Source organism: Paenibacillus campi (assembly GCF_034659835.1).
Taxonomy (GTDB): Bacteria; Bacillota; Bacilli; order Paenibacillales; family Paenibacillaceae; genus Saccharibacillus; species Saccharibacillus campi.
Map to the genome: position 1 here is coordinate 1 of NZ_JAXSQZ010000007.1, position 57671 is coordinate 57671.

General features: G+C 46.5%; 43 protein-coding genes, 9 tRNA genes, 1 rRNA gene and 1 other RNA gene. 47 read left to right on the forward strand and 7 right to left on the reverse strand.

What is annotated here, in order from left to right; all coding sequences use genetic code 11:
• The 25 genes from U1I11_RS16160 to hisJ form a co-directional block, all read left to right on the forward strand.
• Positions 1–228, forward strand: a 23S ribosomal RNA gene (locus tag U1I11_RS16160); the annotation flags it as partial.
• A 64-nt stretch (positions 229–292) separates the two neighbouring features.
• A tRNA-Ser gene (locus U1I11_RS16165) sits at positions 293–384 on the forward strand.
• A 55-nt stretch (positions 385–439) separates the two neighbouring features.
• Positions 440–516: transfer RNA gene (locus U1I11_RS16170), tRNA-Met, on the forward strand.
• Positions 517–523: 7 nt separating this feature from the next.
• Positions 524–599 (forward strand) — tRNA-Val (locus U1I11_RS16175).
• Positions 600–605: 6 nt separating this feature from the next.
• Positions 606–681, forward strand: a tRNA-Thr gene (locus U1I11_RS16180).
• A 10-nt stretch (positions 682–691) separates the two neighbouring features.
• Positions 692–767 (forward strand) — tRNA-Asp (locus tag U1I11_RS16185).
• Between the two features lie 55 nt (positions 768–822).
• Positions 823–895 (forward strand) — tRNA-Phe (locus tag U1I11_RS16190).
• Between the two features lie 11 nt (positions 896–906).
• A tRNA-Tyr gene (locus U1I11_RS16195) sits at positions 907–991 on the forward strand.
• A gap of 13 nt (positions 992–1004) precedes the next feature.
• Positions 1005–1077 (forward strand) — tRNA-Lys (locus U1I11_RS16200).
• Positions 1078–1358: 281 nt separating this feature from the next.
• Entirely contained in the window at positions 1359–2963 is a 1605-nt protein-coding gene (locus U1I11_RS21695) for a PucR family transcriptional regulator (RefSeq protein WP_416235629.1), read from the forward strand.
• 363 nt (positions 2964–3326) lie between these two features.
• A complete protein-coding gene (locus U1I11_RS16210; RefSeq protein WP_322907181.1) occupies positions 3327–4463 on the forward strand; it encodes an ABC transporter ATP-binding protein in 1137 nt (378 codons plus the stop codon).
• Positions 4464–5881: 1418 nt separating this feature from the next.
• The gene (hprK, locus tag U1I11_RS16215) at positions 5882–6820 is read left to right on the forward strand and encodes an HPr(Ser) kinase/phosphatase (protein ID WP_322907182.1); all 939 of its coding nucleotides are present in this window, start codon (positions 5882–5884) and stop codon (positions 6818–6820) included.
• Between the two features lie 14 nt (positions 6821–6834).
• Positions 6835–7869, forward strand: coding sequence for a prolipoprotein diacylglyceryl transferase (gene lgt / locus U1I11_RS16220; protein WP_322907183.1), 1035 nt, complete (start codon positions 6835–6837; stop codon positions 7867–7869).
• Between the two features lie 6 nt (positions 7870–7875).
• Positions 7876–8517 (forward strand): pyrophosphatase PpaX, encoded by a 642-nt coding sequence (gene ppaX / locus U1I11_RS16225; protein WP_322907184.1) that lies wholly within the window; start codon positions 7876–7878, stop codon positions 8515–8517.
• Positions 8514–9032 carry an acyltransferase gene (locus tag U1I11_RS16230; protein WP_322907185.1) on the forward strand — a complete coding sequence of 173 codons (519 nt, stop codon included), beginning with the start codon at positions 8514–8516 and terminating at the stop codon, positions 9030–9032. Before ppaX ends, U1I11_RS16230 begins: the two co-directional genes overlap by 4 nt.
• A 222-nt stretch (positions 9033–9254) precedes the next feature.
• Complete coding sequence (locus tag U1I11_RS16235; RefSeq protein WP_322907186.1) at positions 9255–10463, forward strand: acyltransferase; 1209 nt, start codon at positions 9255–9257, stop codon at positions 10461–10463.
• A gap of 651 nt (positions 10464–11114) precedes the next feature.
• A complete protein-coding gene (locus tag U1I11_RS16240) occupies positions 11115–12302 on the forward strand; it encodes an ATP phosphoribosyltransferase regulatory subunit (RefSeq protein WP_322907187.1) in 1188 nt (395 codons plus the stop codon).
• 69 nt (positions 12303–12371) lie between these two features.
• Positions 12372–13007: an ATP phosphoribosyltransferase gene (gene hisG / locus U1I11_RS16245; protein ID WP_322907188.1), complete on the forward strand. Its 636-nt coding sequence runs from the start codon at positions 12372–12374 to the stop codon at positions 13005–13007.
• A 113-nt stretch (positions 13008–13120) separates the two neighbouring features.
• On the forward strand, positions 13121–14407 hold the full coding sequence (gene hisD, locus U1I11_RS16250) for a histidinol dehydrogenase (RefSeq protein ID WP_322907189.1): 1287 nt from the start codon (positions 13121–13123) through the stop codon (positions 14405–14407).
• An 87-nt stretch (positions 14408–14494) separates the two neighbouring features.
• A complete protein-coding gene (hisB, locus tag U1I11_RS16255) occupies positions 14495–15100 on the forward strand; it encodes an imidazoleglycerol-phosphate dehydratase HisB (protein ID WP_322907190.1) in 606 nt (201 codons plus the stop codon).
• 3 nt (positions 15101–15103) lie between these two features.
• Positions 15104–15733, forward strand: coding sequence for an imidazole glycerol phosphate synthase subunit HisH (gene hisH / locus U1I11_RS16260; protein WP_322907191.1), 630 nt, complete (start codon positions 15104–15106; stop codon positions 15731–15733).
• 204 nt (positions 15734–15937) lie between these two features.
• Positions 15938–16669, forward strand: coding sequence for a 1-(5-phosphoribosyl)-5-[(5-phosphoribosylamino)methylideneamino]imidazole-4-carboxamide isomerase (hisA, locus tag U1I11_RS16265; RefSeq protein WP_322907192.1), 732 nt, complete (start codon positions 15938–15940; stop codon positions 16667–16669).
• Positions 16670–16696: 27 nt separating this feature from the next.
• Positions 16697–17455: an imidazole glycerol phosphate synthase subunit HisF gene (hisF, locus tag U1I11_RS16270; protein ID WP_322907193.1), complete on the forward strand. Its 759-nt coding sequence runs from the start codon at positions 16697–16699 to the stop codon at positions 17453–17455.
• Positions 17455–18195, forward strand: a complete 741-nt coding sequence (gene hisIE / locus U1I11_RS16275) for a bifunctional phosphoribosyl-AMP cyclohydrolase/phosphoribosyl-ATP diphosphatase HisIE (RefSeq protein ID WP_322907194.1) — start codon at positions 17455–17457, stop codon at positions 18193–18195. Before hisF ends, hisIE begins: the two co-directional genes overlap by 1 nt.
• A 56-nt stretch (positions 18196–18251) precedes the next feature.
• Entirely contained in the window at positions 18252–19076 is an 825-nt protein-coding gene (hisJ, locus tag U1I11_RS16280; RefSeq protein WP_322907195.1) for a histidinol-phosphatase HisJ, read from the forward strand.
• A gap of 187 nt (positions 19077–19263) precedes the next feature.
• On the opposite strand, the gene U1I11_RS16285 is transcribed toward hisJ, so the two are convergent.
• The 3 genes from U1I11_RS16285 to U1I11_RS16295 form a co-directional block, all read right to left on the reverse strand.
• Positions 19264–20526: an ABC transporter permease gene (locus tag U1I11_RS16285; RefSeq protein ID WP_322907196.1), complete on the reverse strand. Its 1263-nt coding sequence runs from the start codon at positions 20524–20526 to the stop codon at positions 19264–19266.
• Entirely contained in the window at positions 20510–21820 is a 1311-nt protein-coding gene (locus U1I11_RS16290) for an HlyD family secretion protein (RefSeq protein WP_322907197.1), read from the reverse strand. The genes U1I11_RS16285 and U1I11_RS16290 overlap by 17 nt, the downstream gene beginning before the upstream one ends.
• A gap of 123 nt (positions 21821–21943) precedes the next feature.
• A complete protein-coding gene (locus U1I11_RS16295; protein WP_322907198.1) occupies positions 21944–22468 on the reverse strand; it encodes a MarR family winged helix-turn-helix transcriptional regulator in 525 nt (174 codons plus the stop codon).
• Between the two features lie 304 nt (positions 22469–22772).
• On the opposite strand from U1I11_RS16295, the gene U1I11_RS16300 reads away from it, so the two are divergent.
• The 8 genes from U1I11_RS16300 (at position 22773) to U1I11_RS16335 (ending at position 31304) form a co-directional block, all read left to right on the forward strand.
• Positions 22773–23720 carry a ribose-phosphate diphosphokinase gene (locus U1I11_RS16300; RefSeq protein ID WP_322907200.1) on the forward strand — a complete coding sequence of 316 codons (948 nt, stop codon included), beginning with the start codon at positions 22773–22775 and terminating at the stop codon, positions 23718–23720.
• A 179-nt stretch (positions 23721–23899) separates the two neighbouring features.
• A complete protein-coding gene (locus U1I11_RS16305; protein WP_322907201.1) occupies positions 23900–25621 on the forward strand; it encodes a tetratricopeptide repeat protein in 1722 nt (573 codons plus the stop codon).
• 62 nt (positions 25622–25683) lie between these two features.
• On the forward strand, positions 25684–26637 hold the full coding sequence (trxB, locus tag U1I11_RS16310; RefSeq protein WP_322907202.1) for a thioredoxin-disulfide reductase: 954 nt from the start codon (positions 25684–25686) through the stop codon (positions 26635–26637).
• Between the two features lie 406 nt (positions 26638–27043).
• Positions 27044–27991 (forward strand): ROK family glucokinase, encoded by a 948-nt coding sequence (locus tag U1I11_RS16315; protein ID WP_322907203.1) that lies wholly within the window; start codon positions 27044–27046, stop codon positions 27989–27991.
• Positions 27992–28040: 49 nt separating this feature from the next.
• Positions 28041–28934 (forward strand): RNase adapter RapZ, encoded by an 894-nt coding sequence (rapZ, locus tag U1I11_RS16320; protein WP_322907204.1) that lies wholly within the window; start codon positions 28041–28043, stop codon positions 28932–28934.
• Between the two features lie 12 nt (positions 28935–28946).
• The gene (locus U1I11_RS16325; RefSeq protein ID WP_322907205.1) at positions 28947–29939 is read left to right on the forward strand and encodes a gluconeogenesis factor YvcK family protein; all 993 of its coding nucleotides are present in this window, start codon (positions 28947–28949) and stop codon (positions 29937–29939) included.
• A gap of 5 nt (positions 29940–29944) precedes the next feature.
• Positions 29945–30883, forward strand: a complete 939-nt coding sequence (gene whiA, locus U1I11_RS16330; RefSeq protein WP_322907206.1) for a DNA-binding protein WhiA — start codon at positions 29945–29947, stop codon at positions 30881–30883.
• A gap of 151 nt (positions 30884–31034) precedes the next feature.
• Entirely contained in the window at positions 31035–31304 is a 270-nt protein-coding gene (locus U1I11_RS16335; protein WP_188778021.1) for an HPr family phosphocarrier protein, read from the forward strand.
• Positions 31305–31515: 211 nt separating this feature from the next.
• On the opposite strand, the gene U1I11_RS16340 is transcribed toward U1I11_RS16335, so the two are convergent.
• Positions 31516–31989, reverse strand: coding sequence for a stalk domain-containing protein (locus U1I11_RS16340; protein ID WP_322907207.1), 474 nt, complete (start codon positions 31987–31989; stop codon positions 31516–31518).
• A gap of 284 nt (positions 31990–32273) precedes the next feature.
• On the opposite strand from U1I11_RS16340, the gene U1I11_RS16345 reads away from it, so the two are divergent.
• A complete protein-coding gene (locus U1I11_RS16345; RefSeq protein WP_322907208.1) occupies positions 32274–33026 on the forward strand; it encodes an SIMPL domain-containing protein in 753 nt (250 codons plus the stop codon).
• Positions 33027–33411: 385 nt separating this feature from the next.
• On the forward strand, positions 33412–34593 hold the full coding sequence (locus U1I11_RS16350) for a PdaC/SigV domain-containing protein (protein WP_322907209.1): 1182 nt from the start codon (positions 33412–33414) through the stop codon (positions 34591–34593).
• 285 nt (positions 34594–34878) lie between these two features.
• Here the strand turns inward: U1I11_RS16350 and clpP are convergent, their stop codons facing one another.
• Positions 34879–35475: an ATP-dependent Clp endopeptidase proteolytic subunit ClpP gene (gene clpP, locus U1I11_RS16355; RefSeq protein ID WP_322907210.1), complete on the reverse strand. Its 597-nt coding sequence runs from the start codon at positions 35473–35475 to the stop codon at positions 34879–34881.
• 427 nt (positions 35476–35902) lie between these two features.
• Positions 35903–35977: transfer RNA gene (locus U1I11_RS16360), tRNA-Arg, on the reverse strand.
• Positions 35978–36223: 246 nt separating this feature from the next.
• Here U1I11_RS16360 and U1I11_RS16365 point away from each other — a divergent pair.
• The 10 genes from U1I11_RS16365 (at position 36224) to ssrA (ending at position 49986) form a co-directional block, all read left to right on the forward strand.
• Entirely contained in the window at positions 36224–37252 is a 1029-nt protein-coding gene (locus tag U1I11_RS16365; protein WP_322907211.1) for a sugar-binding transcriptional regulator, read from the forward strand.
• Between the two features lie 262 nt (positions 37253–37514).
• Positions 37515–38519, forward strand: coding sequence for a type I glyceraldehyde-3-phosphate dehydrogenase (gene gap / locus U1I11_RS16370; protein WP_322907212.1), 1005 nt, complete (start codon positions 37515–37517; stop codon positions 38517–38519).
• Positions 38520–38806: 287 nt separating this feature from the next.
• Positions 38807–39988, forward strand: a complete 1182-nt coding sequence (locus U1I11_RS16375) for a phosphoglycerate kinase (protein ID WP_322907363.1) — start codon at positions 38807–38809, stop codon at positions 39986–39988.
• Positions 39989–40068: 80 nt separating this feature from the next.
• Complete coding sequence (tpiA, locus tag U1I11_RS16380; RefSeq protein ID WP_322907213.1) at positions 40069–40821, forward strand: triose-phosphate isomerase; 753 nt, start codon at positions 40069–40071, stop codon at positions 40819–40821.
• Positions 40822–42363 (forward strand): 2,3-bisphosphoglycerate-independent phosphoglycerate mutase, encoded by a 1542-nt coding sequence (gpmI, locus tag U1I11_RS16385; protein WP_322907214.1) that lies wholly within the window; start codon positions 40822–40824, stop codon positions 42361–42363.
• Positions 42364–42466: 103 nt separating this feature from the next.
• Entirely contained in the window at positions 42467–43771 is a 1305-nt protein-coding gene (gene eno, locus U1I11_RS16390; protein ID WP_322907215.1) for a phosphopyruvate hydratase, read from the forward strand.
• Positions 43772–44973: 1202 nt separating this feature from the next.
• Positions 44974–45204, forward strand: coding sequence for a preprotein translocase subunit SecG (gene secG, locus U1I11_RS16395; RefSeq protein WP_322907216.1), 231 nt, complete (start codon positions 44974–44976; stop codon positions 45202–45204).
• A 639-nt stretch (positions 45205–45843) separates the two neighbouring features.
• On the forward strand, positions 45844–48609 hold the full coding sequence (gene rnr / locus U1I11_RS16400) for a ribonuclease R (protein WP_322907217.1): 2766 nt from the start codon (positions 45844–45846) through the stop codon (positions 48607–48609).
• A gap of 129 nt (positions 48610–48738) precedes the next feature.
• The gene (smpB, locus tag U1I11_RS16405; protein WP_322907218.1) at positions 48739–49215 is read left to right on the forward strand and encodes an SsrA-binding protein SmpB; all 477 of its coding nucleotides are present in this window, start codon (positions 48739–48741) and stop codon (positions 49213–49215) included.
• A gap of 405 nt (positions 49216–49620) precedes the next feature.
• Positions 49621–49986, forward strand: a transfer-messenger RNA (tmRNA) gene (gene ssrA, locus U1I11_RS16410).
• A gap of 36 nt (positions 49987–50022) precedes the next feature.
• Here ssrA and U1I11_RS16415 read toward each other — a convergent pair.
• On the reverse strand, positions 50023–53031 hold the full coding sequence (locus U1I11_RS16415) for a TrlF family AAA-like ATPase (protein ID WP_322907219.1): 3009 nt from the start codon (positions 53029–53031) through the stop codon (positions 50023–50025).
• A 1487-nt stretch (positions 53032–54518) separates the two neighbouring features.
• Here U1I11_RS16415 and U1I11_RS16420 point away from each other — a divergent pair.
• Together U1I11_RS16420 and U1I11_RS16425 are read left to right on the forward strand one after the other, a co-directional pair.
• Positions 54519–55679, forward strand: coding sequence for a cobalamin-independent methionine synthase II family protein (locus U1I11_RS16420; protein ID WP_322907220.1), 1161 nt, complete (start codon positions 54519–54521; stop codon positions 55677–55679).
• 153 nt (positions 55680–55832) lie between these two features.
• Entirely contained in the window at positions 55833–56993 is a 1161-nt protein-coding gene (locus U1I11_RS16425; RefSeq protein WP_322907221.1) for a cobalamin-independent methionine synthase II family protein, read from the forward strand.
• Positions 56994–57671 lie beyond the last annotated feature (678 nt).

Here is a 57671-nt window from a genome sequence, read left to right on the forward strand (position 1 = left end):
GACCGGGATGGACGCACCGCTGGTGTACCAGTTGTTCCGCCAGGAGCATCGCTGGGTAGCTACGTGCGGACGGGATAAGCGCTGAAAGCATCTAAGCGTGAAGCCCCCCTCAAGATGAGATTTCCCAACATGTAAGACCCCTTGAAGACGACGAGGTAGATAGGTTGGAGGTGGAAGTGCAGCAATGCATGGAGCTGACCAATACTAATCGGTCGAGGGCTTATCCTATCTTCTATACGCGGTGATTCGTTTCGGATTCAGTTTTCAGGGAGCAACTTTGAACATTTTGCTTGGAGAGATACCCAAGTGGCTATAAGGGGACCCTCTGCTAAGGGGTTAGACTGCGTAAGCGGTGCGAGGGTTCGAATCCCTCTCTCTCCGCCACTAGAATTTTCGATTTACGGTTTGAACCAGCAGTTATATAAAATTATTTTATTATGGCGGTGTAGCTCAGCTGGCTAGAGCGTACGGTTCATACCCGTGAGGTCGGGGGTTCGATCCCCTCCGCCGCTACCATATACCTGGAGACTTAGCTCAGCTGGGAGAGCATCTGCCTTACAAGCAGAGGGTCGGGGGTTCGATCCCCTCAGTCTCCACCATAACGTGCCGGTGTAGCTCAGTTGGTAGAGCAACTGACTTGTAATCAGTAGGTCGGGGGTTCAAATCCTCTCGCCGGCACCATTTTTTTCCTGGAACCGTGGTGTAGGGGTTAACATGCCTGCCTGTCACGCAGGAGATCGCGGGTTCAAATCCCGTCGGTTCCGCCATTTTTGATTAGTGCAATGAAGTGACTATACGTTATATTAATCAAATATGTTGTATGGCTCGGTAGCTCAGTCGGTAGAGCAGAGGACTGAAAATCCTCGTGTCGGCGGTTCGATTCCGTCCCGAGCCATCTTTTATTGTGGAGGCTTAGCGAAGTGGCCAAACGCAGCAGACTGTAAATCTGTTCTCTCCGAGTTCGGTGGTTCGAATCCATCAGCCTCCACCAGTTTTTTATTTGTGAGCCATTAGCTCAGTTGGTAGAGCACCTGACTTTTAATCAGGGTGTCGAAGGTTCGAGTCCTTCATGGCTCATCACATTAAAGCATCTTACTTTAGAGTAAGGTGCTTTTTTTGTTGCATTTCGTTACATATTAGAGTTATATATTTTGAATGGTAGTATGTTGGAGTGTTAGTATTAAAGAAAATCTGTAGCACGAATGTGGAAATTAGGTCTATACAATGTCGCGAAGGTAATTCGAGTTTGTCCGAATCATTTGTAGGATATAACTAGTTAAAATATTTTATTGAAGTATGATCCGTATCAAACGATCGGTATTGGAATATCGAATTTGGTAAGTGAAAGGATATGTAGGATGGATATGAATGAACTGCGCCAACGCATTGAGCAAATTATGGGGATTATGATTTGTGAACACCATATGAGTGAAGAAGAATGGGATCATACCTACGCTGTGAGTAGTTTTGGATATTTATCCAACCTAAAAAAGCAGGGTGTGGAGGGGCAGATTGAGAAGCAATCTGCACGATTACGTATGCATGAAGATGCGTATGCCCATAAGCAAGCCAATGAACAAACGAGTGAACAAGTAAATAAACAAGTATCAAGAAGGCACACTTCAAGTAAATTCGAGTCAAGTAAACAGGAATTAGCGAGTGAACCAAAAATAACAATAGACGTCAAAGCAGTAGATTCAGTGGGCGCTACGATGTTGGAACAACCCGATGGAGAAACTGAATCTTCTACCGTCACCAGCGATCAAGTAATAATTAAAGATCGTATACTCATTCCAGTATGGCAAGGGAATGGTACGGTAGTCGTATGGGAGCCTTCTACGCAACTACCTGTGTCTTCCGCCCATGATGATTGTGCGACGATTCAGCAGGACAATACCGCTGAAATTGAAATGAACGAAACGATAGCGGAAATGGAGCTTTATCGTTTATATCAGTTGCTGGAGTTGTTACTGCCATCCGTAACGGGAATGCAGCCTATAGCCATTACCGCTCCTGTGACAGGACCTGAACAAGAGGCTAGAGAGCTGGGGCAATGGCTTGTACGACAGCTTAGCCTGCGCAGTTTAGCTGTAGATATACCGGAAGATATGGCGATTCGACGTCGGTTAAATCGAGCAATGGTTCCGTTTGTTATGCTAGCAGATAGTTTGCCGTCTAGCGGGCTTCAGCCAAAGCAGCTCGGTAAGCTTTTATCCAGTTATTTTGACCGGAATGTATTGCTTATTCCGTTACAGGAAAATGAATGGCTGATTTTGGCTAATCATGGACTGATTGAGGACGAAGATAAAGCAGAACAACAGGAACCGGCATCGTTTAGCAAATCACGGTCTGCTGCTATAGAAGAAAAAAGTAATAAATCATCACGCTCCAGCGGTAACAGTCATCATAAAGATATACGTGAGTCTGCTCGGGATGGCTGGGACGGAATCGGCGAGGCAGAAGATACGGAGGAAGACCTGCTGACTGCCTTTGCACTCGGTCTGCATGAACTGGTTGCGAGTGAGTGGGTAGGCAGCTTCCATATTAGTGTAGGCTTGCCGTTACATCCGCTATATGGGCTGGCCAAGACCGTCCGTCATTTGCGTGAAACGATTCAGCTAGGGCGTTTGTTCCAGGTGACCGAGCATATCCATTTACCGTGGGAGCTGCGACTGGAAAGCCTGTTGTATCGTATACCCGAAGAAGAACGTTTGCGATTCGTGGAGTCGGCGGATCGGTATGCACAGCTATTTCGTGATGATGAGACGGTAGCTACACTGGAAACTTTTTTCAAAATGGACTGTAATGTTAGTGAAACCGCCAAGCAATTGTACATTCATCGCAATACGCTGCTGTATCGGTTGGATCGTATTAAACAAGATACACAACTCGATGTGCGGCGGTTCGAAGATGCGGTGCTGATGCGTCTGACACTGCTATTGTATAAAGTAACAAAAAGCTAAAACTTTTTTTGTATAGTTTGTCGATAGAGTTCGCAAGCAGATTAGGGTAAGATAGAAGCAGATCAAGAAACCGGTTACAAAACAGCGCATATGATGCTGTTAGGCGGTATGTATCCAATGCTTATGTTTGGCTATATGAAGGCTGAATGTACAAGTTTTGGAGGTATCGATGAGAGCCGTTGGTCGTATCTGCTGCATCTGCTTGCAAGTCTCTATCATTCCTCGTTGAATGAACAGATACATAATCGGTGGCGAAATGGGCAACCGGCGCAATCAGATCGCAACGATGATTGTCCCAGGGAATAGCTTTTTTATCGTGATGAATCGAATAAACTACATTTATATTCAGGGAGGTTTTTGATTATGGCAGGTGTACGTTTAGAGCATATTTTTAAAAAATATCCAGGTTCCGATAAAGCGACAGTAGTGGATGTCAACCTTGACATTAAAGATAAAGAGTTTCTCGTACTGGTAGGTCCATCCGGTTGTGGTAAATCTACAACATTGCGTATGATCGCTGGTCTGGAAGAAATTTCCGAAGGCAAACTGTACATTGGCGATCGCGTCGTAAACGATGTAGCTCCAAAAGACCGCGATATCGCGATGGTATTCCAATCGTACGCCCTGTATCCGCATATGGATGTATATTCCAACATGGCATTTGGTCTGAAACTGCGTAAAGTGAAAAAAGACGAAATCGAAAAACGTGTACGTGAAGCAGCGAAAATTCTCGATATCGAGCATTTGCTGGATCGTAAACCAAAAGCACTCTCCGGTGGTCAGCGTCAGCGTGTTGCCCTCGGTCGTGCGATTGTCCGTGATCCACAAGTGTTCTTGATGGATGAGCCGCTGTCTAACTTGGATGCAAAGCTGCGCGGTCAGATGCGTGCGGAAATTACCAAACTGGCTAAACGTCTGCAAACGACTGTTATTTACGTAACGCATGATCAGATCGAAGCGATGACAATGGGCGACCGTATCGTCGTTATGAAAGACGGTATTATCCAGCAAGCCGCTTCTCCTGAAGAACTGTACAACCATCCACGTAATATGTTCGTAGCCGGTTTTATCGGTTCTCCGACGATGAACTTTATCCGTGGCACACTGTCCGAGAAAAACGGTGGTACCGTGTTCACTGCTGCAGGTCTGGATTTGAGCATCCCTGGCGGTAAAGCACAGGTGCTGAAAGATCAAGGCTATAACGGCAAAGAGGTTATTCTCGGCGTTCGTCCGGAAGATATCCACGAGGAGCCAGTATTCCTGGAAGCTTCTCCGAACAGCGTATTTACAGCTAAAGTGGACGTTTCCGAGAACCTCGGTCACGAAACATTGCTGTACCTGAGTGGCATTAGCTCCGATACGGTTATCGCACGTGTAGACGGTCGCTCCACAACACGCGACAATGCTACCGTAACGATGGCAATCGACATGAACAAAGTGCATATCTTTGATCCAGCATCCGAAGATAACTTGTTCTATAGCGAGCCTGCAACTGTATAATTAACGCATAGGTAAAGCCTGCTGTATCTGGCCGTGTGTCAGAGCAGCAGGTTTTTTTGGCATAAATGAGTTGTTTATTTTGGAGGTGTAGTATGCTGAACGATTTAAATATATAGATTTATTTACACAAATCACCTTTATAAATAAGGTCATGTAGCGGATTGTAAGTAAATATTAAAAGCTGGATCGTACGTTATCTCGATTAAAAGCCGGTTTGAACGTCTTTATGCCAATTCATAGTCAAGCGATCATACATTAGACATATCGTAAATTCAATCGAGACAGCGTAATCGTACGCTGTCTCGATTGAAAATCAGGTTTGAATGTGCTGCAACGTATTCATAATCAAGTGATCATGATGGGGATGAAAGTAAGGCAAGTTAGTAATATGCGTAATGACGATAAAAGAATGTTCAGATTTGGAGCGAAAGCAGCTGTATTTTATCTGAGTCGGTATAGTCCGTTTCTTTAATGGATGAAGTTCCAGGCTAGTAGGCTGACCGTTTTAAATATATAGTTTAAAATTATTCGGATTACAGCTATAGATAAGGGATACAATGGATTCAAAGCCAATATTGAAAGCAGTCAATCTACTAGTAGGCTGACCAGCTTAAATGCAGGGTCGAATTCACTCCATCTTCGAAAGATACACTGGAATCGTAGCAGGAGAACAGCGCTGCTCTGCAATATCAAACTGCTTATTTAACGCAGTCAAGCTACTAGTAGCTTGTCTTAAATACATTTACAGTTTGTTGATCTAACCATCGCTTGGTGCTGAATCGATTTAGGGGCGTTTAAACACAATTTTCATTTGAGACAGCCTACTAGGGCGTGTCTTAAAACTACTTTACAGGCAACTCTATACGGTTTATTTTCATTAGATTATGCATACATGCAACGCAGTTCACTTAAAACATAACCATTTTGACGACTGAAATTTCAACTGATGAAATAAGGAAACGACAAGGTTGACGGTTTGAAGACAACGCCTAATTGAAGGAATAATTATTGCTAGATGCTCAACATTTGTGTATATGCTTTAGTACTTTGAATATGATCCACTTGAATTTTAAAGCTGGTTCAAGCAGTTATTTATAAGCATTTTAGTACACAATCAAAGTTGAAATTTAATTTGGTCTGCGTATACGTGCTAGTTTTATGATTCCCGTGTAAGCCTAAAGCTAGCGTGTATAGTCACAAAGTCGTATGAAGTTCCAAATAGTAGGTAGCATATTACTCTAATTAATTAGCATATCAATCTAGCTAGGCATAGTGCGGGTTCTTTCACGTGTGATCAGGGCGTTAGAATTGATTTTATAGGCGTATTCTATTACCATTGGTACATTGGGAATAATATGTACAGCAATTTATGCTTATTTCGACAAGACAAGTGACCTACTCAGGAAAGGAAGAACAGAATGGCCAAACATGTTAAAGTTTCGGAATTAGTACAAATGTTCCAACTTGAAGTTGTATCCGGGGGACTTGGCTTAAAACGAAATATTACCGTAGATGATCTGAACCGTCCGGGTCTTGAGATGGCAGGTTATTTTGAGTATTATCCGACCGAGCGTGTACAAATTCTTGGTCGTACCGAGCTGGCGTTTTTTCAAATGTTAACGCATGAAGAAAAAGCGGAGCGGATGGGCAAAATATGTAACGAAGAAACGCCATGTATCGTTGTGACACGCGGACTGGAAGTGCCGGAAGAACTGATCGAAGCTAGTGAACAGCATGGATTGCCGGTGTTGCGCAGCAATCTGTCTACGACGATTCTGTCGAGCCGGATTACGAACTTTTTGGAGAAAAAGCTTGCGCCAACAGCAACGATCCACGGCGTGTTAGTGGACATTTATGGTGTAGGGATGCTCATTACCGGTAGCAGCGGGATCGGTAAAAGTGAAACCGCATTGGAGCTTGTCAAACGCGGACATCGTTTGATCGCGGATGATGCGGTGGAAATTCGCCAAACGTCGGACAACCAGTTACACGGTACGGCACCTGAATTGATCCGCCACCTGCTTGAAATTCGCGGCGTCGGCATCATTAATGTGATGACGCTGTTTGGTGCCGGGGCGATTCGCAACAACAAACGGATTACGCTCGTTGTGCGGCTGGAAGCATGGCAGCAGGATAAGCAGTATGACCGTATCGGTCTGGATGAGGAAACAACTAAAATTATCGACACCGATGTACCTCTCGTTACGATTCCAGTGCGTCCGGGTCGAAACCTTGCCGTTATTATTGAAGTGGCGGCGATGAATTTCCGTCTGAAACGGATGGGGTACAATGCAGCTCTCCAATTCACGCATAAGCTGACCGAGACGATTGCCGAAGATCTCGATGAAATGGATTAAGGAGAGGGTAAGCAATGGGGACATCATTAATTAATCCGATCGCATTTGCGATCGGGCCGTTGGAAGTGCACTGGTATGGTCTGATTCTCGGTTTGGGTGCATTGATGGGGTTGCTGTTAATTATTCGTGAGGGACGACGTTATGGCATTCCACAGGAGTTTTTTATGGATTTGCTGCTGTTTGGTGTACCGTCAGCGATTATCGCAGCACGTATTTATTATGTAGCCTTCCGTTGGCCGGATTATAAAAACAATTGGATTGATGTGTTTAAAATTTGGAACGGCGGGATTGCCATTTATGGCGCGCTCATCGGCGCGATTATTTGTGCGGTCATTTATACGCGGTATAAAGGTTATAATTTCTGGCGCATTGCGGATATTTGCGGACCGGGTTTGCTGATCGGTCAAGCGATTGGACGCTGGGGGAATTTTGTGAACCAGGAAGCGTACGGTGGACCGACCGATGAAGCGTTCCTGCGCAACAATTTACATTTGCCGGATTTTATCGTCAATCAAATGAATGTGAACGGTGTATATCATCATCCAACGTTTCTGTATGAATCGCTTTGGAATGTGGTCGGTATACTTGTGTTGATGTTTTTCCGGCGCCGTCATTTTGTGCGTGCCGGGGAAATTTTTATGGGCTATTTTATTTGGTACGGGATCGGGCGATTTTTTATCGAGGCATTGCGTACGGATAGTTTAACATTTGATGGACCGGCATGGCTCGTATCGATTGTGAACGGTTTATGGTCGCCTATGACTTGGTTTGGCTTCCAGCAAGGTGCGATTGAGCCAGGTTACGGCAATATTCGTGTGTCCCAGCTATTGTCGCTTGTGCTCGTCATTGCGGCGATCGTCTTCATTATCGTGCGTCGCAAAACGAACAAAAACTTGGCGCATTACAGCGATCCGATCGTTTCTACCCGTGTAGCAGGCGGTGAACATGTAACTGAGCAGGAGCATACCGCTCAGCAGACGGCAAGTGGTAGTCATACTCGAACGGAAGCGGGCAGTGCCGAAAAGCCTCCGCTTGAACGTAAGGAGTAGTGAGGGATGATAGATACGATTTTGTTCGATCTTGACGGTACGATTGTGGATACGAATGAACTGATTATTGCTTCGTTTATGCATGTGATGGATCATTCGCTCACACGTGAGCAAATTATTCCGTATATGGGCACGACGTTGGAGCAGCAATTGCGGACATTTTCCGGGTTGGACGATGTGACAGCGCTTGTGCAAAAATATCGTGCCTACAATTGGCAGCATCATGATGAATTGGTTGCGCCTGTTCCCGAAGTAAATGAGGTGTTGGCGCGTTTGCAGGCGGCAGGGTTAAAGCTTGGTGTCGTCACGACCAAAATTCGTGCGACAACGACGCATGTGCTGCGTTTGTTTGAGCTGGATCAGTATATGCAGGTAATTGTGACGCTGGACGATGTGGAGCATCCAAAGCCCGATCCGCAGCCGATTCACCAGGCACTAGCAGCGCTCCGTTCAGCGCCTGAACATACGCTGATGGTCGGAGACAGCCCGGCTGATCTGAAATCGGCGGCAGCGGCAGGTGTGCAGTCGGCAGCTGTGGCGTGGTCGCTCAAAGGTGAACAGGAGCTGTCCAAGTATGAGCCTACGTTTGTATTGCAGCGGATGAGCGATCTGTATCAAATCGTGCTCGCTGATCCGGTAGATCGATGAGAAAGCTAGAGCATTATCCTGTCCAAGGCAAGCGTAATGCGCTACGGCAAATTTACAGCACGGTAAGCCCGTGGAAAGGGGTACGCAATTTTATCGTTATTCAACTTGCCCGTTACTGTCCGATCCTTGGGCTAAAAAACTGGATGTATCGTCATCTGTTACGGATGCAGATCGGTTCGGAGACGGCGTTTGGACTGATGGTGATGGTGGATGTATTTTTCCCGGAACGTATCCGAATTGGGCAAAATTCGGTCATTGGCTACAATACGACGATTCTTGCGCATGAGTATTTGATTCGCGAGTATCGGCTTGGCGATGTGATCATCGGTGATGAGGTGATGATTGGAGCCAATTGTACGATTTTGCCAGGTGTTACGATTGGTGATGGCGCGATTGTAGCGGCAGGTTCGGTCGTGCATCGGGATGTAGCAGCAGGGAGTTTTGTGGGTGGCAATCCGCTGCGTGTACTGGCTAAAACCGTTCAGGAAGAAACAGCCGCGCGTGAGCTGCTGTAGTTCAGAACAGTTGTGCATGGGTAATAAAGATTGACAATTGACAAATAAAGCATATCGACAATCGACAGGGCTGACCGAAGGAAACCGATCTTCGGTCTGTACATGTCGGACTGACATTGTAATGGTACAGAATGCATCAGCGCTCGATGGGAATGGACAAGCCCAGTGAATGCGGGTTTTGATCAGATGTACCATTAATAGATGTAAGGGGATGTTACGATCGTGGATCGACTACAAAAGGAGCGGCTGCCACAGCTTGATTTTTTTCGTGCCCTGGCGATTATCGGTGTTTTGCATGTGCATTCTACATCGGATGCGACGATTGATGCGGTGGACACATCCATTTATTATGTGTTTAATTTTCTTAATTTAATGTTCAAATATGGTACACCGGCGTTTATTTTTTTGAGCAGCTTTGTGTTGTTTTACAATTATTTTGATCGTCCGCTAACTAGTAAGCTAATTTCCAGTTTTTACAAAAAGCGCATTTTGTATATTTTGTTACCGTATATTTTAATTTCCGCGTTTTATTTTTTGTACAAGCTACACGAGCGCGGGCTTTTTGGCGAGCCGATCATGTGGCTATTACGTGATTATGTGGATGCGATCTTTAGCGGGTCGGCATGGACGCATCTTTATTTTGTATTTATTAGCGTTCAGTTTTATATTTTGTTTCCATTACTGCTCGTGTTGCTGAAAAAGCAGCGCTGGATGGCACGCTGGGCGATTGTGATTGGATTGATCGTACAATGGGCGTGGGTCGTCTGGAATAAGTATGATCTTCATTATGCCAATAAAGGCAGTATTGCCTTTTCATATTTTGCCTATTATATGTTGGGTGCGTTTGTGGCGATTTATTTTCAACCGTTTCGGCAATGGGTGATGACGCGTTGGAAAGATATGGATAGCACGCTAAAGCTGGCAACATCATTATTATGGATATGCTGGCTGGCGACAGGGCTAATTTATGTACAAATTTGGTATGATTCACGGATCACGAATTTGTGGCATGATTCGCTCTGGTATGAGTTAATGTGGAATGTGTATACGATGCTGTCATCGCTCGTGTTGTTTCAGGCAGCATTTATTGTAAATCGGATTGCGCCTAAGCCGTTGCTTGCTCTGTTGCGGCGCTTGGGTGAGTTGTCGTTTGCGATTTATTTAGTGCATCCGTTCATTTTAGCGTATTATCGCGATACAAAGTCATGGTTTACGCTGGGACCGTTAGCGTATTTTATTTGGATTTACAGTGGTCTGATTATTGCGCTCGTTCTGTCCACACTGCTGGTACAATTTCTGTTCCGTCGTTTTTCGTGTTCATGGGTATTGCTAGGTAGCATTCCGGATTCGCTATCCGCACGCCATCACCAACGCAAATTGCAACGTCTGCAGCGCAATCAAGCGAAAGTCGTACAACGTACAATGCCGTAGCTTGCTTGGAAACATGATAGCAGAGCGATAACATGGTATTTGTACAGGTGTACATACATATCATCGCTATCGATTGAGTGGCACTAATCGTATGCAATCTCATATTGGGCATATTGTATGTTTAGCTTAGGCAAGCCCTGGCATTCCGTTGTTGCGGGTGTCAGGGCTTATTTGCGCAATAGAACAGGATAGAGCATAATCCACTTGTGATGAGTGATGAGTGATGAGTGATGAGTGATGAGTGATGAGTGATGAGTGATGAGTGATGAGTGATGAGTGATGAGTGATGAGTGATGAGTGATGAGTGATGAGTGATGAGTGATGAGTGGAAATATGGCAAGCTGGGCACGCCGAGTTGGAGCAGCAATGTCAGCCATTTTATGAATGAGCGGTTGTTTATGCTCGAACAGGATTCTGACGGCTAGAGGGCGAATCTATATTACGGTGCGTGCGTTATAATCATCGCCATTGCGACGATTATCGTCCATTTAGGCATACGATGGGCTGAATTGACGGTAAAGGTGAGGTTATGATAAGATATGCAATATCCTTTACTTTATTAGCAAAGTACCACTTTAATGTGTTAAAATATAATGAACGATTGCATTCGGCTATAATGCCAAATATACAATCCAATCAGAGGTGAACGTCTTGTCCAAGCCGAAAGGATTTGAAAAACCGATCGGGGTGCGTGATTATTTGCCGCATGTCGTATCAAAGCTGCGTTATATCGAACAAAATGTGCTTCATTGTATGTCTCGCTGGGGATACCGGCAGATCATTACGCCAACGCTTGAATATTACGATACGGTCGGTGTGGCAAGCTCTACCTCCGACAGCAAATTATATAAAATGCTTAACAACCGGGGCACGACGATGGTGCTGCGTTCGGATATGACGACACCGATCGCGCGCGTGATGGGTTCGTTGTTGCAGCAAGAGACGTTGCCGGTACGACTGGCGTATCATGCGAACGTATTCCGCTCGATTGAAGAAGAAGCAGGGCGTGAGGCGGAGTTTTTCCAGACCGGTGCGGAGCTGGTCGGTGTTGATTCGCCGGAAGGTGATGCTGAAGTCGTCGCATTGGCGATCGCTTCATTGCAAGCGGCAGGCGTGCAAAATTTCCAAATTTCGCTCGGTCATGTGGGCTTTTTGAGCGGGCTGTTGGAAGAAGCGTTGCCTGAGCAAGCGCAGAAACAAGAAGCGTTGAAAGAGCGATTGCTTAATCGCGATTTTGTAGGCTTTCGTGAGCAGTTGGTCAGTTTTAAACTGTCGACAAAACAGCAGCAGGAGCTGGAAGGGCTGCTTCGTTTGCGCGGTGCGCAAGATATTTGCCAGCAGGCACTGGAAATTAGCAGCAATCCGCAAGCAGCTGATGCAATCCGCCATCTGTGCAAAGTGTGGGAAGTGCTGGAAGCGTACGACATGTCCCATTATGTGATGATCGATCTAACGATGATCGGTAATTTCTCGTATTACACAGGCATGGTATTTGAAGGCTATGCGGCTGAACTCGGTTCGCCGGTGTGCAGTGGTGGACGATATGACAATCTGCTGGCACAATTTGGACGTCCGTTGGCGGCAACCGGTTTTGCACTCAAAACGAATCGTATTCTCGATGGTGTGCAATTGCCAGTGCCGGAGCAACCGCAGCCGGTATTGATTGTGTATGATGAGACCAGTCGACATGAAGCTTTTGCAAAAGCGATCCAGTTGCGTGCTGATGGGCAGATGGTCGTGACGGAGTATGAAGGGGCTGCTAACGAGGCGGATGAGACAGCGCGTGCCGGGTATCGAGAATTGATTCGTTTTACCGGCGGCAAGCCTGTACTCGGTTAAAATAAAGCGCTCCAGCTGATCGATCATCATGCCATCAGGCAAAAATTAAAACAGGGAGATGCGTACCTGATGAGCCAGATTTTAAAAGTAGCGATGCCCAAAGGGCGTATTTATAAAAAAGCAGCCGCGCTGTTCCGCGAGGCAGGCATTCCGATTCCGAACGATGTGGACGAGTCGCGCAAATTGATTGTCGAACTGCCAGAGCTTGGAATGGAGTTTATTCTCGCCAAGCCTGTCGATGTGCCGATCTATGTCGAGCACGGTGTAGCCGATATCGGTATCGTTGGCAAAGATGTATTGATGGAGGAAAATCGCGACGTGTACGAGCTGCTTGATCTTGGCATTGCACGTTGCCGGATGTCGGTCATTGCATTGCCGGACTGGCAGCCAGGCATTCAGCAACGGGTAGCGACCAAATATCCGAATGTCGCTTCGCAATATTTCCGCGAGCGTGGGCAGCAGGTGGAAGTGATCAAGCTCAACGGCTCGATCGAGCTGGCGCCGATGATCGGTCTGGCTGATCGGATCGTCGATATGGTTGAAACCGGTCAAACGCTGCGTGAAAATGGACTGGTAGAGTTAGAGGAACTGTTCGGCATTACGAGCCGTTTGATCGCCAACCGAGTCAGCTATCGGATGAAAAATGAAGAAATTCAACAGCTTTGCGATACATTGCAAAAAGTGATCGTACAGCCTTCAGTATAAACATATCATTAGAAACGTATGACTAAACAAATTCAGGAGCGCCTCAATCTGCTAGGAGAAAGACGGCTACTGACAGCATGTTCCAGAGCGGATGGAGTAAAGGAGAGATGGGCTTGAAAATCGTAGCTGCACACGATTTTGATCTACGGCGTGAGGTGGAGTACGGTTCACCAGAACAAAATGCCGCTGTCAAACAAATCGTTCACGATATTAAAACAGACGGCGATGCTGCACTGCTGCGTTATACGTCACAGTTCGACCGTACTGAGCTAACGACGGAGCGCCTGCGTGTGACCGATGCTGAGCTGCAAGCGGCTTATGCGCATGTAGAGCCTTCTTTTATTGAAGCGATCACGAAGGCGGCGCACAATATCCGCCAGTTTCATCAAAAGCAAAAGCGCAATTCATGGATGGATTTGCAGCCGGATGGCAGTCTGCTTGGACAGATCATTCGTCCGCTCAAACGGGTCGGCGTCTATGTGCCAGGCGGTAAAGCGGCATATCCTTCATCCGTACTGATGAACGTTATTCCTGCTCAAGTTGCTGGTGTGCCGGAGATTGTGATGGTCACACCACCTGCAACCGGTGGACGGGAAGGCATTGATCCGTATATTCTCGTTACCGCTGCTGAAGCGGGTGTGACCGAAATGTATCGGATTGGCGGTGCACAGGCGATCGCCGCACTCGCTTATGGAACGGAAACGATCGAGCCGGTCGACAAAATATGTGGTCCCGGCAATATTTATGTGGCGCTGGCGAAGCGTGAAGTGTACGGTATCGTCGATATCGACAGCATCGCCGGGCCGAGCGAAATCGTCGTGCTCGCAGACGAGCAGGCGCATCCGGGCTATATTGCTGCCGATCTGTTGTCCCAAGCCGAGCATGATGAGATGGCATCCGCCATTCTCGTTACTTCGTCCCGTTCGCTTGCTGACAATGTGTCCGCCGAAGTGCAGCGTCAATTGGAAACTTTGCCACGCCGTGAGATTGCCGCTGCTTCGGTGGAACGTTATGGTGCGATTATTGTGACTGAAACGCTCGATGAAGGGATTGCGGTTGTGAATCGACTTGCACCTGAGCATCTGGAAATTATGACCGAGCAGCCGATGAATATACTCGGTCGGATCGAAAATGCCGGTGCGATTTTCCTCGGTTCGTACAGTTCGGAGCCGGTGGGTGACTATTTTGCCGGGCCGAATCATATTATTCCGACGAACGGTACAGCACGGTTTTCATCGCCGGTCGATGTGGATGATTTTATTAAAAAATCGAGTATGATTTATTATAGTAAGGAAGCACTGCTTGCGAATGGGCAGACGATTATGGAGCTGGCGCGCCATGAAGGACTGGAAGGTCATGCGCGTGCGATCGAAATTCGGTTGCGGCAGGAAGGCAATTAACGAATATGGAGATCGATCGACAGTGTAAAATCGATAGTTTAAATAAGATGATAAATCAGATCATAAACAAGCTGGAGGAGTAGCCTTATGACAACGGAAAATGGGCAAGTACGCCGCGCGGACATTAGCCGCAAAACGAATGAAACCGATATTCAGCTCGCTTTGCAAGTGGATGGCACCGGGCAGGCGGAGATCGAAACGGATGTGCCGTTTTTGAATCATATGCTGGATTTGTTTACGAAGCATGGGCATTTTGATTTGACGGTTAAGGCGCAAGGTGATATCGAAATCGATGATCATCATACGGTGGAAGATATCGGCATTTGCCTCGGACAGACGCTGCGCGAAGCGCTTGGCGACAAACGCGGCATTAAGCGTTATGCAAATGTGTTCATTCCGATGGATGAGGCGCTCGCTCAAGTTGTGATCGATGTGAGCAATCGCCCGCATTTTGAATATCGTGCGGAATATCCTTCTGCGCAAGTAGGCAGTTTTCAAGTGGAGCTAGTGCATGAATTTCTATGGAAACTGGCACTGGAAGCGCGTATTACACTGCATGTGATCGTGCATTACGGTAAAAATACACACCATATGATCGAAGCGGTGTTTAAGGCGCTCGGACGCGCCATTGACGAAGCGACATCGATCGATCCACGCGTGACAGGAGTGCCTTCGACGAAGGGAGTGCTGTAAAGCATGGCGATTGCAATTGTGGACTATGGTATTGGCAATTTGCACAGTGTCAGCAAGGCGATTGAGCGGCTTGGCTATGAATATATTATCACCGGCGATCGTGATGAGATGTTGGCGGCAGACGGTGTCATTTTGCCGGGTGTCGGTGCGTTTGGCGATGCGATGAATCATATTCGTGCAGGCGGTATGGATCATATCGTGCACGAGGTAGCAGACAGCGGCAAGCCGTTGCTCGGCATTTGCCTCGGTATGCAGCTATTGTTTACCGAAGGGGAGGAATACGGCATCCATCAGGGGCTGGACATTTTGCCTGGTCGTGTCGTACGCTTCGCTCCAGGCGATTATAAAGTGCCGCATATGGGCTGGAATCGGTTGGAATATAAGCAGCCTGAACATGCGCTTGTACGCGATCTGTATGCAGGGCACACGTATTTTGTGCATTCGTATCATGTGTTGCCGGAGCGTCAGGATGATCTGATCGCGGTGACCGATTACGGGCATCAGCAAGTGACGGCGATTGTCGGTCGTAACAATGTGTACGGGATGCAATTCCATCCGGAAAAAAGCGGCGAGCTGGGCAAATTGTTGCTGCGCAATTTCCTAGCATTGTGTGTGGGCGAACGGGTGCAATAAATCGCATATCGCATCGATCGTATGTTGACCGAGATTCAGTTTAACTTTACATTAACTTTCAATGAGATCATACAATCGTAACTGAATCCAGTGCAATAGATACGCTTTGCTTTCGATAGGACAGTCAGTGTATGAAATGACGATGGCAGCGGTTAAGTATGAGGTAGCATTATATTAATTACGCATCGATAAGGGGGAAGCACGTTGTCTTCGTTTACTATTTATCCTGCAATTGATATCCGTGGCGGTCGCTGTGTGCGTCTGATCCAAGGTGATTATAATCAAGAAACCGTCTATAACGATGATCCAGTAGCAGTTGCCAAAGGCTTTGTAGAGCAAGGAGCACAGTTTGTGCATCTGGTCGATTTGGATGGGGCGAAAGCAGGGCATCCGGTCAATCATGAACTGATCGGTCGGATTGCCAGCAGTGTGCAGGTGCCTGTACAGCTTGGCGGCGGGCTGCGTACACTTGCTGATGTGCAGCAGTTAATCGGTCTCGGTGTGAGCCGTGTCATTATCGGTACGGCTGCGATTGAAGATCGCGCGTTTACTGAAGCCGTGCTCGGTACGTATGGTGACCGTGTAGCGATCGGCATCGATGCGCGTAATGGCTATGTAGCAACACGCGGCTGGCTGGAAACGTCCGAAGTTAAAGCGGATGAGCTTGCCAAAGAACTGGCTGCCAAAGGAGCCGAAACGTTTATTTTTACCGATATTTCGCGCGACGGTATGATGCAAGGACCGAATATTGAAGCGATTGCGGCGATCGCCCAAGCATCTGGCAAAGATGTGATCGCTTCCGGTGGTGTTACTGTGCTGGACGATCTGATTCGTCTAGCTGCACGCCAAGCGGATGGCATTAGCGGCGCGATTGTAGGCAAAGCGATCTATACCGGCAAAATCGATCTGCAGGAAGCACTGCTTAAAGTGCGTTAACGATCCGGCAGGAAAGGGGGAGCATGCATGCTTGCAAAGCGTATTATTCCGTGTCTGGATGTGAAAGAAGGGCGCGTTGTCAAAGGCGTGAACTTCGTTAATTTGCGTGACGCTGGTGATCCGGTAGAACTGGCGGCATTGTATGACCGCGAAGGTGCGGATGAGCTTGTATTTCTCGATATTTCGGCATCGGTAGAAGGGCGCGAAACGATGGTTGATGTCGTACGGCGTACTGCCGAGGAAATTTCGATTCCATTTACCGTCGGCGGCGGCATTTCTTCGGTCGACGATATGAAAAAGATTTTACGTGCTGGTGCTGACAAAATCGGCATTAACACAGCAGCGGTGCTTCATCCGCAATTGATCAATGATGGCTCACAGCGTTTTGGCGCACAATGTATCGTCGTAGCGATCGATGCGCGCTTTAATGAACAATGGGGCGAATGGGAAGTGTACACGCATGGCGGACGCAAATCGACCGGCATTAAAGCGCTAGATTGGGTAAAAGAAGTCGAACAGCGTGGTGCAGGCGAAATTTTGCTGACGAGTATGGATGCGGACGGTACAAAAGATGGCTTCGATTTACCGCTCACACGTGCGGTATGTGCAGCGGTACACATTCCGGTAATCGCTTCTGGTGGTGCGGGTTTGCCAGAGCATTTTCTGGATGTGTTTGAACAGACCGGAGCGGATGCAGGACTGGCGGCGACGATTTTCCACTACAAGGAAATTTCAATTCCGGCGCTCAAAACCGAGCTGAAAGCAGGGGGAGTGGAAATTCGCTAATGAGTGGGACGAACGACGATGCTACATTTCAGACGGAAATTTTACATCAATCGCATTCGTGGGAACAATTGATTGCCGCGATCAAATGGGATCGTGATGGGCTGGTGCCTGCGATTGTGCAAGATGCGTCCAGCCGGATCGTGCTTATGATGGCGTATATGAATGAAGAATCGCTGCGCCGCTCGTTGGAGTCGGGGGATACGTGGTTTTGGAGCCGTTCGCGCCAGGAGTTCTGGCATAAAGGCGGTACATCTGGCAATACACAGCGCATTACGTCGCTATATTATGATTGTGATGGAGATACACTGCTCGTACTGGTGGAGGCGAATGGACCGGCATGCCATACAGGCAGAATAAGCTGCTTTTATAATGAGGTGAATGAAGTGGACAATAAGCCAACGTTTGAATCATCGTCTGATACGCAATCCGCTGCATCAAAAGACCGGTTTGCGATTTTGAGTGAGCTGGAGCAAATGATCGCTTATCGTGATCAGGAGCGTCCGGAAGGTGCGTATACGACGTATTTGTTTGAAAAAGGGATCGATAAAATTTTGAAAAAAGTCGGTGAGGAAACGGCGGAAACGATCATCGCTGCCAAAAATGGCGACAACGACGAATTGCGCTATGAAGTGAGCGATTTGATCTATCATCTGCTCGTATTGCTGCAAGAGCGCAAGCTACCGCTGGATGATATACTGGCGGAATTGGATCGCCGTCATGAGCGTCCGCGTAAAGACTGACCATCCCCGTAATTACGCCGCAACGTATCGGTTGCAGCAAGGAAGGAGCAAACAGCATGCAAATCGATTATCATACGCATCATGTACGCTGTGGTCATGCGGTCGGTGAGCTGGAGGAGTATGTGCAGCGCGGCATTGAGATCGGTCTAGATCAATTAGGTTTGTCCGATCATTTGCCGCTCATCCATGTCGATCCGGCTACGTATTATCCGGAAATGGCGATGCCGATGGACGAACTGCCGCGTTATGTAGAGGAAGCTTTATTTCTTAAGCAGAAGTACAGTGATCACATTGACATCCGGGTTGGACTGGAAGCGGATTATATCGAAGGTCATGAAGAAACGATTGCACGGATCATTACGCAGTATCCATTTGACTATGTGATCGGTTCGGTGCATTTTCTTGGTGAATGGGACATTTCCGATTATCGCCAAACCGATGGCTGGAACGGTCGTGATGTGCTGGATGTGTATCGTCAATACTATGATGCGATGCAAAAGGCGGTAGCGACCGGGTTTTACGATATCGCCGGGCATCTGGATGTGATCAAGCGTTTTGGTTATGTGCCGCCTGCTGAGCAAGATGGCGAGCTTGAGGCGTTAGAGGATGCTGCATTGCGGGCGGTACAACAGGCAGGCATGGCGATGGAGCTGAATTCGTCGGGTTTGTACAAAGCTTGTGCCGAAATTTTCCCGGCACGCCGGATTGTGGAGCAGGCAATCGCGCTCGGCATCCCGCTGACACTCGGTTCGGATGCGCATGATCCGCTTAAACTGAGCGATGGTTTGGATCAGGCGCGTGCATTATTGACGGAGCTTGGTGTGGAGCAGATCGCTACATTTGCGAATCGCCAGCGTACGATGGTACCGCTGCACGGGTAACACTTATTGATGGGATGAACCGAATAAAGCGCATTGTCGCAGAGCGCATCATTTCATAACGAATGTACCAATGAATAAGCCAAAACAACCAGACGGATCAGCGCACACATCGTGTCACAGCGCCTATCCTGCTGGTTGTTTGTCGTTTGCTTATAAAATAACGATCGATTGCGGCAATGTATATCGATTAGCTCGGATTTGGTTTTGCCGTGCCGGATGCATCCGTTGTCGCTGAAGCGGATGGGGATGTTGAACTGGACTCTGCTGTGATCACCTTTGTCGTTGTATCCATCGCATCGGTATGCAGCTTGCCCTCCCGCTCCGCTTTGCGAATTTTACGCATTTCGTTCAGCATCAGCAGGAAAATAACGACCAAGAAACTCGTAATCAGAATTAAAAAATCGCCCAGCTCTTGCCCAAAATATTTCAGATCGCCGCCCCGGAAACCGAGTCCACGTAAAAATTTAAAATGCCAGGACAGCGGCAGCACATGGCTGACATTTTGCAAAATCGGCGGCAACAAAGCGACCGGAATTTGCGCACCGCTCAAAATAAACGATGGCAGCAAAATCATCGTAATCCGTCCCGCCGCTTTTGCCGGGCTGCTGGCGCTCCAGCCAACGAGCATACAGAGCAAGGAGAGCGAGAGCGTATACATTAAAAATGGAATCCAGAGCTGAAATACATTCGCTTCAAAACGCAGCCCGCCGACCTGTTTCAAGCAGCCCATAACGACATACATCGAAACGGTCGCAATGAGCGCATACGGTACGACACGCAGCACTAGACTAAGCGGACGGCGCAGCGCTTCCGCCAGCACGCCTTGTTCACGCAGACGCGGCACAATCGTGAGCGTCGCCCCGCCTAGAATGGACAGGAATACCGTATTCACAAAACCGATGACCGAGCTCATTAGCGTATTGTTGGTCGGATTGTATAGCAGCCTTGTTTGCAAATTCAGACCGGTCGTAAAATTAGCCGCTTGAGCGGAGTTTACCCCCATCGCTACCAGCTTGCCGGCGGCTGTGCTGGCGTTCTCGGTGTTGATTACTTCGGTCACGCCGGTACGCAAGTACGTCGTAGCGGTCGACAATGCGGTATCTACATATAGCCCGATATTGGTCTGCCCGCCCTGTATGTGCGTCTTTTCGAGACCAGCAGGCAAATAGATAACACCGAAATATTGTTCATTGTACAGGAAGCTATTTGGCTCCATATAGTTATAGGTCACGTATTTGATATTAATATATTGGTCGGCATCCAGCTTTTCGATCAATTGCTGGCTGTACGTGCTGTGATCCAGATCGACGACAGCGACAGGCGCTTCGTTCAACTGATTGTTTTTGAACACATAGCCAAAGGCGGCGGAAATAATCAGCGGCGCAATCAGCATAATCCAAATAAACTTACCCTGCAAAATCAGTTTAAATTCATCAATTATTGCTTTCATTGGTTGGAACCTCCACCGTCATTCCCGGCAGCAGGTCAGATGTGCGTTTCACATCGACACGCACGATAAATGAAGTCGTATCTGCCTGTCCTTTTTCACGGCTCATACGTAGTGCGGCATATTGTGGTGCAGACGTAATATAACGAACCGTACCGGTAATATGTTTGCCAAGCGCTACGATATTCGTATCGACTTTTGCTCCAGCCTGGAAGTTTTTCATATTTTCTTCGCCTACATACAGATCGTAATACAGCTTGCCGGTTTCGATCATGACGACCGGTGTGCCAGCGGAAATATTTTCGCCTACTTTAGGTACGACACGGGTTACTTTGCCGTCAGCTGGTGCGGTAAGGACGCGGCGGCTTTTTTGTACGAGCAAATTGTCCATATTGATTTGCAGCGATTGTTTTTGCTTTTGCAGCAGTTCGATATTGTATTTGCCGTTTCGGATATCTTCTTCACCTTGATCGATCTGTTTGAGCGCTTGCTGCGCTTGTTCTACTTGCACATGAGCTGCTTGACGATCTTCGGCGGTCGCACCATTTTGCAGCTTTTCAAGCGCGGTTTCTTGCGCCAGCACTTGATTACCGGCAACTTCGACTTGTTTTTGTGCGCTGACAAGCTGATCTTGGGTGCTTTGCAATTGTTTTTGGGCAGTGTTCAGCGCATTTTGGGCGGTATCGAGGCTAGCTTGTGTACCTAAGCCGTTATCAAATAGCGATTTAGCACGGTCATAGCTCGTTTGTGCATACGCGACATTTTGCTGTGCGGTCGCAACAGCATTTTGCGCAGCATTGACGCCATTGTTGGCAACTTCCACTGACTTTTTAGCGGAATCGACTGCAATAGTCTGGCTTTGAATATCTTCCGGACGCGCGCCGGTGAGTACTTTTTGTTCGGCAACTTGGGCGGCTTGTACGTTTAGCTGAGCGCTCGCTTTTTGCTGTGCCAGCTTGTGGGATTGGCTTGTTAATTGACTTTGTGTTTGGCTAATTTGGACGTCGAGCTGGGACATTTGTTCTTTGACGTTCTGGATTTGCAGGTTTACGTCCTGTGTATCGAGCGTCATCAATAGTTGTCCTTTTTTCACATGGTCTTCTTCTTTGACTTTGACGGAAGCAATTTTACCGGATTGCCCTTCAAACGAGCTGTTCACCGTATCGATCGTCAGCACGCCTTCTTTTTTGAGCGCTGCCATCGAAACGGCATCTTTGCCGTGCATCGCCAGCAGTGTCCCCCCGACACCAAGCGCCACGATTAAGACGATAATTGGAATTAATTTTACGATTTTCACTTTGATTTACTCTCCTGTCTGTATCAAATCTAAGCTAAAAGTTAATTTAAAAATGAAGACGTTAGCCGGCAAATAGTTTGGTGCCGTACTATTACACCGAAAAAAACGTCCGGTTTCATAAGCTCATTCCGGCTGCTTCGATTCGATGCCTGCACGAATTTTGTACAATAACTGTTTGAGTACGTCGCGTTCGTCCACGGTCAAATGATTCATAATGCCCGCTAATTGAGCGCCATACTGAGGCAGTATATGTTTGACGACAGCTTCGCCTTCTTCGGTCAGATGAATGGCGGTCATACGGCGATCTTCATGGGAGCCACGACGAATCAGACCGTCTTTTTCAAGCCCGTTGATCAAACCGGTCATCGTCGAGCGCGTCACACCAGCCGATTGCGCCATTTCCGAAGGTAGCAGCGGTTTTTTGAGTAGCATTAGCGAGATCAAAATGCGTATTTTACCTGGTGACAGCCCATTTTCCGTGAGCAGTGGCGACACTTCATGGTATAGCTCATGTGATGTGCGAATGAGCAGAAAAGAAATCAGCATACAGTTCACATCCAGTTGCGGAAACAGCGGTGCCAATTCTTTGAGCCGATCCATATCTTTGAGATGCTTCGCCATATCCGACGGTTCAAATTGGGACATCATCTTCACCTTTCTCCAATGTTCTAATGGAGATATTGTACGGCGCCTAACTACTTTTCGTCAAGAGAAAAATATGAATATTTCAACATACTATAAAAGAAAGCGTCATCATCCGACAAACTTTTCTGCGACTTCGCCTACAAAGCGACAAAACTCATCGTTTACACTGTTATAACCAAACCGCTCCATCGCGATAACCGGAACAATTGCGAATTGAAGCAGAATTGTCTTTGCTATCGTTACGCGGCGATATACAATATTTAAAAACAGGGTAAAGCAAGCTCGCCATCCAAAATCAGGAGGAATTATGAAAGAACATATGCGAATTTTCTCAGGCTCATCCAGTCCGGAGCTGGCGACAACGATCGCTGAACGTCTCGGTCTCACACTCGGTAAAATCAAGCTGTCCCAATTTAAAAGCGGTGAAACGTATGTGCATTATGAAGAAACGATTCGAAATATGGACGTATTTATCGTTCAATCGTTATCGCATCCGATCAATGAGCTGTTCGTCGAACTGCTCGTTATGATCGATGCGGCAAAGCGTGCATCTGCACGGACGATCAATTTGATCGTGCCGTACTACGGTTATGCACGCCAGGAACGCAAATCGGCACCAAGAGAGCCGATTTCTGCAAAAATGGTGGCGGATGTACTGACTACAGTTGGCGCAGACAGGGTAATTACTATTGATCTACACGCATCTGCGATTCAGGGCTTCTTTAATATCCCGGTTGACCACTTGACCGCACTCGATCTGATCAGCGGTTATTTGCGAAATCAATCGATTGAAGACGCGGTTGTCGTCTCGCCGGATGCAGGTCGTGCTTATATGGCTGAAAAGCTGGCGAACCGCTTGGACGCTCCTTTTGCGATGATGATCAAAAAGCGTCCAGCGCATAACGAATCGGTTATTACGCATGTAATTGGCGATGTGGAAGGCAAAACACCGATTATTATCGAAGATTTGATCGATACGGGCACAACGATCGTTAATGTCGTCGAGAGCTTGAAGGAGCGTGGGGCGCGTGACGCAATCGTTTGCGCCACACATGGATTGTTTTCCGGGGAAGCGCTCAAGCGACTTGACCATCCGGCGATTCGCGAGCTGGTCGTCACCGATTCGATTAGCTTGCCGTCGATTAGACCGGAACGGCTGACCGTACTGTCTGTGGCACCGATGTTATCGCATGCGGTACGCATTATTGTGGAGGGTGGTTCGATTGCCACCATGTTTAGCGATGCCGGTATTTAACATTTGCAGTGTGCCTAAGCTGGCGGGCGGTAATCCCGTATGAAGGCGAGTTTGCCTTTAGCCATTTTCACGATTGTGGTATACTAAACGGTGCTAGTTACGCGTAACAAAGCTTATTTGCTATAGACGACCGTCTGTCAATAGATGGTTGAAGCGACAGAAGGAGGTGCCTTGATCCGGTGAATGATTATAAGCGGAAAACGGAAGAAGCTGAGCGCAAAGTCATCAGACTGCAATTGGATGCCAATTTCTTTTTTGAACGAGCTGTCCGCTCATTAGACCGTTATCGTTATGACAAGGCATTGACATATTTTCAAAAGGCAGTCGAATACGAGCCTGATAATCCGATTCATCATTGCAATTTGGCAGGCATTTTGTCCGAGCTGGGTAAATATGAAGCATCCAATGAAGCGCTACGGCATATCGTGGAGCACGTTGAACCGATGATGAGTGAATGTCATTTTTATATGGCGAATAATTATGCGAATATGGAGCAATTTGCGGAGGCTGAGCGCGAGCTGCTTATTTATATGGAAAAAGATGCAAACGGCTCCTTTGGCACTGAGGCGAATGAATTGCTGGATGTGGTACGGTTTGAACGAGCACGCAGCGGCAAACCGCGTCAGGAGGTAAGCGAGGCGAATCATGATGAGGCAAAGCTGGAACCGCATCAGCAAGGACGTGTACTATTAGAGCAAGGCGATGTGCAACAGGCATGTATTGTGCTGCAACAGGCGCTTGCGGCTGAGCCGGATGATGATGCAACACGCAACAATCTGGCAGTCGCCTTTTATCATCTTGGTGAGCTGGAACGAGCGGCGAACGAGGTGGCGGAAGTGCTGCGCCGTGATCCGTACAATTTGCACGGTCTGTGTAATCAAGCGCTTATTTTACGGCAAATGGGTCAACATAGCCGTCTGCTGCAGCAGATTGTAATGCTGCGCCAAGTACATCCACTACATCATGAGCATTTGCTCAAGCTGGCGATTACGCTGGCGATGCTCGGTCAGCATGATGCGGCATATCCGCATTTCTGCCGTCTTGTGCGTATGAACGATACGAATCAGCAGGAAATTTATCATTATGCTGCCGTGGCGGCATGCTATGTGGGTAAATATGATCAAGGTGAACAATGGTGGCGACGGATGCTGCGAATCGAGCCGGAGGCGGAAGTGCCTGCCTTTTACATCGCTCATCTGGAACAGTTGCGGCAAGGACAATTGCAGCCTTCATATAGCTATATGCTGCCATCTGCTGCTGTTTTATCGGACGCCGCTTCAGCGGTATCCGAAGCGGAGCATGCAGCGAACGATGAGTCCCGTTTTATCGATATGCTGCGATATGGCACGCAGCAGCAGCAGTTGCATGTGCTACAAGCGTGTGCGCTCGAAGGTAGTCACGAATTGCACCGTCTGCTGCGCGATTATGCAGCTGCTCCGCATACGTCGGCTGTTCTAAAGCTGGCAGCCGAGCGATTGTTGCGACAATGGGCGGCGGCGCATTCGCTAGTGGATGATCGTCTAATCGATGATCTGGAATCCGCACGCACAAGTTTGCCGATCTGGGAACCGTGCTGGCAGCAGGTACTCGATATCGTGCTATTGCAGTCGCCACTGCGTCAGCATGCCAGCTTTCAGCATGATGTGGAAGCGCTATGGTTGGAGTTTATTAAGCGCTCCTATCCCGAATTGCCACGGTTGACGCAACCGGAAGGCTGGGCAGCAGCGCTGGAATATTTGGTAGCGCGTCTGTTCCGTCAGCCGCTCACGTATGCGGAAGTTGCCGAGCGTTATGGCAGTACCATTTCAAGCGTGAGCCGGTATGCACGCCGGATCAGTCGTTTATGCCACATCCGAAGCAAAATGCAGCGCAGCCTTGCGCAAAGCAATCAAGGTTCATAAACAACGTTATATACATCGATCCTATTCAATAGGCGTAACATTTCCAAGGAGGTTTCTTACTTATGTACAAATCAATCATTATCGGAACAGGGCCAGCGGGACTTACGGCGGCAATCTATCTGGCGCGCGCCAATATGGAACCGCTCATTATTGAAGGTTTGCAGCCAGGCGGCCAGTTGACGACAACGACTGAAGTGGAAAATTTCCCCGGCTTTACCGATGGCATTATGGGCCCTGAGCTGATGGACAATATGCGCAAACAAGCCGAGCGTTTTGGCGCTCAATTCAAATCAGGCTGGGTAGAACAGATCGATCTGTCCAAGCGTCCGTTTAAAATTAAAGTCGAAGGCGCAGGTGAGCTGGAAGCGGAATCGGTTATCATTTCCACCGGCGCATCGGCAAGATATTTGGGCATTCCGGGCGAGCAGGACAATGTCGGTCGTGGTGTCAGCACATGTGCAACATGTGATGGCTTCTTTTTCCGTAACAAAAAGCTGATCGTGGTCGGCGGCGGCGATTCAGCGATGGAAGAAGCGAGCTTTTTGACACGTTTTGCGACCGAAGTGACGGTTGTGAACCGCCGTGAAGAATTGCGCGCGTCCAAAATTATGCAAGATCGCGCCCGAGACAACGCCAAAATCAAATGGGCGCTCAACCGCAAGCCGCTTGAAGTGGTGGCAGGTGATACCGGCGTAAAAGGCTTAAAAGTGCTTAACAACGAAACCGAACAAGAGGAAGTGGTCGAAGCGGACGGCGTGTTTGTCGCAATCGGACATACACCTAATACCGGCTTCCTGAACGGGCAGATTACAACCGATGATCACGGTTATATCGTAGTTACACCAGGCACGACCGAAACGAATATCCCCGGCGTATTCGCCTGTGGCGATGTGCAGGATACACGCTATCGTCAGGCGATTACGGCTGCGGGGAGCGGCTGTATGGCAGCGATGGATGCCGAGAAATTTCTGGACGGTCATATGGTGCACGACTGGAGCGAAGCGCTCGATAAATAATCGTTTGTTCATCGCCAAAGGGAGCCAAAGCGGCTCCCTTTTCGTCATTTCGCTTCAAGACAACAGACCCGCGGGTTTCGCTTGACCTCATGATGCGGTTCGCTTATAGTTGGATACGAACGTTTTCATTGCTTCGGGCGGATTGAACAGTCGTTTAGCACGCTGCCGAACGCTATTTTACCGGACGCTGCCCGTATTTCTTCACCATAAATTTTATGTATGATCGCATTTTAAGCAGTATCCGCCAGAACGGAAATGGTACAATAGGATGGAATGTACAGCCTATGTGCGCCTATGCTACAGCTTGCTTTGCCAAAAGAGCGGGAAAGCGATATCACGCCCCAAACACAGTTAAAATGCATATGGATATATATCAAATTTTGAGTAGAAAAGGTGGCTCGGTTCTATGTCTGAAAATATTTACGTCGGCGTCGATCTTGGCGGCACTGCCATCAAGGTAGGCATTTGCAATCACGAAGGAAAATTGCTGCACACTTACGAAGGTCCAACCGAAAAAGAAAAAGGGACGGATGCGGTGATCGACAATATCGTCAACTATGTGCGTTTGATTGTCGAGCAATCGCCCTATAGCTGGGACCAACTCGTAGGCGTTGGAGCAGGCGTAGCCGGCTTTACCGATCTGCGTGCAGGTGTGATCTTGCTGGCGCCGAATATCGGCTTTCGTGATGTACCGATCCGAGCCATCCTTGAACAACGTCTCGGAAAAACGATCCGCATCGATAACGATGCCAATGTAGCGGCGCTGGGGGAAGCATGGAGCGGCGCAGGTAAAGGCGTCAATGATTGCATCTGTTACACACTCGGTACCGGTGTGGGCGGCGGCATTATTATTAACGGCAAAATTTACCAAGGCTTTGCCGGGCTAGCTGGCGAAATCGGTCATATTTCGGTCGTGCCGGATTTGGAAGCGATCCAGTGTGGTTGCGGTAAAATGGGCTGTCTGGAAACGGTCTCCTCCGCTACCGGCATTATCCGTATGGCGGTGGAAGCGGTGGAACGCGGCGACCAGACGAGCCTGTCGGACATTGAGCAAATTACCGCCAAAGATATTTTTGATGCAGCCAAAGCAGGCGATGAAGTGAGCATTCGCATCGTCAACCGAGCTGCTTTTTACCTCGGCAAATCGATGGCTGCGATCGCGGCGACGCTTAACCCGGAACGTTTTATCGTCGGTGGTGGAGTGTCCAAAGCAGGCGATATTTTGTTTAGCAAAATCCGCGAAGTATTTGCCGAACTGACGCCAGGGCCGCTGCAGCAGGGGGTAGAGATTATCCCTGCCAAGCTTGGCAATGATGCTGGCATTGTTGGAGCAGCCGGTTTGTTGCTGCGTTAATGGCGTGCAGCAATCGCCCTATACAATCGGATAGAGAGGGGACAAGAGCATGAGCACCAGCGATAATGTAACGACCGCCACGATGGTTATTATTACCGGACTGTCCGGCGCAGGCAAGACGATTGCAGTGCAGAGTCTGGAGGACCTCGGTTTTTTCTGTGTCGATAATCTTCCGCCTGTATTAATCCCTAAATTTGCCGAGCTGATCGAACAGTCCAATGGCAAAATCGGCAAGGTTGCGCTCGTGATCGATTTGCGTGGCCGTGAATTTTTTGCCGCCCTCTCGGAATCATTGAACTATTTGAAAAATCATCATACGATTCATTCGGAAATTTTGTTTTTTGAAGCAAGTGATGCGGTGCTTGTACAGCGGTACAAAGAAAGCCGGCGGCGGCATCCACTCGCTCCGGAAGGAATGCCACTTGACGGCATCCGGCTCGAACGTAAAATGCTGGATGATTTGCGCAGTGCGGCAACCCAGATTATCGATACGAGCAATACGAAGCCGGTTAGACTGAAAGAAAAGATCGTTGCACGCTTTTCGCATCTGGAAACGAATCGCCTGTCGGTCAATATTACGTCATTTGGCTTCAAATATGGCATTCCGATTGATGCTGATCTGATCTTTGACGTACGTTTTTTGCCTAATCCGCATTATATCGAAAATTTGCGTCCCCATACCGGACAAGATAGCGATGTGTACGAATATGTGATGAAATGGCCGGAAACACAGGCGTTTTTGACCAAGCTGCTCGATATGTTGCATTTTCTAATTCCGCAATACCGTAATGAAGGCAAAAGCCAGGTCATTATCGGCATTGGCTGTACCGGCGGCAAGCACCGTTCGGTTGCCATTTCCGAATACCTCGGTCGTATGCTGGGCACCAGTGAAACCGAAACCGTGCGTGTCAGTCATCGTGATGCTGATCGTGATCGGCATTAAGGAGTGGAAGCTATGTCAATTTCACAGCCGGATTTGCCTGTGCTGCGCCCACGCATCGTTGTGATGGGTGGCGGCACCGGTCTATCCGTTATGCTGAGAGGCTTGAAGGAAAAGCCGCTCGATATTACGGCAATCGTTACAGTTGCTGATGATGGCGGAAGTTCCGGTATTTTACGCGACGAGCTGAAAATGCCGCCGCCAGGCGATATTCGTAACGTGCTTACCGCGCTCGCTGATGTGGAACCGCTCATGTCGGACATGCTCAAGTACCGTTTTCAAAAAGGGGAAGGGCTGGCTGGACATAGTTTGGGCAATTTGATTTTGGCGGCGATGACCGATATTTCCGGTGACTTTGTGACCGCTGTGCGCGAGCTAAGCCGAGTGTTTGCCGTTCGTGGTGAAGTGTTGCCTGCGGCAGAACAGGCGGTCATCTTGCATGCTGAAATGGAAGATGGACAGATCGTTACCGGTGAATCCAAAATCCCTGAAGCAGGCAAACGGATTAAACGTATTTTCCTTGAACCGGATCACGTGGAGCCGTTGCCAGAGGCAGTGCAAGCGATCCAGCAGGCAGATGCGATTTTGATCGGCCCGGGCAGTTTGTATACGAGTTTGCTACCGAATTTACTCGTACCGAAATTGGCGGACGCGATTTTGGCGTCGGATGCATTACGGCTGTTTATTTGCAATGTGATGACCCAGCCGGGTGAAACAGACAATTACGCGGTCAGCGACCATCTGAACGCGATTTATGAACATGTCGGACACCGGCTGTTCGACTATGTGCTCGTCAACAATGAGCCGATTCCGCTAAAAGTACAAAAGCGTTACGCAGAAAAAGGCGCCAAGCCGGTCAAACTTGACCAAGACGTGGTGGAAGCGATGGGCTACCGGATTATCGCTGACAAAATGGTGATGTACGGTACGTACTTGCGGCATGATGCCGCGATGCTTAGTCACCATATTTATGAACAGGTCAAGAAACATATTTTATCGAAAGGGTGAGTCCATTGTCATTTGCGGCGCAAACCAAAAAAGAATTGACCATGATCGAAGCGAATGACTGCTGTGAGCAGGCAGAGCTGTCGGCATTAATTCGGATGAACGGTTCAGTGCAAGTGTCCAACAAAAAAGTCATACTGGACATTTCCACTGAAAATGCCGCAATTGCAAGACGGATTTATTCCCTGATCAAAAAGCATTTTGCGGTCCATACCGAGCTGCTTGTACGCAAAAAAATGCGGCTGAAAAAAAACAATGTATACATCGTGCGCATTCCGGCAGGGGTACAGGAAATTTTGAGTCAGCTAAAAATCGTGTCGGCGGGCTTTATGTTTACAGCTGGCATTAACAAAGACATGGTGAGCAAAACTTGCTGCAAGCGCGCTTACTTGCGCGGCGCTTTTATGGCAGGTGGCTCGGTAAACAACCCGGAAGGCTCCTCCTATCATCTGGAGATCGCTTCCATGTATGAGCAGCAGTGCCAGGCACTCGTTGATCTGGCGAATGAATTCGATCTGAATGCGCGTTGTATCGAACGCAAAAAAGGCTTTATTTTATATATTAAAGAAGGCGAGAAAATTATCGAATTTCTGAGCATTATCGGTGCGCATCAAGCGCTGTTCAAGTTTGAGGATGTGCGCATTATGCGTGATATGCGCAATTCGGTCAACCGGATCGTCAACTGCGAAACGGCGAATTTGAACAAAACGATCGGTGCTGCGGTGCGTCAGATTGATAATATTCGACTAATCCAGCGTTATTTGGGGCTTGAGCAGTTGCCGGACAAGCTGCGTGAAGTAGCTGAAATTCGGCTTGCGCATCCCGATATGAATCTCAAAGAAGTGGGCGAAATGCTCAAAGGCGGCGTTAGCAAATCTGGCGTTAACCATCGTTTGCGTAAAATCGATGAGCTGGCGGAGAAGATGCGTAACGAGCATCTCGTCTAAAATATCTGTTATGCGTAATGAGGCTTTATTTTTTTCTGCTAAAGCGCATGTTATAATAATGTAGTATGATGAATAAGTGTCACTTTTGAAGGCATCAGCGTAATAAACTTATAAATTGCAATGAATACGTATTATAGGGGGTAAATGCCACATGATCAAACACCCGGTAGTGGTTCGTTTGAAAACGGGATTGCACGCAAGACCTGCGGCACTGTTTGTACAGGAAGCGAATAAATATTCTTCCGAAATTTTCGTGGAAAAAGACGACAAAAAAGTGAATGCCAAAAGCATTATGGGCATTATGAGCCTGGCGATCAGCTCCGGTACGGAAGTGTACATTAGTGCAGAGGGCGCGGATGCAGAATCGGCTGTAAACGCTTTAGTCGGTCTTGTAAGCAAAGAAGAACTGGAAAACCAATAAAAAAAGCCCCTCATCCGTTGTTGAAGGGCGACGACCGTCACCATAGGGTGGCGGTTTTTTTGGTATACGTTTGGAATGTAGGACAGCGGTGCATCGATTGGGAAATTTCTGTATACGACATGGAAACTTGTCTACAAAGAGGAAGAAATACGCATAAGATGGCATACATATGTCGTAATGTCCCGCAGCTTTTGCTGCTAGTATAGTATGTCTATTCCTCTAGCCAAATCCCTTTTTTCGCAAAATTAAGCTTGACTTGCGCTGTATTCCAGGCACTTTGGTAGCCAAAGCCATCACGCAGCACTGTAAACGGCACATACATGCGTCCATTAATAATTTGCGCATTCGGGCCTTTCCATTGGTGGTTGTTCAGCCGAATATTGATTGCATCCGTTCCCATAATCATATCGATCTGATCATCATTTTGCAGCAATGTGTATGTTTTGACAGTTGGCTCATAACGAAGTGTCACTCCGATCGAATCGCGTAGCAGGACAACCGGAATCATCGTGCTGCCATCAATGAGCAAGCCGCTTTGCGGCAGACGTGTACCGTTCCATTCCAATTTCACCTCGCGTGGCGTTGCTTCAGTAGACGCCGCATTCGCTGTAGTGACGACGCTGCATAATAGCAGCATACTCGTTAACAGCATCATGGAATGGCGTACAAATTTCTTGTTTAACATGGTGACGCTCCCCTCTTTGTGTTATCCCTGTCTCCTATGTGCTCCATATAAGGTTACGCACCGGGCGGGATTATGTGTTGAGATTCATGTAAAATGATGCGATAGATCGCGTACGGCGATATGGTGATAGCCTACGCTTAGGACGAACGATACGATAGCGAGCCGGAATGTGACTTAGCAATTAAGCCCTTTTCTGTTATATACCCCAAATTGCCGGGAATTGTTGCAACATTTGCCTTTACTTAATCGTTTACCAGGTATCAAGCTGAAGGGGTGAATGATGAATGAAACGAACCAAATCTATTACTTCCCTGTTACTCGCAGGTACATTGCTTACAGGTGTAATGATGAGCGTCGCATTGCCAGGCGCAAGCTCGGCGTATGCTGCTGAGACGACACAGCCAGCGGCTACAGGCGTCATTAATGTAAGCGGAGATGGTAAGCTATCGGTTAAGCCAGATATCGCGTATGTATCGATTGGAGCACAGACAACGGCGGCAACGGCTGCCAAAGCACAAGCATCCAATGCACAGAAGATGAACAAGCTAACCGCATTGTTAAAAAAATGGTCGATTCCACAGTCCGATATTCAAACCGTACAATTTTATGTTCAGCCCAACTACAACTATAACGACAAGGACGGGCAAAAAGTTACAGGTTATACTGCATATCATACACTTCAAGTAAAATATCGCGATCTGGATAAAATCGGACAGTTGCTTGATGATGCAGCCGCTGCCGGTGCTAACAATGTAGGCTCGGTCAACTTTGATGTCGAAAACCCGCAAACGTATGAAGATCAGGTGATCGCCAAAGCGATGGCAAATGCAGCAGCCAAAGCAGGCTCGATTGCTAAAGCAGCTAATCGCACACTAGGCGAGCTATTATCGGTGAGTGAATCAGGCTCGGTTATGCCGCCAATCGTCATGCAGCGTTCCGAAGCCGCTACGAGCGATATGAGTGCAGGTGGTACATCGGTTCAACCAGGCATGATTGAACTGAATGCGACATTAACGGTTCAATATGCGATGAAGTAAGCGCACAAAGTTGGAAATGTCATTTTTGTAAAATACGATACAAAGCTGCACAGTCATAACAGTCATCCCCAGTCGGATGCTGCTACAGGCTGTGCAGTTTTGTTTCAATGGCTTCATATTACAGGTAAATACGTACAATGATAAGCATCGTTTCAGTATACTGCTTGTTTGCTAAACCGAAGCAATTCGAAAAATGGAAACGGTGCGTTTTATGCAATCCGCTCGGCAACAGCATATTTATTTACATTTTTATTACTTTTAGCAAGAGCTGAATGACTATGTTGTCACTCTGTTTTAAGCAGTTTGTAAATCAAGAGGCTACAAAGCCGTATATACTAAGCAATGTTGAGTTTAAATCAAACAAACAGAACAGGAGAGATCGATCATGAACACGCAGCATAAACTGAAAAGTACAAACCATCTCCAAAAAATAGCCGCGCTGGTGCTAGCAACGACGCTTGCCGCTGCAGGCACAATCGCTATTTTGCCAGGGGGCGCTCCTTCCGCCTATGCAGCGGCAACAACAAGCCAAAAAGTGAACAAATCCGTTGTATATGTACAAGTAGAAGGTAAAGCCGTATCGACGCAGGGCATGCTTAGCAAAGCCGGCAAAACGCTGGTGCCGCTGAAAGACGCCGCCAAGGCGCTGGGTGCTACGGTTACTTATGATGCCAAAACACATAATGTTATCGTCACAAAAGGCAAGCAAACGTCCGCTTATATGATCTATAGTGATGCCGATACTGACAATCTGTTTGTTACCTTTAATGGCGGCGCACTTGGCGCAAGCTATGACGGTCAAGTGGTCAAAGGGGTATCGTATGTAGAAGCAAAGGCACTGTCTGAGCCATTCGGTTATCGTACTGTCTGGAACAAAGCGACCAACACCGTCAACTTCACCACCGTAGGTGTAAACGCATTGACCGTAACGCCAACAAAGCTTGCCGATCCGATCAACAATAAATACACTACCGTCGATGTGATCTATCCGGTTGTGAGCGGTCTGACGAATGAGGCGGCGCAAACGGCGATCAACAAAGCGCTGAAAGCGCATTTTGATCAATATCTTGCCGTGACGAAAAAGCAGGTTGAAGAAGCAGGCGCTCCGTATTCCAAAGATATGAGCTATGAAATCGATGGCGGTTATCAAGTGACCTACAACCAGAACGGTGTGATTAGCTTCCTGCTGACCGATTATCAGTTCCTCGGCGGTGCGCATGGCGATAACTTGATGACAGGCATGACGTTCTCAATCAAAGATGGCAAAGCGATCAAACTGGACGATCTGCTGAAATCCAATCCTTCCTACCGCCAAGATATCAAAAAAATGCTGCAAAGCGACATTAAAAAACAAAGCGATACGATGGGCTATTCGCTGGAACAATTCAATGATCTGACCAAAAACTCCAGCACGTATCTGGATAACTACTATCTGACCGATAGCGGTTTTGATGTATTTTTCCAAAAATACGATATCGCCCCAGGCGTATCCGGCAATCCGGAATTCCATTTCACATTTAGCCAATTGCTGAAAAAAGGCACGAATCCGCTGAAAGCATATCAATAAAAGCTGTTGTTTTATCCAAACCGGGTAATCTGTGTAGACGACAAGTCGCGCGAATTGCCCGGTTTTTCTATTCCACTTCATGTAACCTAATAAAGCTAAATTATTGATGTAGGAGGAGCTGTATGTTGCCATCATAGGAGCTGCCAACCTAATCGAATCAGAGCATCAGAGCGCATAGATCGTCTAGTTTGTTGTGCTTATCCGCCTATCGGCATACCAAAAAGCTGCAACGGCTCATGCCATTGCAGCTTTTGTTTGTTCTATCCATTCGAACAGGAATCGTAATCAGATGCCCTGTGGAGGTGTTTTTTCGATCACTTTATCGATCAGACCATAATCGGCAGCTTCGGCAGCGGTCATGAAATAGTCACGATCGGTATCGCGCTCGATGCGATCGAGCGGCTGGCCTGTGCGATCAGCCAAAATTTTGTTCAGCTTGTCGCGCATTTTCAAAATACGACGCGCTCTAATCTCGATATCGGTCGCTTGACCTTGTGCACCACCGAGCGGTTGGTGAATCATCACTTCACTGTTAGGCAATGCAAAACGTTTACCTTTTGCACCGGCATTGAGCAGGAATGCACCCATACTTGCCGCCATGCCAACACAGATCGTGGACACATCGGCTTTAATAAATTGCATTGTATCGTAAATCGCCATACCTGCGGTAATGGAACCGCCAGGGCTGTTAATGTAAAGGTGAATGTCTTTTTCCGGGTCTTCGGCTTCCAGGAACAGCATTTGTGCAATAATCGCGTTCGCTACTACATCATTCACTTCCGAACCGAGAAAGATAATGCGGTCTTTCAGCAGACGGGAATAAATATCATAGGCACGTTCGCCTCGACTGCTCTGTTCAACGACCATTGGGATATAACTCACTAGAAACCCTCCTTAAGTTACGATCATCATAAATGTCATTATATAGTGGAATTTCAGGTCAAACAATGACCATAATCATTTGTTCTTACCACATTATAGGTTAGTTCAAACTAAAAGTCAAAGAAAGTCAAACTATCCATCCTAAAAATGCCTAATTTACTGGAAATTAGGTTAATAAACAGAGAGTTTGTATAGTTACACTATGATCGGCACATATAAAAATAACCAGCATCTGCTGGTTAACATCGATCAAGCACGGATCATTTCCGCAACATAAAACATGTATGTAGTTAACAATTGTCTGCTATAACTGATAATGGAACGTTATGTGATACATGATCATACTGATCCCAAACTGTTGGAATCAAACCGAAACAGTTTGCACAACCGCTCAGTCAGCAAAAGTACACAATTGTAAAAATTAAAATGGCGCGCCCGCCAAGAATCGAACTTGGATCTCAGGCTTCGGAGGCCTACGTCATATCCATTGGACCACGGGCGCAAATAAGCAACAGCAAGAATGATTATAGATGAAACAACTTTAAAAAGCAAGGTATGCCCTTACAAAAATTATTACGCCAACCTTCCATAAATAGTTGTCGTCCATACTTGCTTCTACATCGAAAATTGGTTAATATAGATGTGGGACTTAAAAAGTTATGCCGGGACATTTTGAGTCCATATAACTAAGCCTGGTTAAAATGAATCACAATTACACTGAGCGAGATAAGTTGCAGGAGTGGAAAGCATGCGAAAATTATTGGAAATACAAAAGCAGCTTCTGCCCGATCTCACCGACGTACTAAAAAAAAGATACGCGATTTTGCATCAGGTTATGATGACAGGGTTAGTTGGGCGCAGATCACTCGCAGCTTCTCTGAACATGACAGAGCGCGTACTGCGCGCCGAAACCGATCTGCTCAAGGCGCAGGGACTACTGGAAATTGAGAGCACTGGGATGCGGGTGAGCGATGCAGGCAGACAACTGCTTGATGAGCTGGAACCGCTAATGGAGGAGCTACTTGGTTTGTCCGTTTTAGAGGATCGTATTCGTGAAGCTTACGGACTACAGCAAGTCATGATCGTGCCTGGAGATAGCGACACTTCGGTTAGTACGAAGCAGAATCTGGGACGAGCAGGCGCACGAGCGCTGCTCAGTGTGATGCGCGATGATGATATTGTGGCTGTAACCGGCGGGTTTACGTTGGCGGAGGTGGCTGAACAATTGAGCCCAACCTTACCAGCTCCGCTCAGGAATGCCTGGTTCGTTCCGGCAAGAGGCGGACTTGGCGAAAATATGGAATACCAGGCGAATTCCATCGTATCGACAATGGCGAAGCGGGTAGGCGCACAGTACCGGCTACTGCATGTACCCGACTTGCTGCGTAAAGACGCATACGAGCTGTTGTACGAGGATGAGAATATACGCGAGATCGTCGAATTCATTCGCCGTGCTAGAATTATCATTCATGGCATCGGTGATGCGATGGAGATGGTTCGGCGGCGGCGCCTTGATCCGCAGCTCGTCGAAGAAATTCGCGGTGCAGGAGCGGTGGCGGAATCGTTTGGGCATTACTTTAATGCGGAAGGTCAGACGGTGCATCATATGCTGACGCTTGGCTTGCAGCTTGAAGATATCGCCAATGCGGAAATTGTAATCGGCATCGCCGGCGGTCGCAGCAAAGCAAGCTCGATTCACGCTGTACTTAAATTCGGCCAGGAGGATATACTGGTCATCGATGAGGCTGCTGCACGGGAGATCGTAAAGGAACTGTAAGCTACGGCTACAACCCCTTTTCCGGCAGCCGCCCGCCAACACATGTTCATTTCTAGTGTTAGTGAACTTCTAACGGTGTTAGTGAACTTCTAACAGTGTTAACGAACTTCTAACAGTCTTAGCGAACTTTAAACACAAGATGAACAAGGATGTTTGCACTCGCAAACGATCGTACTTCTATTATCACTGTCTCGACTGGCTCAAGCAGCCATGTCTTGATTGCATAAATTTCAACAAACTTATTTCTGGGAGGAATTTACTCATGGTTAAAGTTGGTATTAACGGTTTTGGACGTATTGGACGCCTTGCTTTCCGTCGTATTCAAGACGTAGCAGGTATTGAAGTTGTAGCAATCAACGATTTGACAGATGCTAAAATGCTGGCACATCTTTTGAAATATGATACAACACAAGGTAAATTCAACGGTGACGTTGAAGTACACGACGGTTTCTTCAAAGTAAACGGCAAAGAAGTTAAAGTTCTGGCTAACCGTAACCCTGAAGAACTGCCTTGGGGCGAACTTGGCGTAGACATCGTTCTGGAATGTACTGGTTTCTTCACAACTAAAGAAAGTGCTGAGCTTCACCTGAAAGCCGGCGCAAAACGCGTTGTTATCTCCGCTCCAGCAACTGGCGACATGAAAACAATCGTTTACAACGTAAACCATGAAATTCTGGATGGTACAGAAACTGTAATCTCCGGCGCATCTTGCACAACAAACTGCCTGGCACCTATGGCAAAAACACTGCAAGACAAATTCGGTATCGTTGAAGGTCTGATGACTACAATTCACGCTTACACTGGCGACCAAAACACACTGGATGCTCCTCACTCCAAAGGTGACTTCCGTCGTGCGCGCGCAGCAGCTGAAAACATCATCCCTAACTCCACTGGTGCTGCAAAAGCAATCGGTCTAGTTATCCCTGAACTGCAAGGTAAACTGGATGGTTCTGCACAACGTGTACCAGTAGCAACAGGTTCCCTGACTGAGCTGGTTGTTGTACTGGAGAAAAACGTAACGGTTGACGAAGTAAACGCAGCAATGAAAGAAGCTTCCGACCCAGAAACTTACGGCTACACAGAAGACGAAATCGTATCTTCCGACATCAAAGGCATCACTTTCGGTTCCCTGTTCGATGCGACACAAACTCGCGTTCTGACTGTTGGCGACAAGCAACTCGTTAAAACTGTAGCTTGGTATGACAATGAAATGTCCTACACTGCACAACTCGTTCGTACGCTGGAATACTTCGCAAACAAAGGCTGATCCAGCTCTCTAGCTGAAATAAATATCAATTCCATAAAGCGGAAACAGAGCTCATTTGTTTCCGCTTTTTTCTAAGTTGGATGCTGATCGGGAGCATCCAGCCGTCTGCTCGGCTTATCATTGTCTGGCAGATGTTAGGTTGGATGGAATATCGGCATAATGCCGGCGGCAAAGAGGGTGCAGGCTTAGCAGCAGCGCAGAAGCTTGATGCTTCGGATGCGGCTGTACATATCGGCAATCTCTCCGTCTGGCGTATGCTCCAAACTATGGGCATGGAGGAACGACTAATGAATAAAAAAAGTGTACGTGATGTAGAAGTAGCTGGCAAAGTGGTATTTGTACGTGTGGATTTCAACGTACCGATGGAAGACGGTAAAATTACCGATGACAAGCGTATTCGTGAAACGCTGCCAACGATCAATTTCCTGATCGAAAAAGGTGCAAAAGTGCTGCTGGCAAGTCACCTCGGTCGTCCAAAAGGCGAAGTTGTTGAATCGATGAGACTGACCGCTCCAGCCGAGCGTCTGTCCGAACTGCTAGGCAAACCGGTAGCTAAAGCTGACGAATCGACTGGCGATGCGGTAAAAGCACAAATCGCAGAATTGAAAGATGGCGATGTACTCGTATTGGAAAACGTTCGTTTCCATGCAGGTGAGGAGAAAAACGATCCAGAACTGGCAAAAGCATTCGCTGAGCTGGCTGATCTGTTCGTTAACGATGCATTTGGCGCGGCTCACCGTGCGCATGCATCTACAGAAGGTATTGCACATCACCTGCCAGCTGTAGCGGGTCTGTTGATGGAGAAAGAACTGGATGTACTCGGTAAAGCGCTCAACAATCCGGAGCGTCCGTTCACAGCGATCGTTGGCGGTTCCAAAGTAAAAGACAAAATCGATGTGATCGACAACTTGTTGAACATTGCCGACAACGTAATTATCGGTGGCGGTCTGTCTTACACATTCATGAAAGCTCAAGGTCATGAAGTCGGTCAATCGCTGCTGGACGAAAGCAAGCTGGACGTCGCACTGGGCTTTATCGAAAAAGCAAAACAACTGGGCAAAAACTTCTACCTGCCAGTAGATATCGTAATTTCCGACGATTTCAGCGCCGATGCGAACACGCAAATCGTTGAAGTTGGCGACATTCCTGCCGATTGGGAAGGCATCGATATCGGGCCAAAAACGCGTGAAATCTACGCAGACGTGATCAAAAATTCCAAACTGGTCGTTTGGAATGGGCCGATGGGCGTATTCGAAATCGAGCCGTTTTCCTACGGTACGCGTGCGGTAGCGGAAGCTTGTGCAACAACAGATGCTTACACCGTCATCGGTGGCGGCGATTCCGCAGCAGCAGCAGAGAAATTCCACCTGGCTGACAAAATGAATCATATTTCCACAGGTGGCGGCGCTTCCCTGGAATTTATGGAAGGTAAGGCACTTCCGGGCGTTGTGGCACTGAACGATAAATAAGTTTACAATAAAAGCAGTATGCACGCCGCACGCAGTAATGGGGCGGCGTGCAAGTATGGAATAGAAGGAGTGATACTTCAGTGAGAACACCAATTATTGCCGGCAACTGGAAAATGTTCAAAACCGTTCCGGAAGCTAAAACATTCATCGAAGGCATCAAGGGCAAAGCAGAAGTAGAAGGCGTAGAGAGCGTAATCTGTGCACCATTCACGAACTTGCCTGCACTAGTTGAAGCTGTAAAAGGCACCTCCATCAAAATCGGCGCGCAAAACCTTCATTTTGAAGACAACGGCGCATTCACTGGTGAAATCAGTGGTGTAATGCTGAAAGACCTCGGTGTGGACTATGTTATTATCGGTCACTCCGAGCGTCGTCAATATTTTGCCGAAACCGATGAGATCGTGAACAAAAAAGCACATGCTGCATTCCGTCACGGTTTGACTCCAATCGTATGTGTTGGCGAAAAGCTCGAAGAACGCGAAGCTGACCAAACGAAAGCTGTATGTAAAGTACAAACCGAAGGCGCACTTGCTGGTCTGAGCGCAGAGCAAGCGAAAGCAACCGTTATCGCTTATGAGCCAATCTGGGCGATCGGCACAGGTAAATCTTCCACTTCCGCTGATGCAAATGAAGTGATTGCTTACATTCGTGGCGTCGTACAAGACCTGTACAACGAAGAAGTGGCAAACGCGGTTCGCATTCAATACGGCGGCAGCGTAAAACCGGAGAACGTGAAGGAGTACATGGGACAAAGCGACATCGACGGAGCACTCGTTGGCGGCGCAAGTTTGCAGCCTGAATCTTACATCGCGCTCGTTGAGGGGGCGAAGTAAATGGCTGTACCCAAACCGGTAGCTCTGATCATTATGGACGGTTTCGGTCTGCGTGCGGAAGTCGAAGGCAACGGTGTTGCACAGGCGAAAAAGCCGAACTATGACCGTTATATGTCCCAATACCCGCATACGACACTGACGGCTTGCGGCGAAGCGGTAGGTTTGCCAGATGGTCAAATGGGGAACTCCGAAGTCGGTCACTTGAATATCGGCGCAGGTCGCACGGTATATCAAGATTTGACTCGTATTTCCAAATCGATCCGTGACGGCGAGTACTTCCATAATGAAGCACTTGTTGGCGCATTCGAAAATGCCAAAACAAATGGCACAAAGGTGCACCTGTTTGCACTGTTGTCCGATGGTGGTGTACACAGCCATATCGAGCACCTGTTTGCCACGCTGGAAATGGCGAAAAAGCAAGACTTTAACGATGTGCTGATCCACGTATTTCTGGACGGTCGCGACGTAGCACCAGATAGCGGTAAAGGCTTTATGGAGCAATTGATTGCAAAAATCGGCTCCATCGGCGTCGGCAAAATTGCCAGCGTGCAAGGTCGTTACTATGCGATGGATCGCGACAAGCGCTGGGATCGCGTCGAAAAAGCATTCCGTGCTATCGCTTACGGCGAAGGGCAAAAATTTGTTGATCCGCTTGGTGTTGTTACGACTTCCTACCAAGAAGAAGTATACGACGAATTCGTTGTACCTGCGGTAATCGTAGATGGCGAAAGTCAGCCGGTCGGTACGGTGAATAGCGGTGATTCGATCGTATTCCTGAACTTCCGTCCTGACCGTGCGATCCAACTGTCCCAGGCATTTACACAGGTGGAGTTTGACGGCTTTGAGCGTGGCGATTATCCAACCGATCTGTACTATGTTTGCTTGACGACCTATAGCGCAACGGTCAAAGGACATGTTGCCTTCGGACCGAAAAGCCTTGACAATACGCTCGGTGAAGTGCTCGTACAACATGGCAAAAAGCAACTGCGTATTGCTGAAACGGAAAAATATCCGCACGTTACATTTTTCTTTAGCGGCGGACGCGATGTCGAGCTGGAAGGCGAAACTCGTATTCTGATCAACTCACCGAAGGTAGCAACATATGATTTGCAACCAGAGATGAGCGCGTACGAAGTGGCGGATGCCTGCGTAGCTGAGATCGAAGCGGAAAGACAGGATGTGATCATCCTGAACTTTGCGAATCCCGATATGGTCGGTCACTCCGGTAAGCTGGAACCGACGATCAAAGCGGTGGAAACGACGGATGAATGTGTAGGACGCGTCGTTGAAGCGATTCTCGCTAAAGGCGGTGTGGCGCTCATTACAGCTGACCACGGTAACGCTGAAACCGAGATCGACGAAGACGGTCGTCCGCAAACGTCACATACGACTAACCCGGTTCCATTTATCGTAACCGACCAAAATGTAACGCTGCGCGACGGTGGCATCTTGGGTGATATCGCACCTACGATCCTCGACCTGCTCAGCATTAACAAACCGGAGGAAATGACCGGTACATCGATCATTTCCAGCCGTAAGTAACATCGTCTGCACTATTTTATAAATGATCAACGATATATAAGGATGGACGGCAGCCATTGTCACCATCCACCCAACTTATCCAAGTGAAGGAGACTTTTGAATCATGACGACTATTGAAAATGTATATGCTCGCGAAGTCCTGGACTCCCGTGGTAACCCGACTGTTGAAGTAGAAGTATATTTGGAATCCGGCGTTGTAGCTAGCGCGATCGTACCTTCCGGTGCTTCCACTGGTGCACACGAAGCGGTTGAGCTGCGTGACGGCGACAAATCCCGTTACCTCGGTAAAGGCGTATTGAAAGCTGTTGACAACGTAAACGATATTATCGCTCCAGAAGTGATCGGTATGGACGCTACAGACCAAATGTCCATCGACCGCAAAATGATCGAGCTGGACGGTACGCCGAACAAAGGCAAACTGGGCGCTAACGCAATCCTGGCAGTTTCGATGGCTGTAGCACGCGCTGCTGCTGAAGCTCTCGGTCTGCCACTGTACGCTTACCTGGGCGGATTTAACGCTAAACAACTGCCAGTACCAATGATGAACATTATCAACGGTGGTGAGCACGCTGACAACAACGTAGACGTGCAAGAATTTATGGTTATCCCTGCTGGCGCAACTAGCTTCAAAGAAGCTCTGCGTACAGGTGCTGAAATTTTCCATAGCCTGAAATCCGTACTGCACAGCAAAGGCTTGAACACAGCTGTTGGTGACGAAGGCGGTTTTGCACCTAACTTCACTTCCAACGAAGAAGCGCTCACTTCCATTATCGAAGCGATCGAAAAAGCCGGTTACAAACCAGGCGTTGACGTATTCCTCGGTATGGACGTTGCTTCCACTGAGTTTTACAAAGATGGCAAATACGTACTGGAAGGCGAAGGCAAATCGTTCACTTCGGCTGAGTTCGTAGACCTGCTCGCTTCTTGGGTCGAAAAATACCCAATCATCACCATCGAAGACGGTTGCTCCGAAGACGATTGGGATGGCTGGAAATTGCTGACTGAGAAACTGGGTAACAAAGTTCAACTCGTCGGTGACGATCTGTTCGTAACGAACACAGAGCGTCTGGGCCGTGGTATCGAAGAAGGTATCGGTAACTCGATCCTGATCAAAGTAAACCAAATCGGTACGCTGACTGAAACATTCGAAGCGATCGAAATGGCGAAACGCGCTGGTTACACAGCGGTTATTTCCCACCGTTCCGGTGAGTCCGAAGACAGCACCATCGCTGACATCGCAGTTGCAACAAATGCAGGTCAGATCAAAACAGGTGCTCCTTCCCGTACTGACCGTATCGCGAAATACAACCAACTGCTTCGCATCGAAGATCGTCTGGGCGAAGTGGCTAAATATGACGGCTTGAAATCGTTCTACAACCTGACTGAGCACAGAGGTTTGACGAAGTAATCTATTGCATTGTATCGGGATAGCTATTCCGGTCGCTGTGGACAGGACGTACGGAATCGATATCAAGACGAGCAGATGATGTCCAATGTTTCCAATCGCTTAGGATTAGCGACTAGACTAGGGCGTGTCTTCAAACTGCTTTTTAGGCAGTTCGATGCGTTTTTTTCATTAGATTATGCTTGTATACGCAGCGCAACTCACTTAAAACGCGACCAACTTAAATAATAAAATGACAACGCTAAAAGTTTGAAGACACTGTCTAGTACCTTGACCAAGTTCAATGTTAATTTGGATTGTGTACAGAAATCCTGATCCATGCGATCTTAAAACAGATTTAACACTCCAATTTATCTCGGTCAAAGTACTAGCTTGGATTTATCGCTTTAAACCGAAAGCTCGCCCGTTCATACGTGCTCGCTGTTGGAAGCATGATGAACGGGCACGATCGATCGACATATCGAAATGCATTACCGGGCAGCTAGCGGATCATCGCCGCTTGTCGGCATACGATGGCTGCCCTGGAGAGGGACGACACAGAAACGTCAGGTAGCGTTTAGCAGCAGCAATGCCTTGCATCGGGTAGCGCTGGCTGCTGCCGCTTATCGCTTGTGGACGGCTATCGTTCGTTAGCTAGTAGTAGGCTAGGTGGAATATATAAAGGCAACTGGTCATTATGTCTTCTCTTGCTTGCTGTTATGACAGCTTTGGGATCGTCTTCCCGTTATACAATCAAGTGACTGGATCACTGTAGCTTGAGCGGCTTGGCTCAATTGCTACGGTATCCGTCCAAGCTGCACAGCATAGTCATATGCTGCCTGCCATCCGTTACAGGAATGGGCGTTGCGGCTGCCCCGTACATTTCTGGCACAGGCGGCTTGAGCCGCTACTTACGCCGCTCTCGCCAGCCATGTACCGGACAGCAGCCATCCGTTTCAGCGGATGGCTATTTTTTTATAAAGTTTAAGGAAGAAAGCATGAATTGCTGACGGTATAGATAGTACGATTACTTCTGTGTACGAATACATAGAGTCTCTGCCGTGTTTATTGTATAGATTTGTTTACAGCCCCGTCACGAAAGCATTGCCATCGCTACTTGGGATATGATAAACTATAAATGCTGTTTCTATAGAATGATATGGTTGTACAACCTGTACATATACATTTATAGAGGCTCGGCGTAACCTTTCAAGGAGGTGGAAATTATGCAATTAACTTTTCAGATTTTGCTTACAATTATCTCGGTTGCTTTGATCATTGTTGTGCTGCTGCAAAAAGGTAAAAGTGCTGGTCTTTCCGGTGCCATCTCCGGCGGCGCCGAGCATCTTTTTGGTAAAACAAAAGCACGCGGTATGGACTTGGTGCTGCAACGCACTACAGCTGGTCTGGGTGCTGCATTTTTCATCCTGGCGATTCTGGTTGCTGTGTTCAAATAATGAACGACAGCAGCGGTCACAGTAGCTGCTACAGCCTGGTAGGAAGACTTTATGGAGTCTTCCTACCAGGCTGTTTGTTTTTGAGCGGAATTGGATGTCGGGTTGGCTTCATTCGAACTGTTCATAAAGAGTTCATATTGCCGCTTTATAATCAGAACTGTTCCCGAGCTTGTCCATTATTCCAGTATTACGTTGTAGCAACACCCAAGTCCATGATGTGTAAGATCATTTGCGGCGATTCATCGCTCTCAACCAAGGAGAGAGCGGCGGATGTGCCGCCTTTTTTTGCGCATAATCTGTATCGTTTAAAGAGGCAGCAGCATGCTGGAATATAGGCGTATAAGACGCTAACATTCCGTTTATTTTATCGCTTCAATCCGTGTCTGCACTTCACTTGCTATGAATTTCGGCGGGAACTACAGGCTCTGGATTAATTTAGTGTATACTAGGGTATGTGTATACTACATGAAGCATGATCGTTCGACTCGTTCAACACGCAGACGTCCAGCAGATCATGGATCGATCTGCGTTTTACTATTCATCACCGACACAGATCAGCGTATAAAGCACATCAAACTGCAATTACATATGAGCCGGATGAGCGTAAGCGCTGCTGAAGGTGGGCCGAGGTGAATTTTTATGATTACAGAAGAACAAATATTAACATTTATGCGGACAGCCGCTTATAAACCGATGACGTATCAGGAGCTAGAGGAACATTTTCAAATTGAAGATGCCTCGGACTTTAAAGAGCTGGTTAAATTGCTGAACCGGCTGGAAGAAGCTGGCGATATCGTTTTGAACAGCGCTAACCGTTATGGTGTACCGGAACGGATGGACCTTGTCAAAGGGCGTATTCAGGCGCATGCCAAAGGCTTTGCGTTTCTAATTCCTGAAGATCGTGAGCATGGGGACGTATATATCCATGCCAATGATTTGAACACCGCCATGAACGGCGATACCGTACTAGTAAAAGTCACATCGCGTAACGCTTCTGGCGGACGGATGGAAGGCGTTGTCGTACGTGTTGTCGTGCGCAAAAATACGCGCATCGTCGGCGTATTCCAGGGGCTGGATACGTATGGCTTTGTGTTGCCGGATGATAAGCGGATTAACCGTGATATTTTTATACCCAAAGAATCGTTTGGCGGTGCGGTCGATGGCGAGAAAGTCGTTGCCGAGATCGTTAGCTATCCGGAAGGACGCGCGGCTGCGGAAGGTCGTATCGTTGAGGTGCTGGGGCATAAAGATGATCCTGGTGTGGACATTTTGTCGATCATTCGCAAGCATCAGTTGCCAGAAGCATTTCCAGATGAAGTAATGGACGAGGCGCAAGGAGCGCCGGATGCGATTACAGAGGCAGAAATCGTCCAGCAAGGTCGGCGTGATCTGCGTGGCAAAAACATCGTAACGATCGATGGCGAAGATGCCAAAGATTTGGATGATGCGGTCAACGTTGAGCGTCTGCCTAACGGCAATTATCGTCTTGGCGTGCATATCGCCGATGTCGGATATTATGTGCGCGAAGGCTCCAAATTGGATGAAGAAGCGTACAATCGCGGTTGTAGCGTATACCTTGTCGACCGTGTGATCCCGATGTTGCCACATCGCCTGTCAAACGGCATTTGTAGCTTAAATCCGCAGGTCGATCGCCTGACGCTAAGCTGCGAAATGGAATTCGATGAGCAGATGAAGGTCGTACAGCACGATATTTTCACCAGTGTGATCAAAACGAAAGAGCGGATGACGTATAAAAATGTGCGCCGCATTTTGGAGGACGAAGACGCTGAACTGCTGGAGCGTTATGCCCCATTGATCGACGACTTTAAACTGATGCGCGAACTGGCGATGAAGCTGCGTGGAAATCGCATGCGCCGTGGTGCGGTCGATTTTGATTTTGAAGAATCGAAAATTTTGCTCGACGAAACCGGCAAACCGATCGATATCGTTAAACGCGAGCGTTCGATCGCTGAGCAGATTATCGAGGAATTTATGCTTGCTGCCAACGAGACGGTCGCAGAGCATTTCCACTGGCTAAAAGTGCCGTTTCTGTACCGTATTCACGAAAACCCGGATCAGGAGAAATTGCAAAGCTTCCTCGGGTTCGTGCAAAATTTTGGCTATGCAGTCAAAGGCACCGGCAATCTGATTCACCCGCGTGCATTACAGCAATTGCTGGAAGATATCAAAGGCGAAAAGGAAGAAACAGTCATCAGTACGATGATGCTGCGTTCGATGAAACAAGCGAAGTATTCCGCCGACAGCTCCGGTCATTTCGGGCTTGCCGCCGAATATTATAGCCACTTCACCTCACCGATTCGCCGTTATCCCGATCTGGTCATCCATCGCATCATCCGCGAAGTCATCGAAAACGGCGGTGGTGGACTGACACCGGAACGGCAAGCTTATTTGGAAGCTAAAATGGCGGATATCGCCCAGCAATCGTCCGAACGTGAGCGTATCGCCGTGGAAGCGGAACGCGATACCGACCAGCTCAAAAAAGCCGAGTATATGCTCGATAAAGTAGGCGAAGAATTCGAAGGCATTATTAGCAGTGTCACCGGTTTTGGTATGTTTATTGAACTGGAAAATACGGTCGAAGGCTTAATTCGCCTCGGTATGCTGACTGACGATTATTACCATTTTGACGATCAACAGATGATTCTGCTCGGTGAACGCACATCGCGTATGTTCCGAATCGGTGATACGGTCACGATCCGCGTTGCCAGCGTTAATATGGACGATCATACGATCGATTTCGAGCTGACCGATATGCCCAAATCCAATCGTCGCTTTGGAGATCGCGGAGATCGTGGCGCACGCGGAGAAAGCGAACGCCGCGGTGGGCGCGGTACACGTACCGATGGCAGTAACGGCGAACGCGCCGCTGGAACGGGACGCAGAAGCAAAAACAAAAACGCGAACAAAGCCGAGCGCTTCGGGCGCGCAGCCAAAAAAGCCAAAGACAAAACAGCCGGCACAGCCGCATCCGGTACGCCAAATGGACGCACAGGCGATAGCAGTACAGCGACAGGCAGTACAGGCAACGGTAACAGTGGCGGTAGTCGCGGCAAGCGTAAACGTGGCTCGGCAGCAGCATCCACACCGGCAACTGCTACTTCAACAGGCAATGATACCAATGCTAGCCCAAGCAAAAGAAAGCGGAAAAAAGACGGCGCGATCAGCTTGTCCAGTTCATCGCCAAGCGGCGACGGAAACTCCCGCAGCTTCGCCTTCGGCTCCGGCAAAGGCGGCTACAATAGCCCTGAACCGGTGAAAAAGAAAAAAAACAAATCGCGTAAACTATCCGACACTTTAGCAACTAACAGCACTGCACCAGACGCAACTAAACCGCCGAAGCGTAAATTTAAGAAAAAGAAAGATAAGGCGCAAGATGCGGAATAAAGCGGTAGCGTATAGTCGGATAAACAATTGATTAGTATAGGATTGTACAACGGCATCATTTTAAAAATAATTATACGAACAATATCCGTATCTCCCTGCGCGGGAACATAAGCGGAAGGAGGACCACAGATGGCAACCAAAAAAAGCGAAAACAAAGTGCTCGCTCAAAATAAAAAAGCGTCCCACGATTATTTTATCGAGGACACGTATGAAGCAGGTATGGTGCTAACCGGAACCGAAATCAAGTCGCTGCGCCGTGCCCGCGCCAACATTAACGATGCGTTCTCTACGATTCGTAATGGCGAGGTGTTCATCCATAATATGCACATTAGCCCATTTGAGGAAGGCAACCGCAGTAACCCGACTGACCCAACACGCACCCGCAAGCTGTTGCTGCATAAGGAGCAAATTAGCAAACTTATCGGCGCTTCCAAACGCGACGGTTACACGATCGTCCCGCTTAAAATCTATATTCGTAACGGCTACGCCAAGCTGCTCATCGGACTTGGTAAAGGGAAGAAGCAGCATGATAAACGCGCGACAGCGGCGAAACGGGATGCACAGCGCGATATTCAACGCGCATTGCGTGAAAATCAAAAGCGGTGATCTCATTTATGCAAGTTGGTTCACTCAGACTGCTATGTGGTAACGAATATAACAGGTAGTTAGCCAGATAGGTGAGACGGCGATAGTTATACGTATGCGATACGAGCAGCGCGTAGAAAGGATCATCATTGTGGTGACCCGAGACATGATCGCCGCTTTCCCTGTCATTGCGCTGTGCATACGCAGAGGCAGAAGCACAACGCAATGCCGCTACCATTTTGCAGTCAAATGTAGTATAATCAAAGTCTGTGAGGAAACCTGCTGTCGTTTATTCCAATTGGCGTAAACGGTCATACAAGTTCCTAGGGTAGCCCTTTCTATGGAGGGAAAGGCTGCTTGAAACAGACATTTCGGAAGACGAGACTTATGAGCTCGCGCCGTACTAATCCAGACCCTTTTCATTAAGGGGGCGTTCTTGGATTCGACGGGGGTAGGTCGGGCATGAGTAGCGGGTAGTGGGGACGCGTCCGCTTTATCAACGCTAAAGCCTATTAAACGGCAAACAACAAAACAACTACGCTTTCGCAGCCTAAGAAACTGTGAATCGTGCTCTCGCCTCGCATCGCCCATGTGCCAGGATGAGGGCCCAACTTTAAGTGGGCTACGCTGTCACATCTCCGCCTGAGGTGTGCTGAAGAAGACAACCAGGCTGACCCGAAGGGAATCCGGTTACAGGGAGTCTCTAGGGTGACATCAAAGCTGTAACTACACCCGTAGAAGCTTATGTTGCGTTATCTTCGGACAGGGGTTCGACTCCCCTCGCCTCCATACAAAGAAAAACCCGCTCACTGAGCGGGTTTTTCTTAATTAAAATAGTGAATACTTTGATTGTCTGTTTGAAAAAGCTGGTTTTGTACCTTCGAGTATGTCTATAATACACTTATTAATTTCAATGTTCTCGATAGCACCAGATTTATAACGTATAGAATTATTATTTGTTTTATCCATTTGTGCATGAACAATTTGTTCTGCATCGCAAACCACAGCGAGATTAGGATTATGTGTAACCATAATAATTTGTCGTCTTTTTTTTGCTTCCTTTATGCAAGGAACAAGCATCTTGAAGACTGACTGATTATCAAGATTTTCCTCAGGTTGATCGATTATTAAAGGTATTTCATCATTGTCTACTAGTAAATAAAAGACTAACAACAATGCTCCTTTTTCCCCAGGTGATAACTTAGTGATTTCTTTATCTCCTAATTTAAGGCGATAAAAAGGTCTTAAGTATTCAAGTGAGAATAAGTATTGATAAAAGTCTAAAATAGTAGCACTTTTTTTAAGTTGTATTTCAATATTAGATGAGTCGGGAAGAAATGTATCGTTAATCATCAATTTTAATAGTTCATTTATAAAAGTAATAACTGCTTCTTCCTTATTGAAATCTGTTCTTTCAAGTAAAGATGTGAATAGCCTTCTGCCTTCTTCTGCTCCATAAAAATTCCCTCTAACTGCTTGATTTATTTTTCCTAACATTCCTTCAAGCACTGCATTCCCATCGATTGATACTTCAAATTTTAATTCATAGTCAGAATTTGTTAATGAATGTTTATCAATGAAATTTTGTACAGGTGTATATAAACTTGAATAAATTTCGGAAATTTTTAATACATCGTTAAAAATTTCTTTTGTTTTTTCTATCCTAAGTTGCTTATATTCAGCAATTTCATTTATTAAATCCGATTTCAAATATGAAAGGGATTTTTGTAGGTTTTCGATTTCGATTTCGATTTCATTTTTTTTAGCTTCCCAGTCGAACAGTAATCGCTTATAGAGATGATATTTTTGAGTTGGTTCATCCAATCTACTTTGAATATTTTTAATGTCGGACTCAAGTTTTTCACGTTTTTTGATAAAACTATTCATACTATTTTCGCTAAGATCACTTATGAGTTTTGTATCTTGAATTTGCAAATCATCTTGAAGGATTTTTAATGAAGCAATATCAATTTTAAGGGACACGATACTTTCCATTTGTAAATCTAGTTCGTTGATTTCAGTAGAACAATTTGTTAGAAAATGAAAATATTGCATCTCAAAGTTTTTAATTTTTTCATATACGCGTTGAGCTACTGCAATTTTACTTTTTATATTAATGTGTTCAGCTTTTTTGGTTTCGATTGTTTGGTTCAATCTGTTTACTTCATCTTTATACTCATCAATTTGAAGAGAAAGATTGAGTAAGTCTTTGTTCAATTTAACAGCTTCAGGTGATGAAACTTCTTCAGGTTTTTGTATTAAATGGGCTTCTAATTCTTGTTCTTTATTGATAAGCAACTCATAAACATTTGATGCATATTTAGGGGTAGCTTTAATCTCTAGGCTTATCAATTTCTCGTTAATGTTTAGTAGTTGATCTGATAAAATTCGAATTGAATCTTTAATAGTCTCACTTTTATATTGAATCAACTCGTTAAGTGATGATTTTTGATATCTATCTGTTTCTTCGACATGTGAGAAAATCACTTTTTTTAATTCATTCTCGAATTTATCATCTTCATTATTACAGAGTTTTTCTAAATAGCGCTGAGGTAAATATTTGACTTTTTCGAGCGCATGTTCTTTTGGATTTTCATCTAATGGAATGCTTTCACTAACACCATTTTCCCATGTGATTGTTGCTTCAAAACATTTAGCTAGACTTCCTTGTCTAAACCTTGTTCTCATAAGGAAAGAGAAGTCATTTGTGTTTTTAGTTCCTCCTGCTAAACCGAGAATGTCCGCTAAAGCACTTTTACCATTCCCTTTATTTCCGATAATAGTAACCAAATCATTATTTAATTTCAAAGATATGTTGTCAAACCAGCCATTAGTGTCGTTCTTCTTGTTAATAGAGATTGATGAAATGAATTTCCCTTTATTACTTTTAACTGATAGAAGTTTAGAAGGTAAATCCCCTATAAAAACTCGTTCATCCCATTCGTTTAATACTTGTTTCAATCCTTCAAATGTAGTGTCAGCTTTTAGCCAAGTATGGCACTTGCCAAGTTTGTCTTTTTCTGAAGAACTAGAGTTATAATGTGCATCACTGCAATCAAGTAAATGATTATTAACTCCTGCCTTGGATAGAGAAGCAGCAGCTTTATAATAGTCCTGTGCAGAATACGAGGACACAAAGATTAAATCTACACTATTAATAATGTCCTTTTTATCAGCGATCGATCCTTCATTCCATTTAATGTCTGCCCACTCTGTTTTTCCAACAGCAGTAATAAATTTCCCTTTGAAATGGTGCTGATTAAGTGTTTCAAATATTCTGTCTTTATCAAGATTTAAATTATTAAATCCTTCTTCAAGATCAGTTTTGTAATATCCCACTTGATCAGAAGGAACAGTTGATTTGATCATCTGTCCAAGCTGTGCGAGTGAAATTTTATTAATGATAGAATTCCAAATAACTGATTGTTGTTTTGCAAAAGAGGATAGTTCATATTTACTCGTAAGGGCGTTAAGAAAACATTGTTCTATTATATCTGCATCTATTTGATCGGAAAATATAATATGAAAGTTTACCCTACTGAGCTTGTTATTTGTTCCTCCGAACTTATTGAGTCTTAATTCTACAACAGGTAATAATAAATCAATGTTAGATAAACGACCACTATCTTTATATTGCTTAACTTTACGATATCCATCAATAAAAATATAATCATTAATGCCTAAAACTTTAATCTCGGGAGGTAAATTTTCAAGATCTTTAATATAATTTTCCCAAGTTTCTTCTTTTGTTGATCCACTAAAATGTTGTATTATTGAATAAGGAGTATGAACGTGCAAATCCCATTTTTTCCACATAGATCCTTCTTCATAATTCATGCTTTCTTATTCCCCCTAATAAAGTCTTGAATTAAAAAACAAATTCGGTGATAAGGGACTATTTTCCTTCTTGTGAATTTATGTTATTAATAAATAATTTTTGCTTTCTTTCGAGAATTTAACAAAATACATTATTTGGTAGTATTTATGATCTTGTTTTATCTGCCAATAAAAGTTTTAAAATAGCTCGATCTATCCCATTATCCCGATCCACTTCAACTAATACTGCAAAATAGATAAGTGCTCTCCCTAACTGAAGGAGGTTCACCTATGGCACAATACTTACAACTAGGAATTTCCCACCACATCATCATTCAACGAGACGCTATCGTCGAACAGAGTTACAATCATTATCTTCATTACATGCAGAAACTCGTCCGCTCAAACTCGGCATACAGTATTGCAGGAGCATTAAGAGCTTGTATTCAGTAACAAACTCCCATTTTAGAAACACCGTCTAGCCTTAGTTTGTTGTTTGAATCTAACTTGTGGTTTCAGGGTTTCATTGTAGATGTAGAATCATTGACGAACAAGTTTAGGTGTATCCATTCCTTATTTTTAAAATATGCTTATGCTTCAATCAATAAATAAAAACGCTATAGGAGGGCTTATAGTGTCTGTAAATCGAGAACAACTTCAATAAATCCTAAAAAAAGCCAACCAACACGCCCGCAAACAAGCGAAAGAGTCAGGCGCCTCTATTTATTACATGAAAAACAACAAACGTATCCGCGAAGATGCAGAAGGTAATACATTCGAGATTGTATTCGATGATGCAGAGAACAGGCAGCAGTTTGAGTATCATGAGTGAAACTAAGCCAGTTATGACCGTATTTGCTGGAACGAATGGAGCTGGAAAAAGTACGCTCAGTATGCAAATGAGCGATTGGCTCGGTGAACTCGTTGATCCGGATCAAAGTTAAGGAGTACATATTATGAAATTACTCGATAGTCTTTAGCTTCCCTAAAGGAGGTTAGGGCTATGAGTAGAAGTTATAAAAAAACTCTCGTCTGTAAAGATCAAGGTACACGCTGGATGAAACGCCAGGCAAGCAAAGCGGTTCGCAGATATGCTGAGGATATTAGGACGGGGGCAGTTATAAGAAATTGTTCTGTTCCTGTAACATTTGCGATTACCGTACAATACTAATTTATCGACAAGCACTCCACGAATAGGAAGTTAGCTATTATGTGTGGACTCATGAGAAACTATGTAGAACAGAACAAGCTCTTGGATTTATGAGAAATAGTGTAATAATGCACTTAACAACTTAGTATACGACGATTATAAATATAATCTATTGACTAGCTATAACCTTTTCCTAACCTTGCCATAGTCCCTCCCTATAACTAGCCATACCTTTTCAGCTTACGTCCCCCCCTCCTACTCATGCTAAAATAGTCCTATACAACAACCAACCGACAATTCGCATCACCAAATAAACGAACAGCTGAAACAAACCCAAACCAATTAGGAGGATTCCCATATGAGTGATAAATTCCAAATCGTAGGCAGCTTGCTTCGTCCGGCTGAGCTGTTAGAATACAAAACACAAATTGAGCACCGCGACGACATCCAGTACCCGTTCTACCAGGAATTCGATGGCTACCAGCAGTGTGAAGATCGTGCGATTCAATCTGTAATCGAAAAAGAAATCCAACACGATCTCTCCATCATTACCGACGGCGAATATTCCAAATCGATGTGGCATTTGGATTTTGTATGGGGTTTTGATGGCGTCGAGCGGTATATTGCGGATCATGGTTATTTTTTCCGCGATACGGATGGCAGCTCGAAGTATGAGACGCGTAAGGATATCGGTCTGCGCATTACGGGTGAGCTAAGCGGGAAAAATCATCATTTTATCGAAGTGTTCCAAAAGCTGCAAGAGCGTGCTGGCGATCGGGATACGAAGCTGTGTGTGCCTTCGCCATCGCATATTTTTGGCGAGCTGTCGTGGTCGGATAATATCGGTGGCAAGGATTCGGTATACAAAGATACCCAAGAGCTGAAAGCAGGGCTTGTGAAGGCATATAAGGAATTTGTAGATGATTTTGCGGCGGCGGGCGGTAAAATTTTGCAATTTGACGATTGCTTGTGGGAGCTGTTTGCGGATGACAATCCGAACTCTCCGTATACAGGCGAGCATATTAACCAGGAAGAAGTGCAGGCGCTGGCAACCGAGTTTATCGATATTAGCAATATTATTATCGACTACGGTCACAGTCTTGGTCTGAAAATGTGGACGCATAATTGCCGTGGTAACTACGATTCGCGCAATATGGGCGGCGGCTCCTATGTGAAGATTGCGAATTTGTTTCTAAAGCAGCTGAAATACGACCGTTTCTTCTTGGAATGGGATGACGATCGTGCCGGTTCGCTGGAAGCGCTGGCGGTTTTTAAAGATAAGCCGAATACGGAAGTGGTGCTAGGACTGCTGTCTTCCAAAACGAGCACATTGGATGACGAAGAACGTGTATTGCGTTTGCTGGATGAGGCTTCCAATATTATTGAGAAGGATCGTTTGCTGTTGTCGCATCAGTGCGGGTTTGCTTCTTGTGATGGTGGGAATGAGCTGACTGAGGATGAACAGTGGGCGAAGATCGATCAAGGGCAGCGGATTGCGCAGCAGTATTGGGCGAAGTAAAAAAGGATAAATACGGGTAGCTTGTCTTGCTCTAATTGCTGGTCTTGTACCGTTTATACCGCGCTCGCCCATGTTACCATATACCTATACAGCAAGCGACGATTACAATGAGCATTATCCTATAAATCTAAACGAAGCAGGGGGATTTTCCATATGAGCGATAAATTTCAAATCGTAGGCAGTTTGCTTCGTCCGGCTGACTTGTTGGAGTATAAAAAGCAAATTGAGCATCGCGATGATATCCAATATCCGTTTTACCAGGAATTTGAAGGTTACGAGCAGTGTGAAGATCGAGCGATTCAAGCGGTTATCGAAAAAGAAATTCAGCACGATTTATCGATTATTACGGACGGGGAATATTCCAAATCGATGTGGCATCGGGATTTTGTGTGGGGTTTTGAGGGGATGGAGCGTTATATTGAAGATCATGGCTATTTTTTCCGTGATACAGATGGCAGCTCTACGTATGAGACACGCAAAGATATCGGTCTGCGCATTACGGGTGAGTTAAGCGGGAAAAACAATCATTTTATCGAAGTGTTTAAAAAGCTACAAGAACGTGCTGGTGATCGGGAAACGAAGCTATGTGTACCTTCGCCATCGCATATTTTTGGCGAGCTGTCGTGGTCGGATAATATCGGTCGTGAAGATTCTGTGTATAAAAATACGCAGGAGCTTAAAGCAGGGCTTATTAAGGCGTATAAAGAATTCGTGGACGATTTTGCGGCTGTTGGTGGTACGATTTTGCAATTTGATGATTGTTTGTGGGAATTGTTTGCAGAGGACAATCCAAACTCGCCGTACACAGGGGAGCATGTGAATCAAGAGGAAGTACAGGCAATTGCGGCTGAATTTATCGATATTAACAATACGATTATCGACTACGGTCATAGCCTCGGTCTGAAAATGTGGACGCATAACTGCCGTGGTAACTACGATTCCCGTCATATGGGTGATGGTTCCTATGCGAAGATCGCCAATTTGTTCCTAAAACAGCTCAAATACGATCGTTTCTTCCTGGAGTGGGATGATGATCGTGCCGGTTCGCTGGAAGCGCTAGCTGTGTTCAAGGACAAACCAAATACGGAAATCGTACTCGGTCTGCTATCTTCCAAAACGAATACGCTTGATGATGAAGAACGGGTACTGCGCCTGCTGGATGAAGCGTCCGGCATTATCGGCAAAGATCGTTTGCTGTTGTCGCATCAGTGTGGTTTTGCTTCTTGTGACGGTGGGAATGAGCTGACTGAGGACGAGCAGTGGGCGAAAATTGATCAAGGGCAGCGGATTGCGGAGCAGTATTGGGCGAAGTAAGCGGTAAAGACTATAATAGATGTATGTTTAATCGTCAGAGTATAGTTATTTTGTACAATTGTTTTTAGCCGAAGTCGCCTTTTTTTGGCGGTTGGATCGTTATCTGTATACGATCATTAAAACAGTTACATTTAAGTGTTTGCTCAGACAGAGTGTCGAGAAAGTCCAGCGGACTTTTCTGGCACTTTTTTTATAGGGCAAATCTCACTTTTTTAGGGTGAATCGATTTAAATGATGCTTAAAACTACATGATCAGGCTACGTTTAGCTCTGCTTTTGGTATCTCTGAAAAGTAGATAGGTGGCGTCTCGACAGCCTACCGTTTTGATCGGTCATAACGATGATGTGTGATTGTGTAGTGTAATATGCGTAACGATCATACATGTACAATACTTAATGTTGGAAGATGAGATTGCTATATTATTTCGGCTTATACGCTTGCATGACGAAGTAGTAGGTAAAGTTTGAAAAGTAAACTGTATGTTTGCTGCTATTCATAGATAAATGGATAGGTACGTGCTGATATAGCGTCCGTATTGCTTAATTCATGGCTGAATGATTACGTTCGGTACTTATCTGTTCTTATATAAGATACATATCGTAGCAAACTTTATTTCACACGGTTTACTCCTTTATAATAATAACCCAATACATCTAAACTCAGGAGGAACGCAAACAA

What these genes read in the sequence shown, in the direction of transcription:
- U1I11_RS16345 (WP_322907208.1), top strand. Translation starts at nt 32,274, where the DNA reads ATGAAACGAACCAAATCTATTACTTCCCTGTTACTCGCAGGTACATTG.
- U1I11_RS16375 (WP_322907363.1), top strand. Translation starts at nt 38,807, where the DNA reads ATGAATAAAAAAAGTGTACGTGATGTAGAAGTAGCTGGCAAAGTGGTA.
- trxB (WP_322907202.1), top strand. Translation starts at nt 25,684, where the DNA reads ATGTACAAATCAATCATTATCGGAACAGGGCCAGCGGGACTTACGGCG.
- U1I11_RS16230 (WP_322907185.1), top strand. Translation starts at nt 8,514, where the DNA reads ATGAGAAAGCTAGAGCATTATCCTGTCCAAGGCAAGCGTAATGCGCTA.
- rapZ (WP_322907204.1), top strand. Translation starts at nt 28,041, where the DNA reads ATGAGCACCAGCGATAATGTAACGACCGCCACGATGGTTATTATTACC.
- ppaX (WP_322907184.1), top strand. Translation starts at nt 7,876, where the DNA reads ATGATAGATACGATTTTGTTCGATCTTGACGGTACGATTGTGGATACG.
- U1I11_RS16325 (WP_322907205.1), top strand. Translation starts at nt 28,947, where the DNA reads ATGTCAATTTCACAGCCGGATTTGCCTGTGCTGCGCCCACGCATCGTT.
- U1I11_RS16340 (WP_322907207.1), bottom strand. Translation starts at nt 31,989, where the DNA reads ATGTTAAACAAGAAATTTGTACGCCATTCCATGATGCTGTTAACGAGT.
- rnr (WP_322907217.1), top strand. Translation starts at nt 45,844, where the DNA reads ATGATTACAGAAGAACAAATATTAACATTTATGCGGACAGCCGCTTAT.
- U1I11_RS16350 (WP_322907209.1), top strand. Translation starts at nt 33,412, where the DNA reads ATGAACACGCAGCATAAACTGAAAAGTACAAACCATCTCCAAAAAATA.
- U1I11_RS21695 (WP_416235629.1), top strand. Translation starts at nt 1,359, where the DNA reads ATGGATATGAATGAACTGCGCCAACGCATTGAGCAAATTATGGGGATT.
- U1I11_RS16285 (WP_322907196.1), bottom strand. Translation starts at nt 20,526, where the DNA reads ATGAAAGCAATAATTGATGAATTTAAACTGATTTTGCAGGGTAAGTTT.
- lgt (WP_322907183.1), top strand. Translation starts at nt 6,835, where the DNA reads ATGGGGACATCATTAATTAATCCGATCGCATTTGCGATCGGGCCGTTG.
- hisG (WP_322907188.1), top strand. Translation starts at nt 12,372, where the DNA reads ATGAGCCAGATTTTAAAAGTAGCGATGCCCAAAGGGCGTATTTATAAA.
- U1I11_RS16300 (WP_322907200.1), top strand. Translation starts at nt 22,773, where the DNA reads ATGAAAGAACATATGCGAATTTTCTCAGGCTCATCCAGTCCGGAGCTG.
- eno (WP_322907215.1), top strand. Translation starts at nt 42,467, where the DNA reads ATGACGACTATTGAAAATGTATATGCTCGCGAAGTCCTGGACTCCCGT.
- gpmI (WP_322907214.1), top strand. Translation starts at nt 40,822, where the DNA reads ATGGCTGTACCCAAACCGGTAGCTCTGATCATTATGGACGGTTTCGGT.
- gap (WP_322907212.1), top strand. Translation starts at nt 37,515, where the DNA reads ATGGTTAAAGTTGGTATTAACGGTTTTGGACGTATTGGACGCCTTGCT.
- U1I11_RS16295 (WP_322907198.1), bottom strand. Translation starts at nt 22,468, where the DNA reads ATGATGTCCCAATTTGAACCGTCGGATATGGCGAAGCATCTCAAAGAT.
- secG (WP_322907216.1), top strand. Translation starts at nt 44,974, where the DNA reads ATGCAATTAACTTTTCAGATTTTGCTTACAATTATCTCGGTTGCTTTG.
- hprK (WP_322907182.1), top strand. Translation starts at nt 5,882, where the DNA reads ATGGCCAAACATGTTAAAGTTTCGGAATTAGTACAAATGTTCCAACTT.
- U1I11_RS16210 (WP_322907181.1), top strand. Translation starts at nt 3,327, where the DNA reads ATGGCAGGTGTACGTTTAGAGCATATTTTTAAAAAATATCCAGGTTCC.
- U1I11_RS16335 (WP_188778021.1), top strand. Translation starts at nt 31,035, where the DNA reads ATGATCAAACACCCGGTAGTGGTTCGTTTGAAAACGGGATTGCACGCA.
- hisH (WP_322907191.1), top strand. Translation starts at nt 15,104, where the DNA reads ATGGCGATTGCAATTGTGGACTATGGTATTGGCAATTTGCACAGTGTC.
- hisF (WP_322907193.1), top strand. Translation starts at nt 16,697, where the DNA reads ATGCTTGCAAAGCGTATTATTCCGTGTCTGGATGTGAAAGAAGGGCGC.
- U1I11_RS16365 (WP_322907211.1), top strand. Translation starts at nt 36,224, where the DNA reads ATGCGAAAATTATTGGAAATACAAAAGCAGCTTCTGCCCGATCTCACC.
- hisJ (WP_322907195.1), top strand. Translation starts at nt 18,252, where the DNA reads ATGCAAATCGATTATCATACGCATCATGTACGCTGTGGTCATGCGGTC.
- hisB (WP_322907190.1), top strand. Translation starts at nt 14,495, where the DNA reads ATGACAACGGAAAATGGGCAAGTACGCCGCGCGGACATTAGCCGCAAA.
- U1I11_RS16425 (WP_322907221.1), top strand. Translation starts at nt 55,833, where the DNA reads ATGAGCGATAAATTTCAAATCGTAGGCAGTTTGCTTCGTCCGGCTGAC.
- U1I11_RS16415 (WP_322907219.1), bottom strand. Translation starts at nt 53,031, where the DNA reads ATGAATTATGAAGAAGGATCTATGTGGAAAAAATGGGATTTGCACGTT.
- U1I11_RS16420 (WP_322907220.1), top strand. Translation starts at nt 54,519, where the DNA reads ATGAGTGATAAATTCCAAATCGTAGGCAGCTTGCTTCGTCCGGCTGAG.
- hisIE (WP_322907194.1), top strand. Translation starts at nt 17,455, where the DNA reads ATGAGTGGGACGAACGACGATGCTACATTTCAGACGGAAATTTTACAT.
- smpB (WP_322907218.1), top strand. Translation starts at nt 48,739, where the DNA reads ATGGCAACCAAAAAAAGCGAAAACAAAGTGCTCGCTCAAAATAAAAAA.
- U1I11_RS16315 (WP_322907203.1), top strand. Translation starts at nt 27,044, where the DNA reads ATGTCTGAAAATATTTACGTCGGCGTCGATCTTGGCGGCACTGCCATC.